Source organism: Ligilactobacillus ruminis DSM 20403 = NBRC 102161 (assembly GCF_900113455.1).
Lineage (GTDB): Bacteria > Bacillota > Bacilli > Lactobacillales > Lactobacillaceae > Ligilactobacillus > Ligilactobacillus ruminis.
Genome location: NZ_FOPI01000008.1, coordinates 1 through 57,671, shown reverse-complemented (window position 1 = coordinate 57,671; position 57,671 = coordinate 1). Strand labels below are relative to the sequence as shown.

General features: G+C 42.7%; 49 protein-coding genes, 3 pseudogenes and 1 other annotated feature (1 of these 53 running past the window's edge). Of the genes and pseudogenes, 12 read left to right on the top strand and 40 right to left on the bottom strand.

From position 1 onward, the window contains the following. The 3 genes in view from BMZ95_RS03170 to asnB are tightly spaced (at most 16 nt apart) and all read right to left on the bottom strand, a layout consistent with a single transcriptional unit that may run on beyond the window. Positions 1-104, bottom strand: the 5' end (the start) of a protein-coding gene (locus BMZ95_RS03170) for a DUF3397 domain-containing protein (RefSeq protein WP_003698700.1). 271 nt of this gene lie to the left of the window's left edge; only the first 104 of its 375 coding nucleotides appear in the window; the start codon lies at positions 102-104; its stop codon lies beyond the left edge, outside the window. A gap of 10 nt (positions 105-114) precedes the next feature. After that, the gene (gene dapG / locus BMZ95_RS03165) at positions 115-1,311 is read right to left on the bottom strand and encodes an aspartate kinase (RefSeq protein WP_046922068.1); all 1,197 of its coding nucleotides are present in this window, start codon (positions 1,309-1,311) and stop codon (positions 115-117) included. A 16-nt stretch (positions 1,312-1,327) separates the two neighbouring features. Further along, a complete protein-coding gene (gene asnB / locus BMZ95_RS03160; protein ID WP_046922067.1) occupies positions 1,328-3,223 on the bottom strand; it encodes an asparagine synthase (glutamine-hydrolyzing) in 1,896 nt (631 codons plus the stop codon). 195 nt (positions 3,224-3,418) lie between these two features. Between asnB and BMZ95_RS03155 the strand changes: the two genes are divergently transcribed. After that, positions 3,419-3,538, top strand: a complete 120-nt coding sequence (locus BMZ95_RS03155) for a DUF4044 domain-containing protein (RefSeq protein WP_003698703.1) — start codon at positions 3,419-3,421, stop codon at positions 3,536-3,538. 180 nt (positions 3,539-3,718) lie between these two features. Here BMZ95_RS03155 and BMZ95_RS03150 read toward each other — a convergent pair whose 3' ends face one another. The 19 genes from BMZ95_RS03150 to BMZ95_RS03060 form a co-directional block, all read right to left on the bottom strand. Next, positions 3,719-4,651, bottom strand: coding sequence for an alpha/beta hydrolase (locus tag BMZ95_RS03150; protein WP_046922066.1), 933 nt, complete (start codon positions 4,649-4,651; stop codon positions 3,719-3,721). A gap of 146 nt (positions 4,652-4,797) precedes the next feature. Then, positions 4,798-6,261, bottom strand: coding sequence for a cardiolipin synthase (cls, locus tag BMZ95_RS03145; RefSeq protein ID WP_046922065.1), 1,464 nt, complete (start codon positions 6,259-6,261; stop codon positions 4,798-4,800). A 60-nt stretch (positions 6,262-6,321) separates the two neighbouring features. Further along, positions 6,322-7,110 (bottom strand): amino acid ABC transporter substrate-binding protein, encoded by a 789-nt coding sequence (locus tag BMZ95_RS03140; protein ID WP_404802667.1) that lies wholly within the window; start codon positions 7,108-7,110, stop codon positions 6,322-6,324. Positions 7,111-7,146: 36 nt separating this feature from the next. After that, positions 7,147-7,776 carry an amino acid ABC transporter ATP-binding protein gene (locus BMZ95_RS03135; protein WP_014073733.1) on the bottom strand — a complete coding sequence of 210 codons (630 nt, stop codon included), beginning with the start codon at positions 7,774-7,776 and terminating at the stop codon, positions 7,147-7,149. Between the two features lie 11 nt (positions 7,777-7,787). After that, a complete protein-coding gene (locus tag BMZ95_RS03130; protein ID WP_014073734.1) occupies positions 7,788-8,435 on the bottom strand; it encodes an amino acid ABC transporter permease in 648 nt (215 codons plus the stop codon). A gap of 305 nt (positions 8,436-8,740) precedes the next feature. Continuing rightward, entirely contained in the window at positions 8,741-9,547 is an 807-nt protein-coding gene (minD, locus tag BMZ95_RS03125) for a septum site-determining protein MinD (RefSeq protein ID WP_014073735.1), read from the bottom strand. Beyond that, positions 9,547-10,215 (bottom strand): septum site-determining protein MinC, encoded by a 669-nt coding sequence (locus BMZ95_RS03120; protein WP_014073736.1) that lies wholly within the window; start codon positions 10,213-10,215, stop codon positions 9,547-9,549. The genes minD and BMZ95_RS03120 overlap by 1 nt, the downstream gene beginning before the upstream one ends. Before the next feature lie 20 nt (positions 10,216-10,235). Further along, entirely contained in the window at positions 10,236-10,757 is a 522-nt protein-coding gene (gene mreD, locus BMZ95_RS03115) for a rod shape-determining protein MreD (RefSeq protein ID WP_014073737.1), read from the bottom strand. A 10-nt stretch (positions 10,758-10,767) separates the two neighbouring features. Further along, positions 10,768-11,619, bottom strand: coding sequence for a rod shape-determining protein MreC (mreC, locus tag BMZ95_RS03110; RefSeq protein WP_014073738.1), 852 nt, complete (start codon positions 11,617-11,619; stop codon positions 10,768-10,770). Positions 11,620-11,693: 74 nt separating this feature from the next. Further along, a complete protein-coding gene (locus BMZ95_RS03105) occupies positions 11,694-12,698 on the bottom strand; it encodes a rod shape-determining protein (protein WP_014073739.1) in 1,005 nt (334 codons plus the stop codon). Between the two features lie 199 nt (positions 12,699-12,897). Further along, the gene (locus BMZ95_RS03100; RefSeq protein ID WP_003698712.1) at positions 12,898-13,107 is read right to left on the bottom strand and encodes a cold-shock protein; all 210 of its coding nucleotides are present in this window, start codon (positions 13,105-13,107) and stop codon (positions 12,898-12,900) included. A gap of 18 nt (positions 13,108-13,125) precedes the next feature. Further along, the gene (gene radC, locus BMZ95_RS03095) at positions 13,126-13,800 is read right to left on the bottom strand and encodes a RadC family protein (RefSeq protein WP_014073740.1); all 675 of its coding nucleotides are present in this window, start codon (positions 13,798-13,800) and stop codon (positions 13,126-13,128) included. 51 nt (positions 13,801-13,851) lie between these two features. Next, positions 13,852-14,517 (bottom strand): HAD family hydrolase, encoded by a 666-nt coding sequence (locus tag BMZ95_RS03090; protein ID WP_046922063.1) that lies wholly within the window; start codon positions 14,515-14,517, stop codon positions 13,852-13,854. Further along, positions 14,514-15,827, bottom strand: a complete 1,314-nt coding sequence (locus tag BMZ95_RS03085) for a bifunctional folylpolyglutamate synthase/dihydrofolate synthase (protein WP_046922062.1) — start codon at positions 15,825-15,827, stop codon at positions 14,514-14,516. The genes BMZ95_RS03090 and BMZ95_RS03085 overlap by 4 nt, the downstream gene beginning before the upstream one ends. 144 nt (positions 15,828-15,971) lie before the next feature. Further along, the gene (locus tag BMZ95_RS03080) at positions 15,972-20,813 is read right to left on the bottom strand and encodes a DEAD/DEAH box helicase (protein ID WP_455768892.1); all 4,842 of its coding nucleotides are present in this window, start codon (positions 20,811-20,813) and stop codon (positions 15,972-15,974) included. 363 nt (positions 20,814-21,176) lie between these two features. Beyond that, the gene (locus BMZ95_RS03075) at positions 21,177-23,840 is read right to left on the bottom strand and encodes a valine--tRNA ligase (protein WP_046922061.1); all 2,664 of its coding nucleotides are present in this window, start codon (positions 23,838-23,840) and stop codon (positions 21,177-21,179) included. Positions 23,841-23,914: 74 nt separating this feature from the next. Continuing rightward, positions 23,915-24,122: a binding site (T-box leader), on the bottom strand. A gap of 60 nt (positions 24,123-24,182) precedes the next feature. Further along, on the bottom strand, positions 24,183-25,400 hold the full coding sequence (gene thiI / locus BMZ95_RS03070; protein ID WP_014073744.1) for a tRNA uracil 4-sulfurtransferase ThiI: 1,218 nt from the start codon (positions 25,398-25,400) through the stop codon (positions 24,183-24,185). A gap of 19 nt (positions 25,401-25,419) precedes the next feature. After that, positions 25,420-26,574, bottom strand: coding sequence for a cysteine desulfurase family protein (locus BMZ95_RS03065; RefSeq protein ID WP_014073745.1), 1,155 nt, complete (start codon positions 26,572-26,574; stop codon positions 25,420-25,422). A gap of 119 nt (positions 26,575-26,693) precedes the next feature. Next, positions 26,694-28,397 carry a septation ring formation regulator EzrA gene (locus BMZ95_RS03060; RefSeq protein ID WP_014073746.1) on the bottom strand — a complete coding sequence of 568 codons (1,704 nt, stop codon included), beginning with the start codon at positions 28,395-28,397 and terminating at the stop codon, positions 26,694-26,696. Positions 28,398-28,508: 111 nt separating this feature from the next. Here BMZ95_RS03060 and BMZ95_RS03055 point away from each other — a divergent pair, with 111 nt between their 5' ends. The 3 genes from BMZ95_RS03055 to BMZ95_RS03045 all read left to right on the top strand — a co-directional run bounded on the left by BMZ95_RS03055 (position 28,509) and on the right by BMZ95_RS03045 (position 30,336). Next, on the top strand, positions 28,509-28,967 hold the full coding sequence (locus BMZ95_RS03055; RefSeq protein ID WP_014073747.1) for a GAF domain-containing protein: 459 nt from the start codon (positions 28,509-28,511) through the stop codon (positions 28,965-28,967). Between the two features lie 201 nt (positions 28,968-29,168). After that, a complete protein-coding gene (gene rpsD / locus BMZ95_RS03050) occupies positions 29,169-29,777 on the top strand; it encodes a 30S ribosomal protein S4 (protein WP_003694425.1) in 609 nt (202 codons plus the stop codon). Between the two features lie 112 nt (positions 29,778-29,889). After that, positions 29,890-30,336, top strand: coding sequence for a YueI family protein (locus tag BMZ95_RS03045; protein WP_014073748.1), 447 nt, complete (start codon positions 29,890-29,892; stop codon positions 30,334-30,336). 249 nt (positions 30,337-30,585) lie between these two features. Here the strand turns inward: BMZ95_RS03045 and BMZ95_RS03040 are convergent, their stop codons facing one another. Further along, a complete protein-coding gene (locus BMZ95_RS03040; RefSeq protein WP_014073749.1) occupies positions 30,586-32,643 on the bottom strand; it encodes a hypothetical protein in 2,058 nt (685 codons plus the stop codon). A gap of 121 nt (positions 32,644-32,764) precedes the next feature. On the opposite strand from BMZ95_RS03040, the gene BMZ95_RS03035 reads away from it, so the two are divergent. The 3 genes from BMZ95_RS03035 (at position 32,765) to BMZ95_RS03025 (ending at position 35,201) form a co-directional block, all read left to right on the top strand. Then, on the top strand, positions 32,765-34,039 hold the full coding sequence (locus BMZ95_RS03035) for a replication-associated recombination protein A (protein WP_046922060.1): 1,275 nt from the start codon (positions 32,765-32,767) through the stop codon (positions 34,037-34,039). 283 nt (positions 34,040-34,322) lie between these two features. Then, the gene (locus BMZ95_RS03030) at positions 34,323-34,616 is read left to right on the top strand and encodes a hypothetical protein (RefSeq protein ID WP_014073751.1); all 294 of its coding nucleotides are present in this window, start codon (positions 34,323-34,325) and stop codon (positions 34,614-34,616) included. A 102-nt stretch (positions 34,617-34,718) separates the two neighbouring features. Next, positions 34,719-35,201: a universal stress protein gene (locus BMZ95_RS03025; protein ID WP_003694453.1), complete on the top strand. Its 483-nt coding sequence runs from the start codon at positions 34,719-34,721 to the stop codon at positions 35,199-35,201. Between the two features lie 50 nt (positions 35,202-35,251). Here BMZ95_RS03025 and BMZ95_RS03020 read toward each other — a convergent pair whose 3' ends face one another. From BMZ95_RS03020 to BMZ95_RS03010, 3 genes are all read right to left on the bottom strand, one after another. Beyond that, on the bottom strand, positions 35,252-35,806 hold the full coding sequence (locus BMZ95_RS03020; RefSeq protein WP_014073752.1) for a DNA-3-methyladenine glycosylase I: 555 nt from the start codon (positions 35,804-35,806) through the stop codon (positions 35,252-35,254). A gap of 10 nt (positions 35,807-35,816) precedes the next feature. Further along, entirely contained in the window at positions 35,817-37,346 is a 1,530-nt protein-coding gene (locus BMZ95_RS03015; protein ID WP_046922059.1) for a glycerophosphodiester phosphodiesterase, read from the bottom strand. A gap of 177 nt (positions 37,347-37,523) precedes the next feature. Next, on the bottom strand, positions 37,524-38,672 hold the full coding sequence (locus BMZ95_RS03010) for a D-alanine--D-alanine ligase family protein (RefSeq protein WP_014073754.1): 1,149 nt from the start codon (positions 38,670-38,672) through the stop codon (positions 37,524-37,526). A gap of 289 nt (positions 38,673-38,961) precedes the next feature. Between BMZ95_RS03010 and BMZ95_RS03005 the strand changes: the two genes are divergently transcribed. The 3 genes from BMZ95_RS03005 to BMZ95_RS02995 are packed head-to-tail and all read left to right on the top strand — an operon-like array spanning position 38,962 to position 43,593. Next, on the top strand, positions 38,962-40,494 hold the full coding sequence (locus BMZ95_RS03005; RefSeq protein ID WP_014073755.1) for a hypothetical protein: 1,533 nt from the start codon (positions 38,962-38,964) through the stop codon (positions 40,492-40,494). After that, positions 40,487-42,643, top strand: a complete 2,157-nt coding sequence (locus tag BMZ95_RS03000) for an RNA degradosome polyphosphate kinase (protein ID WP_046922058.1) — start codon at positions 40,487-40,489, stop codon at positions 42,641-42,643. The genes BMZ95_RS03005 and BMZ95_RS03000 overlap by 8 nt, the downstream gene beginning before the upstream one ends. Beyond that, positions 42,643-43,593 (top strand): Ppx/GppA family phosphatase, encoded by a 951-nt coding sequence (locus BMZ95_RS02995; RefSeq protein ID WP_014073757.1) that lies wholly within the window; start codon positions 42,643-42,645, stop codon positions 43,591-43,593. The genes BMZ95_RS03000 and BMZ95_RS02995 overlap by 1 nt, the downstream gene beginning before the upstream one ends. Positions 43,594-43,929: 336 nt before the next feature. Here BMZ95_RS02995 and BMZ95_RS02990 read toward each other — a convergent pair whose 3' ends face one another. The 3 genes and pseudogenes from BMZ95_RS02990 to BMZ95_RS02980 form a co-directional block, all read right to left on the bottom strand. After that, a complete protein-coding gene (locus tag BMZ95_RS02990; RefSeq protein ID WP_046922057.1) occupies positions 43,930-44,775 on the bottom strand; it encodes a phosphotransferase in 846 nt (281 codons plus the stop codon). Positions 44,776-44,840: 65 nt separating this feature from the next. After that, complete coding sequence (locus BMZ95_RS02985; RefSeq protein WP_046922056.1) at positions 44,841-45,728, bottom strand: DMT family transporter; 888 nt, start codon at positions 45,726-45,728, stop codon at positions 44,841-44,843. Positions 45,729-45,838: 110 nt separating this feature from the next. After that, positions 45,839-46,240: pseudogene (locus BMZ95_RS02980) on the bottom strand (helix-turn-helix domain-containing protein); the annotation flags it as partial. On the opposite strand from BMZ95_RS02980, the pseudogene tnpA reads away from it, so the two are divergent. Next, positions 46,230-46,694: pseudogene (gene tnpA / locus BMZ95_RS02975) on the top strand (IS200/IS605 family transposase). The pseudogenes BMZ95_RS02980 and tnpA overlap by 11 nt on opposite strands. A 386-nt stretch (positions 46,695-47,080) precedes the next feature. Further along, positions 47,081-47,395, top strand: a pseudogene (locus BMZ95_RS02970) (tyrosine-type recombinase/integrase); the annotation flags it as partial. Between the two features lie 96 nt (positions 47,396-47,491). On the opposite strand, the gene sufB reads toward BMZ95_RS02970, so the two are convergent. The 11 genes from sufB to BMZ95_RS02915 all read right to left on the bottom strand — a co-directional run bounded on the left by sufB (position 47,492) and on the right by BMZ95_RS02915 (position 57,339). Further along, entirely contained in the window at positions 47,492-48,892 is a 1,401-nt protein-coding gene (sufB, locus tag BMZ95_RS02965) for a Fe-S cluster assembly protein SufB (protein WP_003694476.1), read from the bottom strand. Then, positions 48,889-49,350 carry a Fe-S cluster assembly sulfur transfer protein SufU gene (gene sufU, locus BMZ95_RS02960; protein WP_046922055.1) on the bottom strand — a complete coding sequence of 154 codons (462 nt, stop codon included), beginning with the start codon at positions 49,348-49,350 and terminating at the stop codon, positions 48,889-48,891. Before sufU ends, sufB begins: the two co-directional genes overlap by 4 nt. After that, positions 49,337-50,575 carry a cysteine desulfurase gene (locus BMZ95_RS02955; protein ID WP_041820036.1) on the bottom strand — a complete coding sequence of 413 codons (1,239 nt, stop codon included), beginning with the start codon at positions 50,573-50,575 and terminating at the stop codon, positions 49,337-49,339. The genes sufU and BMZ95_RS02955 overlap by 14 nt, the downstream gene beginning before the upstream one ends. Next, on the bottom strand, positions 50,556-51,842 hold the full coding sequence (gene sufD / locus BMZ95_RS02950) for a Fe-S cluster assembly protein SufD (protein ID WP_046922054.1): 1,287 nt from the start codon (positions 51,840-51,842) through the stop codon (positions 50,556-50,558). The genes BMZ95_RS02955 and sufD overlap by 20 nt, the downstream gene beginning before the upstream one ends. A 10-nt stretch (positions 51,843-51,852) precedes the next feature. Then, positions 51,853-52,632 (bottom strand): Fe-S cluster assembly ATPase SufC, encoded by a 780-nt coding sequence (sufC, locus tag BMZ95_RS02945; protein ID WP_014073765.1) that lies wholly within the window; start codon positions 52,630-52,632, stop codon positions 51,853-51,855. A 170-nt stretch (positions 52,633-52,802) separates the two neighbouring features. Beyond that, positions 52,803-54,014, bottom strand: coding sequence for an FtsW/RodA/SpoVE family cell cycle protein (locus BMZ95_RS02940; protein ID WP_014073768.1), 1,212 nt, complete (start codon positions 54,012-54,014; stop codon positions 52,803-52,805). A 116-nt stretch (positions 54,015-54,130) separates the two neighbouring features. Continuing rightward, positions 54,131-54,355 (bottom strand): DUF2969 domain-containing protein, encoded by a 225-nt coding sequence (locus BMZ95_RS02935; protein ID WP_014073769.1) that lies wholly within the window; start codon positions 54,353-54,355, stop codon positions 54,131-54,133. Then, positions 54,355-54,639: a membrane protein insertion efficiency factor YidD gene (gene yidD, locus BMZ95_RS02930; protein ID WP_062370084.1), complete on the bottom strand. Its 285-nt coding sequence runs from the start codon at positions 54,637-54,639 to the stop codon at positions 54,355-54,357. Before yidD ends, BMZ95_RS02935 begins: the two co-directional genes overlap by 1 nt. Beyond that, positions 54,639-55,631, bottom strand: a complete 993-nt coding sequence (gene mreB, locus BMZ95_RS02925; RefSeq protein ID WP_014073771.1) for a rod shape-determining protein — start codon at positions 55,629-55,631, stop codon at positions 54,639-54,641. Before mreB ends, yidD begins: the two co-directional genes overlap by 1 nt. 166 nt (positions 55,632-55,797) lie before the next feature. Continuing rightward, entirely contained in the window at positions 55,798-57,102 is a 1,305-nt protein-coding gene (gene murA / locus BMZ95_RS02920) for a UDP-N-acetylglucosamine 1-carboxyvinyltransferase (protein ID WP_046922053.1), read from the bottom strand. 21 nt (positions 57,103-57,123) lie between these two features. Then, positions 57,124-57,339, bottom strand: a complete 216-nt coding sequence (locus BMZ95_RS02915) for a DUF1146 family protein (protein ID WP_225354889.1) — start codon at positions 57,337-57,339, stop codon at positions 57,124-57,126. Positions 57,340-57,671: the final 332 nt, after the last annotated feature.

Here is a 57,671-nt window from a genome sequence, read left to right as displayed (position 1 = left end):
ATTTTTATTTTTTTGCCCAAAGCAAACTTTATCAAATAAAGCATCATGAAAACAAGCAGCGGCAAAATAATCTGCCCCGCCCATGAGTGAATCAAAAATCTCATTCAACCCATCCTATTCGCCTAAAAACGTCTCATGCAAAACGTTTACCGCTCGCTTGAGATCTTTGCCATGAACCAGCACCCAAATTGTCGTATAGCTGTCTGTCGTTTGCAAAATTTCAATCTTTTCTCTCATCAAAGCACCGACCATTTTGGCTGTAATGCCTGGAGTCCCCATGATTCCGGCTCCGACGATTGAAACTTTGACGCAGTCTTCGACGATTGAAACCGGAATCCCGGCTTCTGAAAGCACCGTTTTTGCAACGAGACTATGTTCACGATTAAGATTAAAAACGTATTTCTCCGGCGAAATATTGATAAAATCAACGCTCAAGTCGTTAACTGCCAACAAATCAAACAATCTGTCAGCAGAACAATCCTCAGACTTGACCGTGAACTGTGTCAATCCCGTTTGATGAGCGATTCCCGTCACCGTGCGATAATGATTGATTGCCAAATTTCTATCTGAAATAACTGTTCCGGTTTCATCAACGTCATCCCAAGTCGAGCGAATCCTTAGTGGCAGATGTGCCTGTTGCGCAACTTCAACCGCACGCGGATGAATGACTTTTGCACCTTCATGTGCCATATTGGCAACTTCTTCATAAGAAACGTTCTTTAAAAACTTTGCCTTTTCAACCAACCGCGGATCAGCCGTCATCATTCCTGAAACATCAGTGAAAATATCACAATATTCCGCTCCGAGAGCTGCTCCGAGCAACGCTGCAGAAGTATCCGAACCGCCCCTTCCAAGCGTTGTGACATGCCCTGATTTCGAAAGGCCTTGAAATCCGGCAACGACAACGACATCGAAAGACTTAAAAGTCTCCATCACATTTTGTTTTTCAACGTCAATAACCTTGGCATTGCGATAGTCGTTATTTGTCTTGAATCCGGCATCAGGTCCGGTCATTGCCGTGGCCTTCAGTCCGTTTTCTTTTAACATCTCACAAAAAACTGCAGCTGAAATAACTTCTCCGACCGAAACCAGCATATCCATTTCACGCGGAGAGAGCTTCGATTTTTCGTTTCCGACAAGTTCAAGCAAAGAATCGGTAGCATAAGGAGCTCCCTTGCGACCAATTGCTGAAACCACGACTGCCGCTTTGAATCCTTTCTTAACCGCACATGCCACGTGCTTCATGGCCATATGTCTTGACTCATCGTCCTTGACAGAAGTCCCGCCGAATTTCTGAACTACAATTTTCATCAGCTAACTGACCTCCTTAAACGTCTTGATCAATCAAAGCCCTTGATTCTGCTGAATTCATCAAATGATCGGATTCAACGTAAATTTTATGCCACATCATAAACGTCAAAACCGTCCACAGCTTGCGAGAATTGTCAGCTTTCAAATTCTTATGATCTTCAAGCAGTTTCAAGAAGTAATCCTTGCGGAAATATTGATCCGTTTGTGATTCATTAATGATTTGACGAGCCCAGTCGTACATTTCATCGCGCAGCCAGAAACGAATAGGCACAGGGAACCCTAATTTTTTGCGATTCAAAACATGTTCCGGAACGACCCCTTCTGCCGCCTTGCGCAGAATATATTTGGTAGTATTATGAGCAATTCTGAGATCTGCCGGAATATGACTTGCAACCTCAAAGACTTCCTTATCCAAAAATGGCGTCCGTAATTCAAGGCTGTGCGCCAATGTCGTTCTGTCGGCATTGTGCAGCAAGTCACCATTCAGCCAATGATGCATGTCGACAAATTGCATCCTCGTAATCGGATCATAATTCTTTGAATCTGAATAAAGTTTTGAAGTCATCGTTTCAAACGGATGATTTTCATTATAGTCCTTGAAGAACTGCTTTTTTTCGCTTTCGCTAAAAATAAACGCATTACCGACATAGCGTTTCTCAAGCGGAGTCGTTCCGCGCAAAATAAAGCTCTTTCCCTTGACCCCGTCCGGTATCAAACGAGCAATCGCATTTAACCCTTTGTTGATTGGCTTCAAGTAATTGAAAATTTTCAGCGATTCAGGTTCATGATAGATCGTATATCCACCGAACAATTCGTCCGCTCCTTCGCCGGTCAAAGCAACCTTAACATGCTTTCTGGCTTCTTTTGCAAGAAAATATTGAGGGACGGCAGCCGGATCAGCCAACGGATCATCCATGCTCCAAACAAAGTGAGGAAAGGCCCTCATGAATTCTTGCGGCGTAATCACGGAACTGAAATTGTCAACGCCAAGCTTGTCGGCCGTTTCCTTGGCAACGTCAAGCTCGCTATAGCCTTCACGTTCAAATCCGACTGAAATCGTTTCAAGATTAGGATTGAAATTCTTGGCAATCGCAACGACGATTGACGAATCGATTCCGCCTGAAAGAAATGATCCGACCGGAACGTCTGCACGCATATGCTTTTCAACGGAATCAAACAAGATTTCGCGAACTTTTTTAACGTACTCTTCTTCAGGACGAACGACGGGGGAAAACTGTGCATAGTAATAACGCTTGATTACGGGACTTTGTCCAAGTTTCTTGACGATATAATGCCCAGGTTCGAGCATCTTGATTTCTTTAGTCAGAGTTTCCGGTTCAGGAACAAACTGGAAAGTCATGTAATCTTGCAATGCATCCTTGTCGAACTTTTTATCTTCCAAAACCTTGTAAATGGCCTTGCTTTCAGAAGCGTAGTAGAAATCATTTACTGATTCAGCATAATAAAAAGGCTTGATTCCGAATTGATCGCGAGCGCAAAAAAGAGTTTCTTCCTGTTTGTCCCAAATTACGAAGCCGAACATCCCGCGGAAATAATCGAGACACTTCTCCTTGTATTTGGCATACATGCCCAAAATAACTTCAGAATCAGAATCGGTCTTAAATTCGTAGCCATCTTCAATGAGACTTTGACGCAATTCGATGTAGTTGTAAATTTCACCGTTAAACGTCATCCAGTAACGACCATTGTCATAAGATAACGGCTGATGCCCCCCTTCAAGGTCGATGATCGACAATCTTCTGAATCCCATCGTAATGTTTTTGTCTTCAAAATACCCCTCGTCATCAGGACCTCTATGAACAATCATGTCATTCATTTCTTTAATTTTATCTTTGCAGTTACTTTCGGCATTTTTTTCAACATCTGTCAGGCATCCTACAAAACCGCACATGACATAAGCCTCCTTCATTTCTTCATAATACAGTAACACTTGTACAATTATAAGTGTTAATTTTTCTAAATTCAATTTTTTTGTGCAACTTTCAGAAACTATTAAGAAAGATTTTATGCTGATTGTCAATTTGACATAGTGCCTTAATCAAGGGTATAGTTAACTTAAAAATCTGTTCTGAAAGGAAAATGCCATTTGGAAAAGAAAAAAAAGTCAACGTTCCAAAAAATCACCATGGTTGTTGTTTGGCTGATGCTTATTTTTACGGTCGGAGCCGTAATTTTGGGAGCTTTGAGCCAATTTATCACGGGATGATTATCTTCTTTATCGAAGAAAACGACGATTGATACTGAAATCTGAATTTAAAAGTCGAGGAATCGATCCGTACCCTTGAAGTCAAAAATAAAACTTCGAGAACGTATGTCAATTCCTCGACTTTTTTCGTTCATCACTATGGCGCGTGGTTTCATGATGAACGATTCACGAAATCATTGCTTAATCAAGATATTTGCCAAAAAACTTTCCGACTTTCCTGGCATACTCTTTCGGATGAGTATAATAAGCATTAGCGTGACGCGTATTTTTCACGACCCATTTCTTTTTTGTCGACTTGACGGCATCATAATTCTTCTGAAGCATTGAAGTCGGAACAAAATCATCAGAATCACCATGAATCAAAAAAATCGGGCGCGTGTTTTTCTTAAGCTGCGCAACGGAACTTCCTTCCTTAGCAAAGTTGTAGCCGATAAAAGGACTGGCAAACAAAGCCGTCGTGCTTAAAATCGGCTCCTTCGGAAGTCCGAACTGCTCCGTCAGCTGAGTGCTCAATTCATCATAAACGCTGGAATAACCGCAATCTTCAACGATTGCCTTAACTTGTTTCGGCAGTTTTTCACCGCTGACCATCATTACGGTTGCACCGCCCATGCTGACACCGAACAGTCCGATGCGCGAATCGTTTCCGTTTTTTCTGATGACTTGCCTGACCCATTGGCAATAGTCCAAACGATCCTTCCACCCAAAGGTAATAAACTTGCCTCCGCTTTTGCCAGAGGCCCTGTCATCAGGAGAAAGCACGTTATAGCCCTGGTTGTGAAACATCCTGATATAGCTTGCCATATTGTATGAACTGCCGTGATATCCGTGCGCAACAATAATTGTCTTGTTCGTCTTTGCTTCAGCCGGCAAATAAATCGCCTTGAGCTTGATGTCCGTTCCGACGGCTTTTTGCTTCCAAACATAAGTCCTTTGCTTTGAAAGCCATTTTTGGTTTTTGACCAACGCTTTTGATGGCCTGTCATTTCCATTGCCACCGCTTGGACGGATGAAAGCATAGTTGATCAGGTATGCATTGGCTGCTGCATAAACAGCAATAATCACAACAATGACTGCTAAAGCGATTTTTTTCCATATTGAACGTTTTTTCATTTATTTTTTGGGACGAGAAGGCAACATTTTTCCATCGCCATAATCTTCCCGTTTACCCTCCTTTTTATTAGGTTTAATTCTTTGATCAGCCAGCACTGTTTTCGCTGCATGTTCTCCACTTTATCCGCAGCGAAACTCCACGTTGGTTATAAAATCGGCGACAAAAGCCTTGAAAAATACTGTTTGAATCTCCTCCAAGCAGACTGATTCAAGAAATACTCCTCAGTCAATTTTGTACATTCTTTCGTATCTTCATCAAAAATATCGGTTAGATGCCTTGCCAAATCACGGTCATAGCAAAAAGCATTTCCCTCGAAATTAAGTTTAAAGCTTCTGAAATCAAGATTGGCCGACCCGACCGATGAAATCTGCCCGTCAATTACCATCGTCTTTGCATGCAAAAAACCGTTATCGTAACGATAGAGTTCAACCCCATTATTAACAAGTTCTCTTGCATAATATTCCGTTGCGCGATAGACAAACGGGTGATCAGGCATCGAAGGAATCATGATTCTTACCCTGATTCCGGAATAGACCGCCAGTTTCAATGCATCCATCACAGCATCATCCGGAATGAGATAAGGCGTCTGGATGCAAATATATTCATTGGCCGAACTGATCATTTTCAAATATCCGAGCCTGATTGCCTCAGTCTCGGAATCAGGACCAGATGATACAATTTGAATACTCGTTTGACCCTTGCTTTTTTCAAGCGGAAAATAATGATTTGAATATTCAAGTCGATCTTTTTCACGCGTCCTGGCAATCGTCGCGTTCCAATCCATAAAAAACCGCGACTGCATAACGGCACAAGCGTTTCCGACAATTCTTAAATGGGTGTCGCGCCAATAGCCAAATTTTTTCGAAAGTCCCAAATACTGATCACCAACGTTAAAGCCTCCGATATAGCCGATTTTTCCGTCAATAACGACAATTTTACGGTGCAACCGATAATTCAGCCGCGGACTGTGAACGGGAGCCGCTTTTGATCCAAAAAACACCTCTGCCCTTCCGCCTAAACTTTCAAGGCGCTTGAAAAAGCCACGACGCTGGCCCCTGGAACCCATGCTGTCATAGATAATGCGAACTTCGACTCCGCGGGAGCATGCATCCTCCAACGCATGCAAAAGTTCCGTCCCGATTTGATCCGAAAAAAACGAATAATATTCGACATGCACGTGATCTTTGGCCTTTCTGACGTCTTCAATCAGCGCTCTGAATTTTTCATGACCGTCCGTATAAACCTTGACTTCATTATTTTTCGTCAAAATCGCATCGTCAGCCACAAGCAAAGCTCTGACGGTCTGTCTTGCCTCATCCGTCAGCAAATCGCTTGGCATTAGCTCTTTTTCGTTCCACTGCTCCTTTTGCAAAGCAACAAGCTGGCTGATTCCTGTCCGTTCCTGAGTCCGCAAATCAAAAATCTTTTCTTTCGAAATTTTCTTTCCGGCAAACAGGTAAATCACGAATCCAACTACAGGCAAAAGGTTTAAAACCAAAAGCCAGGCCCAAGTCGCTGCGATGTCTCTTTTTTCTTTAAATACAGTAATGATTGCCGCAGTCGTATTTAACAATAAAATCAAAATGATTATCCAAATTACTGTACCCACCGTCACATCACCCTTCTAAAAAGACTATACAGTTAATTTTAGCCCAAAAATCGATATTTGTCAGTCAATAAAATTTTTCCCGAACCATTTATGATTAATTTTTTTAATCGTACCATCCTTTTTTAGCTCTTTGAGCGCACGATTGATTTTCAATCTGAGTTTTTTATCGCCCTTTCTGATTCCAACCGCAAATTCTTCTTTAGGATAGCCGATGGAAACTTCATGATAGCTCAAAGGATCGCTTTTATGTGATATAACGTATGACGCATACACTTTATCAATCACGATTCCCGAAATTCTTTTGGCATCAAGATCCAAAAAAGCATCGTTGAAAGTATCATATTGAATCGTTTTGCGAGCATGCTTTTTAAGCAGATCAGGATATCCAACGTAACAATCGTATCCCGATGATCCGCTTTGAACGCCAATCGCCTTGTCTTTCATGTCTGCCCCATTTTTGACGTTCTTTTCCTTTGTCACGAGCACCTGGTCGTTTGCAAGATACGAATTTGAAAAAGCGACTTTTTTCATCCGTTCTGAAGTTTTGCTGTATCCGTTCCAAATAACGTCAATCGTTCCGTTCATCAGCTCGGTTTCTTTCATTGACCAGTCAATCGTTTGGAAATCAGGTTTTAATCCGCATTTTTTAAAGACAGCTTTGGCCAAATCAACGTCATATCCGGCAAGTCGTCCGTTTTTTTGACGAAAATCCATTGGTACGAAACTATCGTCCAAACCGACGACGACCATTCCGTGATGTTTGATCCTAGCCCAGTTATCTACTTTTTCAGCCCTTAATTTTGAATTCGAACATCCTCCCAACAAACAAAGAGCAAAAAACAAGCATATTCCGATACGACTTTTCCTTTTCACATCAATTCACCTCTATGAAACAGGTCTGACTTTCAAAACATCATCAGCTATCTCCCTTGCAAACTTAAGATCATGAGTCACTATAATTTGAGTCATCGATTCTTTTTTTAAACTTAAAATAATGTCCCTGACCTTGTCCCTCAACCCAGGATCAAGCGCACTTGTCGGTTCGTCATAGCACAAAATTTTAGGATGCATCGCAAGCGCCCTCGCAATCGAGACACGTTGCTTTTGACCGCCTGAAAGCTGATACGGATAAAGATTCTCCTTACCCTCTAAAGCCAGCTTTTTCAACAATTGTCGTGCTTCTTTTTCAACTGCCTGCGGATCTTTTTTCAAAGCGATCTTTGGAGCCAGAGTCACGTTTTCCAAAACCGACAAATGCGGAAAAAGGTTGTACTCCTGAAAGACGACTCCAATGAGCGCTTCTTTTGAAGACATTGGATCAAACTTCTTTCCGTCAAGCATCATCTCTCCTTCGTCAATGCGTTCCAATCCGCTGATGCACCTTAAAAGCGTCGTTTTTCCGCCACCGGACTGTCCGACGATGCACATAATCTCACCATCGGTCACTTTAAGACTGATTCCGTCAAGAATCTTTCGTCCGGAAAAACTCTTTTTAATATTCTTAAGCTCAAGCATTCAAATCACCCTTACTTCCATTTTCCGTATACTGCTTCAACATTTTGCAACATCCAGGTAAAGACGGCCGTCAGCGCCAAATAGATTATTCCGACCAAAACAAGGGGAATCAAAGAAACATCCCGACTGGAAGCAACGTTCCCGGCACGAAGAAGATCGCCAAGTCCTATCACATAAACCAAGCTTGAATCTTTGATAAGATTGATTACCTCATTTCCGATTGAAGGAACGACGATTTTCATAACCTGAGGCGCAATAATTTTCCTGATGGTTTGCCAATAAGTCAGCCTTAACACCCCGGCGCTTTCATACTGACCACGATCAATCGACTGCAGACCGCCACGAAAAATTTCTGCAAAATACGCCGTATAATTCAAAACAAACGCTACCAAAGCTGCTGCATATCTTGGAAGCACGATTCCCGTTCCCAACAGCGGAAGTCCGTAAAACACAAAAATCAATTGCAAAAGCAACGGCGTTCCGCGCATCAACCAAATATAAAAACGCAGGACTGCATTTAATATCTTAAATTTTGAGCATCTTCCGAGTGCGCAAATCAAACCCAACGGCAATGAAAAAACAAGCGTCAACACGAAAATAGAAAGCGTCATCTCCGTTCCGTCCAATAAAGATGGCATAATTTCGAATATATAATTCATACGTGAACCCCCTGAAAAATTGAAAAAGCCCTCTTGGAAAATTCCAAGAGGGCGTTGTTGCGCGGTTCCACCTCCGATTTACCAACTTCTCACGAAGCCGGCCTCAGCAAGTCGATGACTTGTTGCCGATAACGGGGCATCCGAGCAAATTTCTTCGCTAACTCACGGGTGTGGTTCGGAAAATTCATCGATTCCTTTGCAGCAACAGGAACTCTCTTAGCGACTCATCAACCTACTCTTCCGCTCAACATTATTCTAAATATGAATTTTTATACAGACTAACATTCAATCATCAGTTTGTCAAATTACTTTTTTTGAAACCATGACGCTATCTTGCCAAAAAATCCGCTTTCATCGCTTTCTTTCAGCGTCATCAAAGGAACCGTCTGCCCCTCAAGCCGACGGGCTATGTTTCGATACCCTTTTGACGCCGGACTCTTTTCATTCAAGACGATTGGTTCGCCCTTGTTGGAAGTTCCGATAACCTCATCATCGTCAAAGACGATTCCAATCAATTTAATCGACAAATGGTGAGTAATCTCATCAACATCCATCATCGTTCCGTCATTAACCATTCGCTTTTTAATACGATTAATAATAAGCATCGGCGGTTCATCAAGATCAGCCTGTTCCAGCAGACCGACTACTCGATCAGCATCCCTGACAGCTGAAATTTCGGGTGTCGAAACAACGATAGCTTCATCAGCGCCAGCAACCGAATTGGCAAAACCTTGTTCAATCCCAGCCGGACAATCAAGCAAAATATAGTCAAAATCACTCTTCAGATCAGCAACGATTGCCTTGACTTCCTCCGGCTCAATCGCAGACTTATCGGTATTTTGTGCAGCCGGCAGCAAGAAAAGCTTGTCTTCAAAGCGTTTATCTTTGATAATGGCCTGATGAAGCTTGCACCTTCCTTTGGCAACGTCAACAATATCATAAATAATGCGATTGTCAAGTCCCAACACAACGTCCAGATTGCGCAAACCGATGTCAAGATCAAGCATGATAACTTTTTTGCCCATTAGAGCCAAAGCAGAACCAAGATTGGCCGTTGTCGTCGTTTTACCGACGCCGCCCTTTCCGGACGTAATTACAATTGCTCTTCCCATCAAATCAAGCCTCCATTTTGTGTAAATACTTTTGGCCGAATCGTCTTAAGTTCGGTAACATCAGCCGTATCAAGCGCGTGCAAATCATTTACGTAAATCAATTTTTGCATGTCCTCATAATCGGTTTCAGAAACGATCTCAACCAAGTCGGCAATTCTTACTTGTTGCGCATGGGCCATATTGCCGCACACGACAGCAAGAGCATCATTTTTTGCCCCTGCATGAATAACTCCTTCAACTCTTCCCAAAACAAAAATGCTGCCGGTCGCTTTTAAAATGCCGCCCTTGTGAACTGATCCGCAAAACAAAACGTCACCGTTCATTTCCTTAATCTGGCCGTTTCTGATGATCTCGCAACAAAGATGAATCGTTCTGTTATCCAAAAATTCAAGAAAGCTTCTTTTGGAAAGAACGTCAGCATTTAGTTTGCGAATTGAAAACCGCGGATAATTTTCGAATATTTCCTCAATCTCTGTTTGTTGCTCCTGATTGAGCAACCTGTTGCCCGTGTTTAATGCAAAAGTCAGCTTGTCACCCTTTGAAGTTTTCTCATTTTGAACCTTTTTTAAAATTTCATCAATTTCATTTTTTATTTCGTTAAATGAGCTCACATCTTTAAGAATAAACTCATACCCTTCTTTGTGACCTTTTAAAATAACTGACGGCATTCAAAATTCCCCCTCATCAATTACGATATGTCCGTAAAAACCCTTTTGACAGGAACGAACAAAATTACAAATAGTGCGATATTATAGACCAGAGTCGGCCAAAGAACACGCATAACAAATTCGTCAAATTGCGTCGAAGCTTGTCCGATCAACGAAAATGCAAAATAATTCATCGCAGTCAAAATCGTAATATCTATCAGATATATCAATAGTACCATAATAAATGGGGCTTTTCCGAAAAATTGCGTCGCTTCGCGATTCAAATAAACGATGAAAGGAACAATGATGGTCATTATCCCCAAAAAGCCAGTATAGTACACATCAAAAAGCAATCCTGAAAGAAAAGCCCAAACGTAAATATGCTCGACTTTTTCATCGCCATAAAAAATTGCCATCACGAACCAAAGTAAAATTAATCGACTTTCAATTGCGACATTGGAGGTAAACATTTGACTCGCAAGAATGCTCGAAAGCGTTCCGTCAAGCAAAAATGCCAGAAACAAGCCAACAGGAAAGACGTACTTCATTTTTGACGTTTCCATCTGCTCACCCCTAATCTATCCTTTTCGCAACCGTAACGACACTAAGATCAGCCATATCAGCTGCGGGTTTGATGTAAATTTTTGAAGGCAGGCCGTAATCATCATCGGCTACTCGGACAACTTTCCCGACCAAAAGGCCCTTAGGCGTATTTCCGCCCATTCCTGACGTAATGACGCTCGTGCCTTTTTTGATTTTGACCTTTGACGTGACCTGTCCCATGATCAGCTCATTTTTTTCAGAATTGTAGCCCGTGATCAAGCCGTTTACCGTCTCGTCTTTGGAATTGATCAATTGGACGGCAAAACGATTTGCATCATCATTTTCGGTCGATAAAAGTTCAACTTTGCTGTTTGTCTGATTGACTTCAACGACGCGGCCAACAAGACCTTCCTTTGACATAACGGCCGCATTCTTGACGACGCCCGCCGTTTTGCCTTTCGAAATAATGACTTGATTTTGCCATGCTGAAGGCGTTCTTGAAAGAACGTAAGCGCTGATTTTATCATAATCAGTCAAACTCTTGTTAAGTTTCAGCTGACGCTTGAGCTGTTTGTTTTCTTTTGCCAATGTTTGATTTTCAACGCGTTGTGAGGCCAAACTGTCGACTTCTTTTTTCAGTTTCTGATTTTCTTCGTACGTATTTAACAAGTCAGATACGTTACTGCCTACTTTGGCAACACCATTAACCGGATAGCTGACTACCGTGTTGACAACTCCGGCGGCTTCGTTTCCGAACTGAACGATAAACGGCGGCATTGAACGATTATTGCGCACACTGATTGAAAATGCAATCAGCAAAAAGCTGACAATCAAGCCAAGCAGTGTCACAACAAGTTTTTTATTGAAAAAGAACTTCTGCATAATTTCACCTCATAAAAATTAAGAGGTTGGACGATCAAACCCAACCTCCTAATGAAACGACTTAATCGTCAATCCTAGTTTTTCTTCATTACATCGATATTTTTCAATGATTCACCGGTGCCAACCGCAACACAGTCAAGCGGATCTTGTGCAACGAATACCGGAACCTTTGTTGCTTCAGAAATAACATCAGGTAAATGACGAAGCAATGCGCCGCCACCCGTCAGGACGATCCCGTGATCGATAACGTCAGCTGCAATTTCAGGAGACGTTTCTTCAAGCGTTTCTTTAATTGCCGTAATGATTTCTTCAACGACTTCTTGAATGGCTTCAGCAACGTCTTCAGCCTTGATTTCAATCGTCTTGGGAAGTCCCGTAACAAGATCGCGACCGCGAATCGATTGCGAATCAAGCTGTTTTGCAGACTCGACCGAAGCAGAAGCAACGTCAATCTTAAGCTGTTCGGCCGTTCTTTCGCCAATCAGCAAATTGTAATTCTTGCGCACGTAGTAGATGATCGAATCATCAATTTTATCACCAGCCATGCGAATCGAACGGCTTGAAACGATTCCTCCAAGCGAAATCGTTGCTACGTCAGTCGTACCGCCACCGATATCAACAACCATGCTGCCCGTAGGATCCATCACAGGAAGGCCTGCCCCGATAGCTGCTGCAAAAGGCTCTTCAATAACGTAAGCATCACGAGCACCGGCAATTCTTGTTGCATCGATAACGGCGCGCTTTTCAACTTCCGTAACCCCGCTAGGAACGCATACCATCACATATGGCTTTGAACCCTTGTGACCAAGTGCTTTTTCGATATAATACTTCATCATGGCAACAGTTGTATCATAATCAGCAATAACGCCGTCTTTCATTGGGCGAATAGCCACAATGCTTGCGGGCGTGCGACCAATCATGGCACGGGCTTCTGAACCGACGGAAACGATTTCGCCTGTCTTTGTATTCTTAGCTACGACTGAAGGTTCGCGCAAAACGATTCCCTTTCCTTCAGCATAAACGATTGTATTTGCTGTACCTAAATCGATACCAATATTTTTTGTTCCGATTCCGAACACGATGTTCCATCCCTTCATGTTTCTCATTATCTGAGCAATAATTTCAGTCTATTTCAATTGTATCATTGAAACCTATTGTTTCCAATACGTTTTCAAAATAATTCACGCGGTTTATTATAGCATAGATCCGGCTCTAATTGAATTGCTGAAACTTGAAAATCGTTCTGAAAGGCCTATCTTTAAAATATTTTAAGAAAACTTAATCATTAATGACCGTCACCATTGCTGCCTGAAAACTTTTTTTGCCTTCAACTTCGCAAAATTCAACGCGCTGTCCTTCTTCCAAAGTTTTGAAACCTGAACCAACCAACGCTGAAAAATGTACGAAAACATCTTCGTTTCCTTCGTCCGGCGTAATGAATCCGTACCCTTTCTTCTTATCAAAAAAATGAACCGTTCCTTTAAGCATTAAAATCCTCTCTTTCGCTTATCCGATAATATTTTCTTCACGCATGCTGAGATATGAGCTGTTTCCGACAATGATATGATCCAATAGTTCAATTCCCAAAAGATGTCCGCATTCTTCCAGTCTCTTTGTCAAACTGAGATCATTTTCAGAAGGCGTCGTATCCCCGCTCGGATGATTGTGCACGACGATTATGCGGGCAGTACTAAGTCTCAAAGCTTCTTTGAAAATTTCTCTTGGATGAACAGTTGCCGAATTCAGAGTCCCCTTGAAGATTTTCTTTTGCTCCAAAACCTGATTTTTGGTATCAAGAAAAAAACAGACCAGTGCTTCTTGCTTTTCATCACCCAAAACATCAATCATGTATTTTCCGACCACTGAACTTGAACAAAACTGTCCCAAAGGCAGATTAAACTGACATTTCATTCTTTTGGAAAATTCGCAGATAGCCTCCATCAAAAGCGATTGCTCGTCATTTCCAAGCAAAAGCTCCCAATTTTCAGGAACAAAATCTTTAATCTGAAATAAGCCTGAAAAGTCCTTGAAAAATGCATTGCATGCTTCTGAAGCCCTTTTGCCCTGCATTTTTACGTTGAGCAAATAATATAACAACTCCTTGTCTGACAAAGACTGCACGCCAAAACGCTTTATTCGTCCCGTTAAATACTTGCTTGAAACCTCATTGACCAAACTCATGATTATTTCCCCCTCTCAATACATAAATTCGTAAATCGAAAGGGAAATATTTTATTTATTTTCTTTTTCGATATAATTTTTCACGCAGACGAGGTCATCAAGCACCGCAACGGTGTGCTCGCGCTCGAACTCGCCGGCGGGGATGACGTCCGGAACCATGATGACGGGAATGCCGGCATTGTTGGCGGCCAGAATGCCGTTATGGGAATCCTCGATGATCAATGCCTCGTCCTTGGCCGGGCTGCCGGAAATCTCCCAGGCCGTGTTGAAGATGTCCGGAGCCGGCTTGGCCTCCACGACGTCATCGGCGGAAACGATGCGCTTGAAGTCGTCTCTCACGCCGACCTTGTCAAGATAGTACAGAATGTCCTTCCTGTAGTTGCTTGAAGCCAGCGTGAACGGAATGCCGCTTTCCCTAAGATAGGCCGAAAGCTCCGTGAAGCCCGGACGAAGCTCAAGCTCGCCCGCCTCAACGACCGGATAGATCTTGTCCATGCTGAGCCTGACGAACCTTTCCACCAGGTTCCTGTCACCGTAGTCCTCCGTCATCTTCTCAATCATGTGCTCCGTTCCGGCACCGACGAACTGACGGTAATATTCCATCGTGAAGCCCTTGATTCCAAGTTCCTCAGCCGCAAGCTGATTCGACCTGAAGTAAACCTTCTCGGAATCAATCACAACTCCGTCCATGTCAAAAATCACCAATTTTACACTCATCTGAGTCCACCTCGTTCTAGTATGTGCTTTCTCACGTCCGATATGAAATACAGCGATCCGGACGCCAAAATCAGATCGCTTTTTTGCATAAGCGCTGCTTCAAGCGCTTCTTTCCAATCATCGATTTCAATCGTCCGTGGATGATTTTCATGCATTTTTTTCGGACTGGCCACTTGTCTTGGACCGTCAAATCCAGTCAAAATTATACTTGCTTTTGGATTTTTAAGCAATACATCAATCATCTCACCTGAATTTTTGTCAGCTAAAATACCCAAAATAACTGTAATTTTCTTGCCTTTGAAATTTGTTTCAAGCGTTTTTTCAACTTCTTCCATAGCGGAAGGATTATGCGCGCCGTCCAAAACAATCAGCGGATCTTCCTGAATTTTTTCAAATCGACCCGGCCACCTGGTATTTTCCAAGGCTTCACCAGCCTTTCTCCGATCGATTTTGATTCCTTCGATTTCTGACAAAACCTTGAATGCCGTTAATGCGCAGGCAGCATTGTCAACTTGAAAATTACCGAACAAGCCCGTCCTTTGAAGCGGCCATTTTTCCTCTTCAAATTCATATGCGAAGCTTTCTCCCCAAAAATGATCGCAGCCTTCTTCAAGCCTGGCCCGATAGTCAACTTCAGGCTGATAAATGCGACTGTCTTGTTCTTTTGCTTTGCTTAAGATGACTTCAAGCGCTTCTTTTGGAAGTTTTCCGATGATGACCGGGCGCTTTTTCTTAATGATTCCGGCCTTGTTTTCCGCCACCTTTGCGATCGTGTCTCCCAAAATATTTGCATGATCCATCGCAACCGTCGTAATGACTGAAACGATCGGATCGATAATGTTGGTCGAATCATACGTTCCGCCGATTCCGACCTCAATGATTGCATAATCAACTTCCATTTTTACAAAATAATCAAGCATTATTGCCGTTAAAACTTCAAATTCTTTTGGACCGTCATTGTCAAACTCGTCATCAATCCTTTCGATGACAGGCTTGATGCGTTCGACCTCTTCAACCAACTCATTATCAGGAATCATCTCACCGTTAATTGCGACTCGCTCGTTGAACCTGACGATAAAAGGAGACGTAAACGTCCCGACGCGATATCCGTGAGACATCAGCAACTCTCGCAGATATGCGGTCACTGACCCTTTCCCGTTCGTTCCCGTAACGTGAATCAATTTCAGTTTTTTTTGAGGATTTCCCATCAGTTCAGCCATCCTTCTCATTTTGACCAGTGAAGGATCCTTCGTAAATTTTCTTCTGCCGTGAATAAACGAGACCGCCTCGTCATAACTCATCTGTGCCATGTTCCGCCTCCGTATCTGTGTCATGGCTCCATTATATCACGTGAAATGCAGAGCCGTAACCGAAAGAAACTCAAGAAACGGGGACCCAATCATAATTCCCGGACTGTACGAAGACGCAGATCATCCGTTTCATCTGAATGCGCATCACTTGCTTATCTCAAGTTCCGGCAGACTGTTGATAAGGTCGACCGTCTGAATGGATACGTTAATGATGCGCAAAAGAAGATTGTAAATGTACTTCGGATCATCGCTGAAGTCGTTGGGATCGTCTGTAATCCCTGACTTCCTATCAGTTTTAATCTGGTACTGGTCCATAATCCATTCAATTGCCGAGCGACCGTTGACAACATATTCATAAGCTTTTTCAGGAATGTTTCTGATGGTTATGTCATCATTGAAGATGATAGTCGACCTGTCCTTTTCAAATTTTCCTGTTTCAGGGCTTTTGACCTTGGCAAATCTCATCTTCTTGACAACATAGCTTGGATCTGACTTTTCCTCAATGTCAACACCATCATAGACAGGAACATTTTCATAATTGATGTGCAAGTCCATCAATTTTCTGCCAATATCTACAAAATCCTCCTTGTGTTTCACGTTGGGAATCCTAGGAAATTCCTTGGCTAAATCCATGGCATACATTCTTTCATATTCATTGGAACTCAGCACACCATAAACATAAGGAAGCACATCATCATCATTCAAATCATCCAACTTCCTAAGTACATCAAGTCTTATTGAGGAATACTCTCCCAAATCATCGTACAGATACTTCGGTAAATTCTGTGAACCACCAGCAAATAAATTGACATCTGTAACAACATCAGTTGTTAGTAAGGTAAATCTCTTTCCCTCGGTTTTATTTGACAACGCAATAAGAAGATTGCTTGCATCCTTTGTTGGAAATACGCTGGCCATACGATATTGCTGGTCTACTAATTCTTTAGAATAATAAACATACTTTTTTGTGAACGGGCGATACATTCCTAAATATATGCGATTATCCTTAAAATCAAGTTTCTCCCCCTTTTCGAATTCCCTCTTCAATGAACGCGTCCATGAAATTTCCTTGCTGTCTTCTGAATAAACAGTTTTATCCCCTAAATTATCATTGTAATACTCAATCGTCCCCTCTATTTTTTCTCTAACCCGTGACTTCGAAAATCCCCACGACCAAGCATCACGACCAGTTTTAATTCCACCTGTATAGTCTACAAATAAAGCTTCCTTACTTTTCTTATCCCCCAGTTTAATCAGACTGTCAAAATTAGAATTTCTCTGGTTTATCCAGTCACCCTTTTCATTTGGGATTATATTTTCAAATAAGTTCTCTTCTTCAATACTCTGGATACTTTGAAAATTCCTTATCTTTTCAAGCTTCTCTTTCTTTGACAGACCATCACCTATGTCATAATAATGCAGAGTTCCCTTTCCGTTCCTTGAATCATCCTTGACCAACAATATTATTGCCACACCGGTCATTATATCAAATATATTTTCCCCTTCTCTGGCAATTTGTTCTTTAGAACGGCGCCTGATTTGCCCTTTTAAATTAACTATATAGATATCTGCAAATTCTTCCATCAAGCTCTTTCTCATTCCATCCATTGCCACACCGTCAATATAGGAACTATTTGTAATAAAGCCAATAACACCCTTGTCAGATAATCTGTCTGCGGCCCATCTCAATGCCTTTATATAAGAATCCATCAATCCATTTCTATTAACAGCCTTCGATGTGTCAACCCACATTTTCCTTAACGCGTGTTCAAGCTTAGGATAATTGTTTCTGGTATAGTTTTTGTCTTCATTGTCTTGCTTGGCTGAATACGGAGGATTTCCAACAATTGCCGTAATCGGCTGCTCCTGCTGCTTCTTCAGGCGCTCATTGTTCTCGCCAAGCAGTTCATCCATAAATGAATTTTCACGTTCGGTGCTTTCAAAGGTATCCGTAAGAACAATACCCTCAAACGGCTGATAGCCACGGCCAGGTCCGTTTATTTCGTCAAAGACCGATTCGATGTTGATGGCGGCGATGTAGTAACTCAGAAGCACGATTTCATTGGCGTGAAGTTCATGCATGTACTTTCTCAAAATATCATCATACGTAATTTCTCCGGCATCCATCTGCTCCTTCAGATACTGCAGCGTCCGCGTGATGAAGGTACCTGTACCCGTGAACGGATCCAGAACATGCACGTTCTCACTTGAGATCCGCTTGCCGAAATACCTGTTCAATGCATAGTCAACCGACCTGATGATGAAGTCGACGATTTCAACAGGAGTGAACACAATCCCCAACTGTTCCGTCGTACTCTTGAACCCTGTTCTGAAGAACTTGTCATAAAGAGTCACGATAACCTTCTGCTTTGCCTCGGCATTGTCAATTCCCGATGCACGAAGCCTGACTGACTCATAGAAAGGTTCAAGTTCCTTTTGCTCCTTGTCGAAGCCGAAGACGGAGAAGGCGGAAATGACGTCATTCATCGCATGAGAGACGGGATTGTCGTTGACAAAGCTGTATTCATCAAACAAGGCCGAGAAGACAGGCTGGGTAATCAGATGCTGAGCCAGCATTTCAACGGCCTGATTCCTGTCAATTGAATCATTGATATTATAGTGCAGGCTCTTCATGAACTGGTCAAATGCCATTCTGGCACCCTTTTTCTCATCAATCAGCGTGTTGATCTTGTTGATATGCCTCTTGGCAATATCGGCAACGTCCTTTGACCAGTCCTCAAGGTAGCGACGATCACCGACCTTCTGGACAATCTTCCCGTAGAATGCCTGCTCTATGGCACCCATATCCATTCCGAGGTCAAGCTCAGTCTGAACATAGTTCGGACCATTTTCACCCTTTTCGCCTTCACCGGCTTTTCCGCCTTCTTCAGTGACTTCAGAACCAGGCTTGGTGGAAACACCGATAAGGTTGATCTTCCTGCTCTTCTTCCTGTTGAGTTCCAGTTTGTTGATTTCAGATTCAAACCGTTCGTCAATTGACCTCAGGGCGTTGAGAACCTGCCATATTTCCTGATACTTCTGGTTGTTGTCAAGCACAGTTTCCGGATCAGCATCGGCATCAATGACAACAGGCAGGATAATATAACCGTACTCCTTACCCTCATAGCGGCGCATGATGCGCCCGACGGCCTGGACAATGTCAACCTGCGACTTCCTGGGACTCATGAAGATGATTGCATCCAGATTGGGAACATCGATTCCTTCCGTCAGGAAACGGACATTGGAGAGCACACGAGCCGTATTTTCAGGCATGTCACTTGCCAGCCAGTCCAGTTCCGTCTTCTTCTCCATGGCATTCAGACCGCCGTCGACATGATGAACGTCAACGGAAAAGCTTCCCTCTGCATACTCCCCGAGATAATCATTGACAACGTCATTGAACTCATCGGCAATCTGCTTTGAGTGCTCAATGGTGTCAGTAAACGCGATGGCGCGCTTCATCGGTGCTCCTGAAATCGCCCCGTTCATTCCATTGCGCTTCGTCATCGCATTCCAGATGCCGATGATCTTGCCAATGTCACTGGTATTGAGTTCATTGTCCTCGGAAGCCATGATATTCTGCATGTTCCTGTCAACATACTTTTCGTTGACTGCAAGGACGGAAACCTTGTAGTCAGTGAGATAGCCGCGGTTTACCGCCTCACCGAATCCAAGGCGGAAAATTTCACGACCGTAGATGCTCTCATCATCCATTGAAGCAAGCTCGACACTGTTTGACTCAGCCTTCTTCTTGGCATCGGGTCCGTAAACCTTAGGCGTTGCAGTCTGATATAAACGCAGCCTGCCCTTTACGTTGTCATTGCCGTGAACCTTTGTGAACATACTGTCTTCACCAAGCTTGGAAGAACCTGTTGTCCTGTGCGCCTCGTCTGCAATGATCAGGTCAAATTCCGGATAGCCTGCCTCCTGTGCCTGATGAATGACGTCAATCGACTGATAAGTTGAGAAAATGACTGTCATGTCCCTGCCTTTGGAAGTATCTATGGTCTCATAGTTTTCCATCAGTTCACTGACATTTGTCGTAGCGGGAAAGCCAACGTCCTTGGCAGTCAGATTGTCATCGCCGGTCTTCTTCGTGGCCTTCCTGTCAGACACGACGGAGAAGGAAATCATGTTGATGTCATCGGAAACATCGGAATTCCAGTTGAAGAGCGTCTGCGAAAGAAGCTGAATGCTCGGAACCAGGTAAAGGATGTTGTAGTTGCTGCCTCCCTTTTCCCTGTACAATGCCTCGGCAATCTTGAGACTGGTGAACGTCTTGCCGGTGCCGGGTGCCATAATGAGCTTGCCACGCTCATTATCCCTGAAATATTCAACTGATTTTTCAATTGCTTCCTTCTGATAGTCACGAAGTTTCTTGGCAGGCTTTTTGTCAATGGCATCAGCGCTGCCAAAATCAAACATCCCCCAGTCGATATCAGCGTTCTCAAGATCCGTAAGCCCGATACGCGCAATCGGCTTTGACAATCCCGCCAGCGCCCTTTCGGCATTGCGGTTCCATTCATCGGTTGTTGAGATGATGATGCCGTCAGCGTAATAGTCTTTGGCAGCTTCAGCGACAAATGAGTTGATGGTGTCCTTGCCAACCTTGTTCTTGTAGAACTTGGCCTGAATTGCAGTCAGCTTGCCGGTATTACGGTCCCTGGCAACAATGTCCACACCTGTATCCTGATGCGGGATATCATACTCCTCCGGAAGATCACTCAACATCCAGACATCGCTGTACTTGTTCCTGTAGGCGGGCTCATTCTTGAAATATGCAACGGCCAGCTTTTCAAAGGCCGTTCCCCTGTCTCTTTGATTGGTCATGTCATTATTAATATGTTCAATTAAATGATTAAATGCATTCATAATATCTGCCTTTCCCTTGAATTTCCTAAGTTCCATGCCCAAAAGGACCCTGTCCTTGAACTGCTCGCCGGCAATTATTGAGCCGCTTGCCGAAACAAGATGCGAAATAATCAAAAAAAACGCCTCACGTATCATAATATACGTGAAGCGCATCCATTGTTCATTCAGAAAGCCACTCGCCTTCAGTCATCCTCATGCTTGTGCACGGGCTCATGACCGCTCGGCTCCACACCTTGTCTAATCGGGTTGCACCTCGCAGCCCGTTCCGCCCAGGTACTCTCGCTTGGCAGGACGAGCCTGCCGGCGTTCGAGCAGGCCTGGTGCTCGCGGGCTGACCGCTCGGCTCCACACCTTGTCTAATCGGGTTGCGCCTCGCAGCCCGTTCCGCCCAGGTACCCTCGCTTGGCAGGACGAGCCCGCCGGCGTTCGAGCAGGCCTGGTGCTCGCGGGCTGACCGCTCGGCTCCACACCTTGTTCTTACATTTCCTTTTCCAGTTCCCCGATTCGGATCCTTGTCGCCTCGAGCTTGCTCCTGTAGCCGGCAAGTTTTTCTTTTTCGCTGTTTACGACTTCTGCTGGAGCGTTTGCGACGAAACGTTCGTTTGAGAGTTTCTTTTCACCGCGTTCGACTTCTTTTTCAAGTTTTGATGCTTCTTTTTCAAGACGGGCATGCTCTTCGTTGAGGTCAATCAGGTCGGCAAGCGGCAGATAGACTTCGGCGCCGGTGATGACGGATGTCATTGAAAGGGCAGGAGCCTCCACGTCAGCTGAAATCTCAAGCTTCTTCGGATGGCAGAAGCGGTTGATGTATTCAACGTTTGCATCGAAAACCGACTTTGTGTCTTCCGAAGTCGTCCTGATCAAAATGTCGATTGCGCTCGACATCGGCGCATTAACTGAAGCGCGGCTGTTTCTGACCGCTTTGATAAGTTCAATCAGGTTATCCATCTGCTTTTCTGCTTCCGGATTGTCGAATTCCGGATGTTCAACAGGATATGCGGCCGTAACGAGCGATTTTCCGTCATGCGGCATCGTCAGCCAGATCTTTTCCGTGACGAACGGCATGATTGGGTGCATCAGACGCAGCGTTTGATCAAGCACGTAGCACAAGATGTTTTGAGTATTGTGCTTGAGCTTTTCATCGGAACCATTCAGATCTTCCTTGGCCATTTCGATGTACCAGTCACAAAAATCGTTCCAAATGAAATTGTAAAGAGCACGTCCGGCTTCGCCAAATTCAAAGCCGTCAAACAAACGCGTAACTTCTTTGACCGTCTTGTTCAATCGACTCAAAATCCACTTGTCGGAAAGCTGCCATTCCTTAATGTCAGGTAAATCTTTTGTCGTCTCTTCATCGAGGTTCATGATTACGAAACGACTCGCATTCCAAATCTTATTGATGAAATTCCATGCGGCATCCATCTTGGTGTATGAGAAACGAACGTCTTGCCCAGGAGTCGATCCGGTTGAAAGGAACCAGCGCAGCGCATCGGCACCGTATTTGTCGATAACGTCCATCGGATCGATTCCGTTGCCGAGAGACTTGCTCATCTTGCGTCCTTGTTCGTCACGAATCAAACCATGCAGCAAAACGTGCTTGAACGGCCTGCGTCCCGTAAATTCAAGACTTTGGAAAATCATGCGGGATACCCAGAAGAAGATGATGTCATAACCGGTAACCAAAGTATCCGTTGGGAAGTAGCGCTTAAAATCCTCTGATTCGGTATCCGGCCAACCCATTGTCGAAAACGGCCACAAAGCGCTTGAGAACCAAGTATCCAAAACGTCTGTATCCTGTTCCCAATTTTCGATGTCTTCAGGTGCTTCTTCACCAACGTAAGTCTCGCCCGTCTTCTTATTGTACCAGGCAGGAATTTGATGTCCCCACCAAAGCTGACGCGAAATAACCCAATCATGAACGTTTTCCATCCATTGCGTAAACGTCTTTTCAAAGCGTTCGGGAACAAATTTAACGGCATCATCAGTTTCCTGATTTTTCAAAGCGGCTTCCGCTAATGGTTTCATCTTGACGAACCATTGAGTTGAAAGACGTGCTTCAACCTGAACCCCGGTCCGTTCCGAATGACCGACGCTATGAACAATCGGTTCGATGTTGATCATATATCCTTGATCTTGAAGATCGGAAACGATTGCCTTGCGAGCTTCAAAGCGATCGAGTCCGCAATATTTGCCAGCATTTTCATTCATCGTCGCATCATCGTTCATCGTATTGATTCGTTCCAGATTATGACGATTGCCGACTTCAAAGTCATTAGGGTCGTGGGCCGGCGTAATCTTGACCATCCCCGTCCCGAATTCGGGATCAACGTACTGATCGGCAATAATCGGAATATGGCGCCCTTGAAGCGGAAGAACGACTTCCTTGCCGACAAGATCCTTATAGCGTTCATCGCTCGGATTAACGGCAACCGCAACGTCGCCCATCATCGTTTCCGGACGCGTCGTCGCAATCTCAATATAATGTTTCCCGTTGAAAGTATGCTCCGGATCAACGAACGGATATTTCACGTGGTAGAAAGCACCTTTGTCATCTTGGTGAATGACTTCGATGTCTGAAAGAGCAGTTCTTGCCTTCGGATCCCAGTTGATGATATATTCACCGCGATAAATCAAGCCTTTTTTATAAAGGGAAACAAACACCTTGCGAACTGCCTTGGATAATCCTTCGTCCAAAGTAAAACGTTCGCGATCGTAATCAAGCGAAAGACCAAGTTTTGCCCACTGCTGCTTGATAATGCTTGCATATTCGTCTTTCCATTCCCAGACTTTGTCAACAAATTTTTCTCGTCCCAGATCATAGCGTGAGATTCCTTGTTCTGCAAGACGAGCTTCAACTTTTGCCTGCGTTGCGATTCCGGCATGATCCATTCCCGGAAGCCAAAGAGTATCAAACCCTTGCATGCGTTTTTGCCTGATCAGCATGTCTTGCAGAGTCGTGTCCCAGGCATGGCCCAAGTGAAGCTTGCCGGTTACGTTCGGAGGCGGGATCACGATTGAATAAGGCTTGGCCTTTTTGTCGCCGCTCGGCTTGAACAATCCGTCGTTTACCCATTGTTCGTAACGTCCGGGTTCAACTTGACTCGGATCGTATTTTGTTGACATTTCAATATCTTTTGCCATTGAGTTTCTTCCTTTCCTTTGTCAAATGCAGTGCTCCTTACCAGTTCATTCAAACAAAAAACACTGCCGTCCTCTAATAGGACGACAGTGCCGTGGTACCACCTAAATTGGGCTTTAATGCCCCGCTTTAATTCATGTTAACGAACTGATATCCGGTCAGACCTACTGTTGGTTCAGTCCGACAGCTCACAAGCTACAATTCAAACGACGAGTAAAACGTTCCACCAACCCGTTTCTCTCTTTAAATCGTCATGTCTGAACCCTCTTGTTCAAAGCTTATACGAGTATTTTAGCCTTGTTGGCACAGTGCGTCAAGCTAAAATTAAATTTAATCATGCAGAATTAAAGCAATTCTGAAAATGCCTGTTCGGAATCATTTAAGAAAGAATCGCCAATTTGAATATTCGTCACTTTAACGCCGTCCAAAGCACGCTGAATCAATCCATCGACATCTAAGCGGCTTTCGTAATAGCGCGCGCGATCAATTTTCGGCTTCGTCTTCGGAGCAGGAGGAGCGAAAACGGTACAGCAATCCTCAAACGGCATGATTGACAGATCAAACGTATCAATCTTTTGAGCAATCTTGATGATTTCATTTTTATCCATTGAAACAACCGGCCGCAAAACAGGCATCGTCGTCACATCGTTGATGGCCGCCATACTTTCAAGCGTCTGGGAAGCAACCTGTCCCAAAGCTTCACCGTTAAAAATTGCCAGACCACCGCGTTTTTTGGCTAATGCCTCCGTTAGCCTGAGCATGAACCGTCGCTGAATCGTCATCAGATATCCGGACGGAACGTCATGTTTGACCGTTTCCTGAATTTCGGTAAACGGAACCTCGATAAACTGTATTCTTCCAACGTAAGGCGTCAGCTTGGCTGTCAGTTCCTTGGCTTTGTTCAAAGCCTGTTCGCTCGTATATGGCGGACTGAAGAAGTGAACCATTTCAATATCAACGCCGCGTTTCATTGCAAGATAGCCCGCAACCGGCGAATCAATGCCGCCTGAAAGCATCAGCATTGCGCGTCCGGCGGTGCCGACAGGCAGTCCGCCGGCCCCCTGGATCTTTTCATGAGACAAATAGATGCCGTCGCAACGAACTTCGACTCGCAGCGTAATATCCGGATTTTTCATTTTAACCTTGAGTCCTGGGACGTTTTGAAGCACGTATCCGCCGATCATTTCATTCAATTCGTTCGTATCATAGACAAAATGGTGATCGGAGCGTCTCGTATTTACTTTGAACGTCATTCCGTCGAAGAACTTTTCGTTGATCATTTCAACGGCTTTTTCCTTTACAGCTTCGACATCGCGTTCGACCCTGACCGATGGTGAAAAATTCTGAATTCCAAAAACCTGTTTTAAACGTTCGATGACTTTGTCGGAATCCTCACCGTTCAAATAAATGTGCATTCGATCACGATGTGCCTTGACGACCAATTTCGGAAAATCGTGCATTGCGGAACGCACGTTGAATCCCAAACGGTCGATAAAGTTTCGCCTGTTTTTGCCTTTTGTTGACAGTTCGCCGTAACGAACCATAATTTCAGTATATTGCATATTGTTTCCTTTCAATGATTTAAGAGTTGATCATCCGAAATTTTTCATATAATTCATCAAAAACATTGTTGAATTCTTCCGCCTCTTCAAGCGTATTGTTTTCATCAAGACTGACTCGAACCGCAGAAGTTGCAATTCCGTCATCAATTCCAATCGAACGGAGCGTCGATGAAACCGTATGTTTCTTAGATGAACATGCGCTTGTCGTTGAAATGTAAATGTCATTGTCTTCAAAAGCATGGACAATCGTCTCGCCCCTGACGCCCTTGATTGCAAAACAAAGCACGTGTGGGGCAAAATTCTTGTCGCGTCCGGAAAAGATGACTGCTTTGTCGAATTTTTCCACGTGATCGTAGATTTTTTCTTTAATTTTTTGCTGACGCTTTGAATATTCGTCCTCATTTTCGACCACAAGTCTCAAAGCCTTTGCCATTGCCGCAATCGCAGGCAGATTTTCGGTTCCGCTTCGCAGATTTTTTTCCTGTCCACCGCCCGTCAATAGCGGAGCAATCATTCTGCCTTCTTTTTTATACATGAATCCAATCCCGCGCGGTGCATGAAATTTGTGACCGGAAAACGACATCAGGTCAATCCGCTCATTTTTAAGCATCTTGCCAAGCCCCTTTCCGACCGCCTGAACGGCATCGACGTGAAAATGAATTTTAGGATAGTCTTTCAAAACTTCAGCAATCTCATCAATCGGCTGAATAGACCCAACTTCATTGTTGACTGCCATGATTGAAACAAGAATCGTATCTTTCCTGATTGATTTTCTCAAATCCTCGCAGCTGACTCGTCCTTCCTTGTCAACCGGAAGATAGGTCACTTCAAAACCCAGCTTTTCCAATTGTCTCATCGTATTGATGACTGCAGGGTGCTCAACGCTTGACGTGATTAAATGTTTTCCGTAAATATGCTTTTCAATGGCAGTTCCTTTGATTGCCCAGTTGTCGCTTTCAGTCCCGCCGCTAGTAAAGAAGATCTCATCTTGCTTTCTTCCGATCAAATCAGCAACCTGCTTTCTTGCCTGTTCAAGCAGATTAAAGGCATGTTCTCCCAGATTATGCAAAGATGAGGGATTGCCCCAAACTTTTTCACAAACCGTCTGATACGTTTGCAAAACTTGCGGATCTATTTTTGTCGTTGCACTATTGTCAAAGTACATTTTCTGCATACCCTCTCTTTTACATTGACATTCCTTTTAATTCTAACCAATCAACTATCAAAATACAAGCAAAAAAGGATGACGCAATTGTCACCCTTTATAAAGCAAAATTTCCGATTTTCATGCATCTAACTTTGATATTTGCTCTTTTTCTTATAGCTTGCTTCAATTCTGCGATACGAGTTTTCATCGACTTTTTCCAAAATATGCGCAATCGTGTCAAGCGATTTTATGTAATCGCACTTTTCAAACAGGCTGATTGCTTCTTTTTGTGCATTGGCCACTTCTTCTGACTCGCCTCGATATCGATTGGCATACTGGATGCACTCCTGGGCCAATGTTGACGCATCGATTATTTCCTGAGTCTTTTTCTCCAAAACGTCAAGATCGGATTGAGTATTGATCAAATCATGCTCAATCTGATCCATGTCGACTTGAATCTTGCCCAAATCGTTTGCCAAATCAACGATTTCAGCTGAAACTTTCAAGAAATACTGCTGATATTCATTGGAAAGACCAGGCAAGTTGAGGTTGTCGATTGATCGTTTCAAACGATGCATTTCAGCATCAAAATTCTGAATGGCTCGTTTTGCATCTTGTTCATCCTTGAAAAGCGATGCCACGCTGTCGAAAATTTCTTTTTGTCGCTTTTCAATATTAGCCAGATCCTTCAAATTTTCAAGCATCCGCGAGTAATATTCGGAATAACAGATGCTCATTTCTTCATCACGGTTCTCATAGCCCTGATACCATTTTTCGATGCGTTTCAGCATATCGTCCAAACTATGCGCGTTTTCGGGTTCATTGTGATTGAATACATAATTCATCGAAAGTCGATCCAACTCTATCAGCAGTTCTCGTTCCTGTTTGCGAGCGTGTTCCATAAAGTCTTTGAAATAGGAAAGTCGCTTGTCAAAGCGAAGTTTGGCATTATATTCTTTTTCGATTGCATCATACAGTTTTTCGATATTTTCATAAATTTTGTTGTCGAGTAATTCGCAATTTTCAACTTCGATTTTTGCAAGTCCTTCATCAAGTCGTTTTATTTGGTCATCCGTTTCAGAAATGACCTTTTCAGAGTCAAACTCAAACTCATAGCGTTCTTCTTTCATCTTTCTGATGGCTTCTTTGATTTCTGTCATCTGTTCCGGATAAACGTTCTTGTAGTTCTTATAAATTGGCGGAATTTTATCAAGAGCTGTTTCAAGCACGTGCGTTTTTTGACGAAGTTCTGAGAGAATTTCATCCGTTTTCTTCAAATCGCCCTTTTCAAGCACCTTCATATAGTCTTCAAAAAGATTCTCAAGATTTTGCATGCTTGATTCCAAGGCATCAATGCTTTGACCATACGAAAAATTTTTTGTCAGCAAAATCTTTCTGATCCTTTGATACTTGTCTTTAAGTTCCTTGACTGCTTCCTGATGACTTTCGGCCTGTTTTTTAATTCGTGAAACCTTTGCTGCCAGTTCACGGTACTGAGAAATTGCGTCCATGGTCTTTTTCCTGGTTGTTTCAAGCCCCGTCTTAGACAAAAAAACATGATATCCCTCAATCTGTTCATCAATTTCATCCAATTCCTCGATAATCTCCGGCAAACGTCGATTCATCAGATAATGGTACGATTTATCCATGTTTTCAACTTCCGTCAGACTTTCGCCTGAAAGAGTCATCCGGCTGAGATTGGCAAAATCCGCATCCAATGACGCTTTTTCAATGCTTTCAACTTGATTTCTTACCTCTTCTGCCTGCATCTTATATCGTCGTTTGAAAACCATTGCTGCAGCGTAAAGCACCACCGCCAAGGCAATGATCGTCATTAAAATTGCCATCATAATGTGAATTCCGCCCCTTACTTTCAAATCATCGAATTTGCATTTAAATACAATTGCTTATATTATAACATATGATACATAAAAAATAACCGCTTGGAGGCCTCAATAATTATGACCGATAATCTGTTGTCGAAACAACTTGACGCGCTTTTGTTCAATGAGCATAACCCCGTTTCAAATCTGGCAAATGCGTCGGCGCTCCTGTACAGTAGCTTAAAAGACGTCAATTGGGCCGGTTTTTACCTTTATGACGAACAAACCGATTCATTAGATCTTGGACCGTTTCAAGGGAAAGTTGCCTGTATGCACATTAAAAACGGCACCGGTGTCTGCGGAACTGCATTTTCACAAAGAAAAGCCCTGCGCGTCGCAAACGTCCATGAATTTCCGGGACACATCGCATGCGACTCTGCCTCAAATTCTGAGATCGTCATTCCTTTGATCAAAGACAATCAAATGATTGGTGTGCTCGACATCGATTCGCCTTCAAAAAATCGTTTCAGCAAAGAAGACGAAACGGCACTTTCCGGATTTGTCGAAGTCTTGCTTAAAAACACAAAATGGTCTTGACACAAAAGATTCAATCTGATACGATGTCAGTTGTGTAAAATAATGCAGCAGCGAGCGGTAAGAACGTCAACATTTCATTGCCGTTTTGGTTCGTATGAGTAACCCTTCGGCTGCAAGGGTGAAAATCGCAAAATGAAATGCACGAATACTAAACTCGCACGGATTATTTTACTCCAAATTATTTAATTGGAGGAATTTTAAATGTCTCGTTATACAGGTCCTTCCTGGAAGGTTTCACGTCGCTTAGGCATCTCCCTTTCAGGCACAGGCAAAGAATTAGCACGGCGTCCTTACGCACCAGGTCAACACGGTCAAAACAACCGTCGCAAGCTTTCCGAATATGGTTTGCAATTGCGTGAAAAGCAAAAGCTTCGCATGACGTACGGTTTGTCAGAACGTCAATTTGCTAACCTTTTCGTTAAGGCTGGCAAGATTCGCGAAGGCAAGCACGGCGATAACTTCATGATTCTTTTGGAACGTCGCCTGGACAACGTTGTTTACCGTCTTGGATTAGCTACGACACGTCGTCAAGCTCGCCAATTGGTAAACCATGGTCACATCACGGTTGATGGCAAGCGCGTTGACATTCCGTCATACGAAGTAAAGCCTGGCCAAGTTATTTCCTTGCGTGAACGTTCAAAGAACCTTCAAGTCGTTAAGGATGCTTTGGAAGCCGTTGTCGGTCGTGCACCATTCGTTTCATTCGACGAAAACAAGATGGAAGGCTCATTGGTACGTCTTCCTGAACGTGAAGAACTCGATGCAAACATCGATGAAGCTCTTGTCGTTGAATACTACAACAAACTTTAATTTTCAAAGTGAATTTGTTGAAACGGTCCTCTTTATGGGGGCTGTTTTTTGTTGTCTGAATTATCTTCTTCATGTTACACTTTAGAATGAAAACAAGAAAGAAGGTTGAACGATGTCTGATGAACTACAAAACCATATGAACAAGGGAATGTATGGAACTCCCCAGATTAATCCTGACGAACGCCGCAAATACCTTGGAACTTTTCGCGAAAGAGTCGATGTCGTCATCACGTTTGAAGAACTAAACAACCCGGAAAGTTTGCTTGATTTGTCACAAGAAATGTCGATTCATCCGGACTTCCGCCTGATTATCAACGGTCAGGTCGATGCAGCTTCTCTTTCCAAACTGGTCAAGCTTGCAAATGATCACGGCATTGATTTCACTGCAACGTCCGATCACAATCTCCCGAATGATTCAACCGATTTCGCGGTTGTTTTTTGCGACAAGACTCAAGCCATTCACAAAGAAAAAATTGATATTTTTGAGTGCTACCCTAAGAAAACGGAGAATTCGTCTCATCCTAAGCATCGTTCTCTCCTGGAAAGACTTTTCGGCTAAAAAAGAGACTGGGAGAAAAAAGCCCCGTTTCCGGCTTGAATTAAACATAATGCCGGACATAGTACAATCCGCTTGAGACTGATTTTGTCCAGCTTTTTTCAATTTTAATACATGAAAACAAACTTTTTTGCTTATTTCCATCGTAGCATGGGAATTGTCATGAATACTAACTAAAAACCCGAATGATTGCAACTAACTGCAAATCATCCGGGTTTTTAGTTTGAGGCATAATTATTCCAAGCCTCTTTTTTACTGCATCATAACGATTTTTTTTGCGATATTTTGATTTCCGATCAAGAGCACGTTTTCGTGCATCGAAAGTTTCGGAGTTGCATGGGCACTCAAGAAAATCAATGCCTCCGGATGGTCGGCATCATATCTTTGATAGATATTTGGAATCACAATGTCAAGCGCTCCGTCATGAAGTCTCAACGCCTTGGCCAAACGGCAAAGCTCATCCAGATAGCTTGAATCAATTTCATCGAGAACTTCCAAGCTGCGGTTTCCGGTCCCGCTTGTCGCATCATAACGAAGCAAAACCTCGTTTCCGCGCCCTGGTATCGTCTCAAGCGTCACTCCTTGAACATCCATCGTTTCTTTTTCGGAAGGTCCGATGATGATTTGGTTTGTCTTGTCAGACAAATTTTTGCTGTCGATCAACTGTTTGATCGTTCTTCTTCCGTCACCGACGACTCCCGCAGGCAAGCGTTCGATTACGCTTAAAATTCGATCCTGGAAAAATAATGCCCGATAAACGGACCCTGGAACCACCAGTTCGATCATCGCCTTTTTCCCATCGCGAATGATGCGTGAAACAGCATCCCACAACTCTTCTTTAGTCGGTGCCAACCTGAACAGGGAGGCTTTTTCATCTGAAGGACCTTCAGCATTTTTGACAGAAACGGCCATTCCTTTGACGCGCGGAAAAATCTCATCAAACTTTCTGCGATTGCCGACGATGTAATCAGACAAAACGGTGAAACCGAACTGTTCAACGAATTGTTTGGCAACCGATTTTTTATCCCAGATTTCTTTCATCAGCGCGCTGTCTGAACTTGTCTGAATCCCGCTTTTGATCATTTTGGAGCCGATTTGCACGATATTTGCTTCAGGAATTACCGGCTGATATGAAATTCCGTTTAAAATTGACTCTTCAATCAAACGAGCGCTTCCGTCGTCAAATCCGGTATCTAAAACCTCATTTTGATTTTTTTGCATCAAATTTATGCCGTAATCAAACAGGCTTTGGTTTCCTTGCAGCCTGATCAGTTTTGCGGCCGGAGTATTTTCCGGTTCTTCAATCCTTATTTTCAAAGCATCAGAAACGCTTTGCATCTTTGAAAAGCCCAATTTTTCTCCAAAGCGCAAAATGTCCTGCATAAACAAGCGGGCTTTGGTAACCACGTCCGATTTAGCATAGGGACTTTCTTTTGCCACATTAAGGCTGAAACTTCTTGAATCGTTTAAAATGCTTTCATCAACGTTTTCGGTCATTAAAAAATACCCTGCCATAAGCTCTAACGTTGAAATCATGAGCGGAGTCACTCCTAAAATGCTGCGTGGATCATAATCTACCGTTTCGATCTGCAGATAATGAATTCCTTGATCCTTCATTTCGTTCAGATCTGCATAGTTTCCGTTCGGCATGATTCCGTCCGGATTTGTTCGATCAGACGTTTCAAGGTATTTTTTGAGACTCAAGTAATTTAAATTGTCCGCCTGTTTTTGGACAACAGGATTTATGTTGTTTGAAGCGGAACGTTTCGGTGAACTTTTTCCCTCGACTTCACCCGCTGCAAAATCATACGGAGTTGCTCCAAAAAGGTATTCCAAAAACCACCTTTTTGAGACAAAACCGCGCAAAACTTTCATATAAACCTGATTTCTGAAGGTCATATAAGAAATTTTGCTTCGCTTAAACTCAGATTCGTAAAGTTCCTTGAACAACCCTTCCGGAAATCGCAAAAGAATTTTAGGGTCAAGTTTTGAATCTTTTTTAATTCCGCAAGAAAAAGGCCATAAATAAGCATCGTCTCCGATTGCTTTTCTCAGCGTATGCTCTTGAAGCTTCATGTCGAAGAAAAGTTTTGATGCCGAAAGCCATGAACGAGTGGTCAGCTCGACTACCCCCTTTGAAACTTTCAAATAGGGATTGTCCTTTTGCTCAAGCTCTGCATTTCCAAGCGATCCGTCTCTTCTGACGACCTGACGCGGCCTTGAAACCTTCCATGCAATATTAAACAAAGCCCCCGTCATTTTCTCTTTTTCAATTACATTTCCGATTTCGTCAAATTTCACGATTCTCATCCTTTGCAAAAATTGTTATCTATATTATACCAAAACATGCAGTTTTCATCACTATCATGTCTCTTTAAGTTGTCTTTCGAACAAGCGTTGGCGTAAAATATAAGCATAAGGAAGTGATTCGATGAAACCACTCGCATTTCGCATGCGTCCAAAAGACATTGACGAAATCGTCGGACAACGTCACCTTGTCGGAGAAGGCAAGATTATTCGCCGAATGGTTCAGGCAAAACTTTTATCATCAATGATTCTTTACGGTCCTCCCGGAACAGGCAAAACCAGCATTGCAAGTGCGATTGCCGGTTCGACGAAATATGCTTTTCGCATTTTAAATGCAGCGACCGACTCCAAAAAAGAGCTTGAACAGGTTGCGTTGGAGGCAAAAATGAGCGGAACGGTCATTTTGATGCTCGATGAGATTCATCGCCTGACCAAGCCTAAACAGGATTTTTTGTTGCCGCTGCTTGAAAGCGGCAAAATCATTTTGATTGGCGCGACAACAGAAAATCCTTATATCTCCATCAATCCTGCCATTCGCAGTCGAACGCAGATTTTTGAAGTCCAAAAACTTTCGGAAGAAGATATTAAAACTGCCATTAACAGGGCTCTCCAAGACGATGAGCGCGGTCTCGGAAAATACCATGTCGTATTGGACGATGATGCCATGATTCACTTGGAGCGGGCAACGAACGGCGATCTGAGAAGCGCGCTGAACGGACTGGAATTGGCCGTAATGTCAACGCCAACGGATGAAAGCAATCATGTTCACGTCACGCTTGAAATCATTGAGGAATGCATTCAAAAAAAAGCGCTCACGCATGATAAGGACGGTGATGCGCATTATGACGTGATTTCGGCATTCCAAAAATCGATTCGCGGTTCCGATACGAATGCGGCCTTGCACTACATGGCCCGATTGCTTGAAGCGGGCGACTTGATCAGCGTCATGAGAAGATTGCTGACCATTGCCTATGAAGATATCGGATTAGCCAATCCCCCTGCCTGTTCAAGAACCGTTTCTGCCGTGCTCGCAGCTGAACGATTGGGATTGCCTGAAGCACGAATTCCTTTGGCCGATGCCGTAATTGAGCTTTGCATTTCGCCAAAATCAAATTCAGGAATTCAGGCAATTGATGCTGCTCTTGACGATATCAGAAAGGGCCACGGAGGTGAGGTCCCAAATCACTTGAAGGATGCTCACTATAAAGGAGCAGAAAAACTCGGTCACGGGACGAGTTACAAGTATCCACATGACTATCCGCATGACTGGGTCAAACAACAATATCTTCCCGATTCCCTGCTTGACCGCACCTACTACGTTCCAAAAGAAAACGGTCGTTACGAACAAGCTTTGAAACAACAATATTCGGCATTGCAAAATTCCAGATGGCGCAAGTGATTTGTAATTATTCAAAACCTATGCTAAGATGAAATTGGAATTCTGAAGTGTACGTGTCGTCCTATCGTATGGTTGACCGAACAACTGATATATTTGTGACCGGATCTCGAGGCGGCTGGCAGACCATTTCACTTGGCGTCCAAAAAACCTCGGTATGGACACTTTTTCCTGCATAAACGCGGGTTCAACTGCAAGGACTTAAATCGGCACCATCGGATTTTCACCGGCCAAAGTTTTTGCTTTGGCCCTTTTTTAGACAAAGACTTAACTGAGGACTTTTACAATGCAAAATATAGCAACGGCTTTATTCATCGGCCTTGGCCTAATCGTTGTTTTTTTAGGTTGGTACGTTTTTAGCCACAGAAACAAGCCCGTCATCATTTTTCATCCGGAAAAAGATCGATCGCTTTCAAAAATTATGTTGGTTTTGGGAATCGTCCTGATTATCTGTGGAAGCTTGAGTATTATTTCAGCTTTTACCACACTTGTGATTTTCAAAATCATCCTCCTGATCTGTGATGCCGTTTTTGTTTCAAGCCTTTCCTTTTTGATGCTTGCGTACTCAATCGGCAACTGATGTTTATTGGCGCTTTTGTTCACAAAAAAGTGAGCGTTTTCACTTTATTTTTCCGTATAAATAAAGTAAAATAAATATGAAAGTAAAGAAAGGGTGAGTCAAATGTTACAAAGATACAAAAACATTCTTGTTCCTGTCGACGGGTCTCGCGAAGCTGAATTAGCATTCAAGAAAGCCGTTTCTGTCGCAAAAAGAAATGGTGATGAAACGACTCTTCATTTAGTTCACGTTGTCGATACGCGTGCTTTCCAAAATATTTCAAGCTTTGACACGGCAATGGTGGATCAAGTAACCGAAACCGCCAAAAAGACAATGGAAGGTTACGTTGAATCCGCCAAAGCAGACGGTGTTAAGAATATTGACTTCACGGTTGAATATGGCGCTCCGAAAGCCGTTATCGCAAAAGACATTCCTGAAGATCAAAAGATTGATTTGATTGTTATCGGTGCTACTGGCCTGAATGCCGTTGAACGCTTGTTGATTGGTTCGGTTACGGAGTACGTTACGCGTACGGCTCCATGCGACGTTTTGGTCGTCAGAACTGATCTCGATAATAAACCGGCACTTAAAAAAGATGCCAAATAAGCTTAATCTTTGACGTACAGAACAGAAACCTTCTTCTGGGTTTCTGTTTTTTATGATATTCTTGCCTGACAATCAATCAAATGATCATTGACGATTCCGACAGTTTCTAAAAAACTGTAGATTAAAACAGGCCCGACCATGATAAAACCTCTTTCATGCATCTCATCCGAAATTTTTCTTGACAACAAGGTTTGTTCTGGAATCATCTCTGCATGAAGCCACTTATTGTCAATTGTTCTGAAACCGGTATAACTCCAGAAAAAATCATCCAATGTCTGCCCATTTGCGCGCATTTTTTGACTGACCGTCGCATTGCAAACAACGGCTGAAACTTTCTTTTTGTTTCGAATCATTTTTTTATCGCAAAGAATTCTTTCGATTTCTTCTGGTGACATCTGCGCAACTTTATCAATTTCGAAATCATGAAATGCCAAGCACAAATCATCTCGCTTATCAAGGATGGTACCGTATGACAATCCGGCCGCTAAGACGGAAAGACTCAAAAACTCGAAAAGCTTATTGTCTTCATGAACGGGTCGACCCCATTCTTCTTCGTGAAATTTTGACAAATTTGCTTTATTCAATCCCCAAGGACAACTATTCATTCAAACACCCCTATTTCAGCATAGCGTAACTATTAATAAAACATCCTAAAGAAAAATCATCTTTTGTTGCCGTTTTTAAAAAGCGTTTAAGCTTGCTGCCGTTGTCGGTAATAACGCCATCGGCACCGATTGCGCAAGCGCGAAGACAGTCCAGCTTGTTATTGACGGTCCAAACATAGACCTTCTTTTTTTGGTCATGCGCAGCCTTGATAAATGAGCGATTCATCGTTAAATATTCGATTGAATAAAAATCAATCGCACCTTTGGGCATTGAAAAAATTTCAAACGGCAAAACGTACCCGCACTTTAAGCGTTTTTCAGATTTTTTTACGTTGGCAATAATCTGATAGTCCATCGAATGAACCATGTCGCCGTGATCGATCATCGAATCAGCATACAAATGACAGAATTCAGCAGCCAAATCATAATTATCATGTTCATCCGTTTTGATTTCGGTAATCAGCGACTGTTTGATTTGATGAGCTGCTTCAAGGTACTGACTATATCCTGAAAGATATGCGGCATGACCGCTTTCTTTTACTTTGTGCCCTATCAGATCACCCAAACTAAGATTGTTTACTTCACGTTCTTTTCCTGAAGAATTTGCCAACATTGCATCGTGAATAACGACGAAACGTCCATCCACCGTCTGTCTGACGTCAAGCTCTGAATAATCAGGAGAAAGCTTTTTTTTCGAATCCTTAAGCGTTGGAACGGTATTCGGGACACCGTTGTTTCCGTCGGACCCACGATGCGCAACTATTTTAAAATCGCTTTGAAGATTCGGAACAAGTGAATTTTTGACAAATATCAACTGCACGACGGCCGCAATCAAAAAGCAAATCGCAACAGGCCCGCTGATTTCTGAAACACGTGAATCGAACGAACGATTTCCAAAGTAAAGCTGAAAACACGCCATTTGATACATGATCAGCAAAATCCACTTAAGCATAAGAATCAATATTTCCCAAAGAAACTGCGCATTGCCAAGCAAATTCTCGCACAGCCAATATCCGATCGCAAAAAGAAACGCTGACCAAAAGATAAATTCCGTTTCCAATAATAATATGCGCAAAAAAAGACGTTTACTTTTTATTTTTTTTGAAAAAAATACCCCGACGGTTTCATCAGACACGGAACAAAAAAGCCAAATCATGCCAAAGAAACAACAGACAACTATTAAAATAAACTGCCTTCGATGATCAAAAATCGCATTTTGAATCGCAATCGGGATTGGGATTTGCGACAATGCTCGAAATATGAACGGCATCCCCCTCCAGCTCAAGCTGAGCAGACTGACACAAACGAAACGAATGAGATGCCTTCTCTCAGGTCTGACGTCGCCAAATAAATATGCCGTTGTCAAATCCAGAGCCAAAAACAAAATCAACAGCAAAACAATAAAAAACATGCCATCAAATTTAAGCGACAGCATCATAAACATCCATAATAATGACCACAATAGCGCCAATTCAGGACGTTTGTCCAATTTTGCAGTTAATTCTCTTAAAAATGCTATGCCGTTCGTCAATCGAAACACCCCTGACTATTAATTACTAATATCTTAGAAAAAAAGAGCAGTCAAGTCAAAAAATTTCCTTGAGATTTGTCAAAAAACTGTCCTTAAATGCAAAAAACTCTGGGAACCCGCGATTCTCAGAGTTTTTTGCAAATATCCGATTCTGACCACTAAAAATCGAATCGATGACTTATCTGTTTACTTTTTATCTTCGTCAGTCAAAAGACCTTTACCGAGTTTTTCTGATCCAAGTTCAACAAAATCATAATGAAGTTTGGCATTGTCTTCAAATTCATCAAAGGCCAACTGAATCAAACGGTCGAGCAGATCTTTATAGCTGATGCCGGAAACGGCCCACAATTGCGGATAAAGCGAAATATTCGTAAATCCTGGCAAAGTATTGACTTCACCGAAATAAGGCACGTCATTTTCATCAACAAGGAAGTCCATTCGTGCAAGTCCGCGATTTCCAAGAACGCGGAAAGCATCAAGTGACATCTGTTGAATCTCTTTCGTCAGCTTTTCTGGCAATTCGACAGGAATTTCGAAAACGACGCCTGACGCATCAACAAACTTGTTGTTGTAGTCATAAAACGCATCTTCTGCAGGAATGCGGATAGCGCCAAGTTTTGATGCCTTGATGTCACGATTTCCCAAAACGGAGCATTCGACTTCACGCGGATTGGCAATCGTTTCTTCAACCAGAACCTTGAAATCATAATGGAATCCGTCTTGAATCGCCTTATCGAATTCTTCTTTGTTTGAAACTTTGTAAATTCCGACGGATGAGCCTTGACGAGCAGGTTTGACGAACAACGTTTCTCCAAGTTCGGCAGCACATTTTTCATAAGTATATTCAGACTGGTTCTCCGGTGTAACGACAACATACTTCGTATTGCGAATGCCATGATACGTCAAGAGCTGCTTCGTCAGATCCTTGTCGAAGGAAACTGCCGAAGAAGCGATGCCGCTGCCGATATACGGCTTGTTAAGCAAGCGGAATAAACTTTGAACCGTTCCGTCTTCACCCATATTTCCGTGAATGACCGGAATGAACAAATCAATATCCTTGACTTCTGAAAGGCTTTGAATATTAGCCAAAGGATTTGAGAAATCAACATCTTTAATTGCTTCTGCCACAACGGCATCTTCAGGCTCGCCGTCAAAAATTCTCATAGAATCTTTGTTTCCGAGCAAAAATCCTTGCTTGGTGAACATAAATACCGAAACTTCGTACTTATCTTTGTCCAATGCATCAAAAACCGTGTGAGCGGAACGTTTTGAAACGTCGTGTTCTGATGAATTGCCGCCAAAAAGCAAAGCAATGTGTAACTTCTTTTCTGACATAATCTTAAATCATCCTCTGTAGATATAAATTTCTTATACGGCCATTTTTATTATACAATAAGTATTTGATTAAAGCACTAAAAAATTTCCATTTAACACCTATTACGATAATACATGATATCTTCTGCGATGTCACTCTTTTTGTTACCGCTTTATGTCAAAGACTTCAAATGCCCTCACTGCATTTCAAAAATTCCATTCAACTTTGCATCTTTACAAAAAAGTTACTTTATGTAATATTTTTTCTGCTATGATTAAGTAGTAGACATAATTAAATAGGGGTGATTTTGTGGCTGCAAACAAACTGTACGGCATTATTTACATGTCTCCGCTCAAATTGAAACTGAATATCATCGATCTTAAAACGCAAGAAATCATTGAAACGGCAAGCTCGGCCGTTTTCGTTCAGGAGAAGCACAAATCTTCAATTTATCGACATGAACTTAAAAAAATCGTTGCTGCTCTTGACGGCTTTTTGCAATTGCTAAAAGACTATCATGTTGCTGATTATGATTTTTGGGCCAATCAGCAGCTCGTTGACGATGTTTCCGCTCGCTATCTGAGCGACCAGATTTACGTCAGAACCAAATTAAGCGTCAAATGGCTCAATACAAGTCAGATTACATACTACAAAACGATTGCAACGCTGGAATGCTCAAAACGCTTTGAAGATTTGAGCAAAGATACGATTTATTTGATGAACATTGGATCTGCAACAATCACCCTTTCAAAATTCAGTCATCAAAAATTCCAAACCGCATGGAATATCGCAATCGGCTATCAGGAATTGGACGATATCACAAAGGAACTCCAAAATATGGCCGGAAACCCCGTTGAGGTCGTTAAAGACTATATAGACAGCAAATTTGCGTTCCTGCGCCCTGAATTTAACAAAGAAAATGGGAACATTCACGTGTTCGTTCAAGATTCGCTTGTTCTCAACAAACTAATGGACACTGATGAGGATGCCAAAGCTCTTCAAAGCATTTCCTTAAAAGATTTCAATACGTTCGCCGATGAGGCAATCGATTCTCCGGACCAGTTTCTAAGTCAGCGTCTCGGAATCGATGAAAGCCTGGTAAACAGGATTGTTCCGGATATTTTGCTTGTCAGAAAACTTTTAAAGCTCGCCGGTTCAAAAGAGCTTATTTTGACGAATATGTCCGTTCCGGACGGAATTGCCATGCAAATCAGAAATGAACTCGGATATCTTGACATCGATCTCAACGACGTAATTCTTACCTCTGCTGAAAATCTTGCCAAAAGATATCTTACAAACGAAAAACATCGCAAAAGCACCGTTAAATTTGCCCTCCACCTGTTTGACCAGTTAAAAAAGCTTCATCGTCTTGGCAAACGTGAGCGATTGCTCCTTCAAATCGCATCTTCACTGGACGACATCGGCAATTTCATCAATTCGCACGGGCATTACCGCCACTCTGCCTATATTTTACAGGCAACGAAGCTGATTGGCCTTTCTGATGAAGAAAATAAAATCATTGCGGATATCGCTCGTTACCACTCGGTCGAATCCCCTGCATTTGAACAGGCACACTATCGTCACATCGAAGCGGATTCGCAAATTATCGTCGCTAAATTGGCTGCCATTTTGAGACTGGCAGACGCATTGGATGATTCCGGCAAGCAAAAGATTCAAAAAATCTCGGTTTCTTTAAAAAAAGATTCGCTCGTTATCACGGCCTCTTCTTCACACAACCTTGCCCTTGAAAAATGGGCTTTCAACCACAAAGCCAAACTGTTTGAAGAAGTCTTCGGAATCAAACCTGTCTTGAAACAACGGAGGATTGGAAACAATGGCTAAAAAATTTTCTAAAAATTCATATTTCAAAAATCGTGAACTAAGCTGGATTGACTTTAACGGCCGCGTTCTCGAAGAAGCAAGAGACGCGGACAATCCGCTGCTTGAGCGCATCAATTTTCTTGGGATAACTCAAAGCAACGTCGATGAATTCTTCATGGTTCGCGTCGCATCGCTCAATAAGCTCGTGTCAGTCAAAATCAATGATACTGATCCATCGGGCATGACCCCGAAAGAACAAATCGATGCAATTAATGAAAAAGAACACGATATGGTCGAAAAACGCTATTCGACGCTCAATCGCTCGCTTTTGCCGCTGCTTGAAAAAAACGATATCTTTTTGCTGAAACCAACCGATTTAAATGAAGAACAACAGGATTTCATCAAAAATTATTTTGAAGATGAACTCTATCCCGTTTTGACCCCGATGGCAGACGATTCTTCAAGACCGTTCCCGTTCATCAGCAACAATTCGCTCAACCTTGCAATTATGCTGAAAAATGCAGAGAACACCGGCAAATTGTTTGCAACTTTACGCATTCCTGACGTTTTTTCAAGAATCGTCAGGCTTCCGGGTGAGAACAATGATTTCATTTTGATTGAAGATATCATCAAAGAATACATCGGGCAGCTTTTTATCGGATTTTCAGTCGAAGAAACGGCAGTCTTCAGAGTAATTCGCGACATGGATCTTGATGTCGCCGAAAAAGACTCTTCCGATTTGCTGCGTGCCGTTCAAAATCAGCTTAAAGAACGTGAACATGGCGGCGTGGTACGCCTTGAAATCGAAAATACGATCGGGGACGTTTTGAAGAAACGCCTGATCAAAACGCTGAAAGTCGACAAAACTGCCATTTATCTCATCAATGGACCAATCGATCTGACGTTTTTGAAAAAGTTGCCGCGTCTTGTTTCAGGACACGATGATTTAAAATACCCTGCATTTAAAAAGCATCTTGATCCAAGCCTGTCAATGAACGAAAATATCTTTGATTCAATCAGAAAAAAAGACTATCTGCTGCAACACCCTTATGATTCGTTTGATGCCGTAACGAACTTTATCCATCAGGCTGCCACGGATCCGAATGTCTTGGGCATCAAGATGACCCTTTACCGGGTTTCCGGCAATTCTCCGATTATCAAATATCTGGGAATGGCTGCCGAATCCGGCAAGCAGGTTACCGTTCTCGTTGAAGTCAAGGCTCGATTCGATGAAGAAAACAACGTCAGATGGGCAAAACACCTTGAGAAAATGGGATGTCACGTCATCTACGGGCTGATAGGTCTCAAAACACATTCTAAAATTGCACTCGTCATCAGAAGAGATGATGACGGAATCAGACGCTATCTTCATCTGGGAACCGGCAACTACAACGACGTTACCGCCAACTTCTACACGGACATGGGGCTTTTGACGTGCAACAGAGATATGGGAATCGATGCTTCCAATCTTTTCAACATGCTTTCAGGTTTTTCCAAACCTCCTTACTTCCACCTGTTGCGCAATTCCCCCAACAACATCCGCAAGTTTATCAATGAAAAAATAGATGATGAAATCGATGCTGCCAGGAATGGACGTCCTGCTTTCATCAAAATGAAGATGAACTCTTTGTCAGATCCCCAAATTATTGAAAAACTTTATGAAGCCTCCTCCTTCGGCGTTAAAATTCAACTGATCATCCGTGGCATCTGTTGTTTAAAAAACGATATTCCGGGCATTTCCGAAAACATTGAGGTTCATTCCATCGTTGGTCGTTTTCTTGAACATAGCCGCATCTATTATTTCTACAACAACAGAAACGAAGACATCTACCTTTCCTCAGCAGACATGATGACACGAAATCTTAATCGTCGCGTTGAGCTTCTCTTTCCGCTGATTCAGTCCGACACAAAAAAGCGCGCAATTGCAATCTACAACGAAATGTGGGAAGATAACATCAAGACTCGCATTCTTCATGGCGACAAGTTCAGCCGAATCGATCGTCGCGGACTGATTCCGAACAACTCGCAGGAAAGGTTCATTCAAGATGCAGAACAAAAAAATGCGAGACTTAAAAAAATGAAAAAGGAAGCCTTGAACGGTCAGAACGCTTTTCAACCAATGACAAAACACGAAGCAGGCCTTCCTTTTGAAAGCGAGGAAGATGATTGATGGAAAATTACGTTGTGATTGACCTTGGTTCCAACTCAGTCCGTTTGCGAATCACGAACATTGCAGATGACGGAACTCTCACCGTTACGCATCAACTAAAAGAGTACGTTCGGCTTTCGGAAAATATGGGTCAGGAAAAGACTTTAAAGCAAGAACCAATCAAGCGGACACTGCAGGCCTTGAAATCTTTTAAAGATATCTATTCAAAATTGGAAAATCCAAACGTCAATGCCATCGCAACTGCTGCCGTTCGTCAGGCAGCCAATCAGAAAGATTTCTTAGATCTTGTCAAAAAAAAGCTTGATCTTGAATTTAACGTCATTACCGGCGAACGCGAGGCCTACCTTGACTTTTTAGGCGTTACCAAAACGCTACCGGTCAAAGATTGCTTGATTATGGACACTGGTGGCGCAAGTACCGAGCTTATTTTGGCAAAAAACGGTCAGGTCCAAAACCTGATCAGCCTCCCGTTTGGTTCGGTCACTATTTCTGCCGCCCATCACCTTGACGACAAAATTTCAGCTCGCCATCTTTTTGATGCCATGACCAGTGTTGAAAAGGAACTGACCAACGTCGATTGGCTGACGGAAGCACATAAGATTCCGCTGATCTGTCTTGGAGGAAGCAACCGTACTTTAGCCAAAATTGCCAGAAGACGCGAATTTCAGGCTGATAATCTTCCCGAACTTCACGGATACCGTCTTCCTTCAGATAAAGCATTTGAAATTGTCGGTGACTTGATCGATATGGACAAGAAGCAGCGTGAAAGCGTTCCTGGTCTGGCAAAATCCAGAGCCGACGTCGTCGTTGGCGGATTAACGCCGCTCGTTTTGATTCTGAGAACTTGTCATATCGACGAGATACTCTTTTCAAATCATGGCTTGCGAGAAGGAAGCCTGTTTGAATATTTGGAAAATAAAAAACAACTATCTTGGAAAGTACGCAAATGAGGCTTGAAAAAAAGTATGTCTCAAATTAAAAACCCGGATAATTTGCACCAATTGCAAGATCATCCGGGTTTTTGCGTATGCGTGACAGTCGCCTATGGTGGACAAAACGAATCAGTAAATTTGACTTAGATTTTGACCAGATTAGTTGAGCGGCACTGTATTTGTCAAAAAGAGTCATTTCCCGCGTGTCAAAATTGAAAAAATGCCGGACAAAGTCAGTCTGCTTGCGACTTCCTTCGTTCGGCAATTAGTTTGATTCAAGAGCAAACGGAAATTTTTTTCGTCTTCATTTTCTAGCAGGTCCTCAGTTCAGACTTTCAGATAAAAAATATTTCTTTAATCCAACTCAACAATGGCGTTTCTGTTTTCGATCGTCTTCAGCATTCTGTCCGGCATATCGCCAAATTTTTCGCGTTCATGCGTAACATGGAAACGACAGATATTCAAAGCACAAAGGAACAATAGGCAACGCTGCAATCCGGACCCTGGAACCTCAAAGTCGCAAACTTTCTTGTAACCTTCGATAAAGCTTGATCTTAGTTTAGGATTCTTAACCTCATTGTAAAAAAATTTAATGAAATCTTCATATGCAACGCCGACAGAAGCCCATTCAAAATCAATCAGAACTTCAGAATCCTTATAACGCTTAATGTTTCTCAAGCTGAAATCTCCGTGCAAAACAACATGCGGCAACTGTTTATATTCTTCATCAGCCTGATCAAAATCCGGTCTCAAAATTTCCATGGCCTTTTTGACGTCTTCTTCATATTTGGTATTCTTTAAGCCGTCAGCGGCATTTAAGATTCGATTGGACAGCTTCGTCTTCGTATAGTCTGCAACAAGCACCTTGTCAGTAACTTTTTGATGAAACCTTGCCAGCATCTCCCCGTATTGAGCTGCCCGCTGTTCATCAACCGGCTCAGCATCCGTATCATGCAACTCACGATCAATTAAAACAACAATATATTTGTCGCCAAAAATCACGCTGTCAAGATATATCTCCGGACAGTAGACCTGATTGACGTTTTGTTCTGCATAAAACATTTCGCTTTCAGTGAAAATTTTTACGAACAAATCTTTGTCAAAACGAACGCTGTGCCCAACAAGATGCTGATTGCCGGCAATGTCGTGTATCTTCTTAAAATCTGCTGCATAATAGTCGTTTAAAAATTCAATCAGCATAAAAATCCCACCTTAAGATATCTTTAACTTTAATTTTAAGAAAACATCTCAGAATATGCAAGCTACTATTTGCCTTTCAGAGCCATTGCCTGCAAAAAAGCGGTCGACAAAATCAAAACGGCCCCCGCTGTCTGAAAAGCCCCCAAAGTCTCATGAAACCAAATCACCGATAAAACGTTGGCCGTCAAAGGCTCAAATGCGCTCAGCATCCCGGTCGTTGAAGCCGGAATGTATTTTACGCTTTGAAGATAGCACAAATAGGATGCCATCGTCCCAAAAATGATGATATATGCAAACGATCCCACAGTAAACGGAGTTATTGAAGGAATCTTCGTGGTCAAAATCAGCGGCCAAAACAAAACGCTGCCGATAACCATTCCCAATCCCGTCACGAGACGCGCATCAAACTGCTCAAGCAGCCGTCTTGGAATCAAAGTATAAGAAGCTTGACTGACGCCTGCCATGATTCCCCAAAAAATGCCCGCAGCGGATAATGCCAACGTGCCGATTTTTCCGTTCGTAACGATAAGAATCGTTCCCAATACCGCAATCATCAATGAAATCACGTCGATTCTCCGTGGAAGCTTGCGATACTGAATCGCAAGACAGACAATGATAAATACAGGGCCTAAAAACTGCAGAATCGTTGCGGTCGCCGCATTTCCGTATCTGATTGCCAAAAAAAAGGTCAATTGCGAAGGAACCATCCCGAAAACAGCAAACAAAATCAGCAAAATCAAATTTTTCTTTTTAAAAATTTCTTTATGCTGCTCTTTATCAGTCACAATACCCCCCCAGACCGATAGCAAAATTCCTGCTAACAACAAACGTGCACCAACCAGCCATAACGGTTTAACGTTTTGTGCAAACAATGCTTGTGCAAGCGGACCCGAAATTCCCCAAAACATCGTTCCGATAATTGCAAGCATGATTCCCTGATTTCTCTTAGACATTTCTCTACCTCGATAAATTTGTTTATATGCAATTCTAACATACGATTGAAGTCAACCACCATCGGCTAAAGTCGATGGCTTGTGAACAGACACCCCTGTATTGAGTATAGGTATTGGCAATTGGTCTGATACCGCCATGCGTAACTTTTACGATGGAACTTTGGAACGCCGGTTTCATGTACCTTCCGAAAGGCTTTCCAAGCCTTGTAATAGTTTTGGATTGCATTAGCTTTTGCGAGACTGTCAATGCGCTTGTCTTCCAAAAATTGGAAATGATTCGACATTTGTCTGGCATTTCGTCGAAGCTTCAGCTGTTGGATGCGATCTTGTACCGTATCAATCGGCAGTCTGACTCGGCTTAATTGACAAAGCTCTTTGCCGATTGCGACCATTTCGTTGTAGATAAAACGACTGGCATAACTATTAACCCTGATTATTTGTTTCTGATGATCACTTGGATAAATGCGAACCTTCAATCCATAATGGCATTCCAATTGTGCCATTGATTTCATTTTATTTCACCTCCTTTATTGCTATAATAATATTATAATCATCTACCATTTAATCTGAGCAACTAAGCATCGCCACCAGACTTTTTCAACTAGGGAACTGGCAGACGAAATGAAAGACATATTGCGAATGGTTGCAAAAGATAACGAAATTGTAATCGAAAAGATGGAAGTAACGCCGGATCATGTTCATGTACTGATCAGTTTTCCACCCAGCAAGGCGCCAACCAGCGCTATCAAAGCACTAAAGGGACGTAGTGCATTCATCTTTCTCAAACGACATCCAGAAATTCGACAATCACAATATCGGGGTAGTCATTTATGGTCTCCCAGCTACTATATGAGTACGCTCGGCAATATGAATAAAGATGTAGCGGAAAACTATATCAACAATCAAAAATATAATGCACTGCAAAAGAAAAAGCGCCCAAATGGAGCCTATCCATCCCATGACTAAAGTCACGGGATTTCCGGCCAGGCATAATTAAAAAACAGGCATTGATTCAAGTTCTTTTCGATGCTCTGAATTTAAGATGACCGCATCTCAGTAAGTTTCAACGGTTCAAAAAAATACTCACTAAAAAAAGAAACCCGCTCCACGCTGATCTGATCGCATAAAAAATAATCCTTTTTACGACTTTTCGGGGTCAAATATTAGAGTTTTTTGTAACAAAAAACACCGGTTTATCGATGCTCATGTCTTATCCTCAACATTCATACGCATACTTTGGATAATTATCAAGCTCAATAGATTTGAGGATAAATCTATATGTTACAGATTCAAAATGAGTTGTCATTTCATCTGCATAATCATGGAAATTTGCGCAGACAAAAAAATTCCTCGCCGTCGGTATCAATACCAACAACGAGGAACAGTATCTATTTACAACATTTGCGGAAAACGAGAAATTGATACCGGCACGAGCTAACGACTGGCTCAAATGGATTTACAAGAAGTACCCGCAAAAGAAAATTACATTGCATGGTTTTAGACACACGCATGCATCCCTTCTATTCGAAGCAGGAGCTACCATCAAAGAAGTCCAAACTCGACTGGGACACTCCAGTTCAAAAACTACTTTGGATATCTACACTCATGTCACGCAATCCAAGAAGCAGGAAGTAGCTCAAAAATTTGCCAATTACATCGACTTGTAACACAGAGGTTACAAGTTAGGTTACAAGTGCCTATTTCTGTTTATGCTTACGCTTCACAAACCTTATTACACCAGGCTTTGCAAGTTAAAAATGTTTTTATCCCACAGAACCTTCCATTTGATAATTGATCAGGCGATTGAGCTCAACTGCATATTCCATCGGAAGCTCTTTCGTAAAAGGTTCAACAAATCCCATGACGATCATCTCAGTGGCCTTTTCTTCAGGAATACCGCGACTCATCAAATAATAAAGCTGTTCTTCTGAAATCTTTGAGACCTTGGCTTCATGCTCCATTGAAACGTTGCCGTTCAAAATTTCATTGTACGGAATCGTATCGCTTGCAGATTTATCATCCATGATGATCGTGTCACACTCGACATGGGCAAATGATCCGTCAGATTTGCGTCCGAAACGAACGTGTCCGCGATAATCTACGCGTCCGCCATCTTTGCAAAGCGATTTCGAAACGATTGAACTCGTCGTATTGGGCGCATTATGAATCATTCGCGCACCGGTGTCTGAATCGATGTCTTTTCCGGCAAACGCAATTGACAGCATTGTTCCGCGCGCACCTTTGCCGTCAAGGTAGACGCTCGGATATTTCATCGTGACTTTTGAACCAAGGTTTCCGTCAACCCACTCCATTGTGGCATTTTCAAGAGCTCTGGCACGTTTCGTTTCCAAACTGTAAACGTTGTCGGACCAATTTTGAATCGTCGTATAACGACAGTAAGAATCTTTCAGACAATAAACCTCAACGACCGCAGCATGAAGACTGTCTTTTGAGTAATTCGGAGCGGTGCATCCTTCAACATAGTTGATGCTTGCGCCTTCATCGACAATAATCAGCGTCCGTTCGAATTGCCCTGAATTTCCGGCATTGATTCTAAAATAACTTTGGATAGGAACGTTGACTTTAACGTTCTTCGGAACATAGATGAACGAACCGCCTGACCAGACGGCAGAATTTAAAGCAGCCATTTTGTTGTCTGACGGCGAAACCAGCTTTCCAAAGTACTTCTTCACAAGTTCTGGATATTCTTTGACGGCAGAATCGGTATCCATGAAAACAATGCCTAATTTGTCAAAATCTTCACGCATGTTGTGATAAACGACTTCTGATTCATACTGTGCGGATGAACCTGCCAAATACTTTCTTTCTGCCTGAGGCACGCCCAAACGATCAAACGTCTTCTTGATTTCTTCAGGAACTTCATCCCAATCTCTGGCGACGCCTTCTGAATCACGACGAAAATAATTGATGTGTTCAAAATCAAGCGGACTCAAATCCGGGCCAAAATCAGGCATTGAAAGATTTTTATATGTCTCATAAGCTTTCAATCTGAAATCAAGCATCCATTCCGGTTCATTTTTGGCCTCAGAAATCTTCCTGACGATTTCTTCGGTTAATCCTTCACCGGTCGTATAAATAGGCTTAATATCGTCTTTGAACCCGTATTTATATTCACCGCCAAGTTCTGGAATTTTTTCTGTCATTGCCCGTCGACCCCCTTGTTGTTTTCTCCTAAAGCTTGATAGATTGCCTTCCAAGCCAAAGTGGCACATTTAATTCGTGCAGGAAACTGTGCAACGCCTTCCAAAATTGAAGCATCGCCCAAAATTTCTTCATAATCTTCTTCAGTTTCAGCTTTTCCTGTGACCATGTCGGAAAAAGCCACAACCATCTTTTCAATCTCATTCGGAGTTTTGCCGATAACCTCATCTGTCATCATCGATGCCGAAGCTTGGGAAATCGTGCATCCTTCACCGGAAAATGCAATATCTGAAACCTTGCCGTCTTCCATCTTCAGCTGCAAAATCAAAACGTCCCCACAAGTCGGATTGCGCAATTCCAGTTGATGATCGGAATTTTCAAGCACTCCGTGGTGATGAGGATGATCCGCGTGCTCAAGGATCATCTGTCGATATAAGTTGTCCAATCTAGATAGTGCCATGTTTGAAGAACTCCTTCGTTGCTAAAATTGCTTTTATCAGTTGATCCGCATCAGCTTTAGTATTGTAAAAATAAAAACTTGCTCTGACCGTTGCCGGAATCTTCAGATACTTCATCAAAGGCTGAGCGCAATGATGCCCGGCCCTGACTGCCACGCCTTCCATATCAAGCGCGGTTGCGACGTCATGCGGGTGAATTCCGTCAAGATTGAATGAAATCACGCCGGTATGCTTATCTGGTTCCTTAGGGCCATAAACAGTCAGACCATCAATTTGAAGAAGCTTGGGCAACACGTACTCAACCAGCTCATGCTCTTTTTTTTCAATTTCCTCATACCCCACGTCTTGCAAGTAGTCGATTGCGGCACCTAACCCGATGACGCCTGCAATATTTTGGGTTCCTCCTTCAAATTTCCAAGGAACTTCTTTAAAAGTTGAATGGTCCAATTCGACAAAGTCAATCATTTCACCACCGTATTCAAGCGGACTCATTCGTTCAAGCAATTCCATTTTTCCAAAAAGAATCCCGATTCCAGTCGGACCAAGCATCTTATGACCGGAAAAAGCCAGGAAATCAACATCCAGATCTTGAACGTCAACTTTCATGTGCGGCAAGGACTGCGCACCATCGACAACCATATAAGCTCCGTTTTCATGCGCCAATTTTGCCAATTCCTTGATGGGATTGACAACTCCCATAACGTTTGACGCCTGAGCTATTGATACGATTTTTGTCTTCGCTGTAATTTTTTCCTTGGCATCTTCAAAATCAAGTTCGCCATTTTTCGTTAACTTGACATACTTTAGTTTGGCACCCGTTTTTTCGCACAAAATCTGCCAGGGAACGATGTTTGAATGATGTTCCATGTAGGAAACGACAATCTCATCGCCTGATTTGACAACTTGTGTTCCAAACGAAACAGCAACCCAGTTCAATCCTTCGGTCGTCCCTTTGGTATAGACTATTTCGCGTTCGCTTTTGGCATTAATCAAGTTCTTTACTTTAAATCTTGTCTGCTCAAATTGTTCAGTCGCGCGCTCAGCCAAAGTATGAACGCCACGGTGAACGTTTGCATTGTCTCTTAAAAAGTAATTGCTGACGGCATCGATAACCTCTTTTGGCTTTTGCGACGTTGCCGCATTGTCAAGATAAACCAGACGTTCATCATTTACAATCTGATTCAAAATCGGGAAATCTCTGCAAATTTCATTCATTTTCTTGACCATCTATCAATTTCTCCTCAATCATGTCTGAAAGTCTCTTTCTGACAGAGATGCTTGGCACCGCAGTCAAAACCGGACCTAAAAAGCCTCTGATAACCAATCTTTCAGCAAGTTTTTTCGGCAGTCCGCGACTCATCAAATAATACAATTGTTCTTCGTTCACGCGTCCAACGCTTGCGGCATGACCCGCAGAAACATCGTTATCATCAATCAAGAGGATCGGATTTGCATCTCCTCTTGCTTTGGTTGAAAGCATCAAAACGCGGCTTTCCTGTTGGGCATCTGCTCCCTTTGCTCCATGAATAATGTGACCGATGCCGTTAAAGATCAATGATGATTTAGCCAGGATAACACCGTGCTGTAAAATATGACCAATGGAATGCTTACCATAGTTCGTAACGCGCGTGTCGATTCCTTGAACTTGTTTGCCGGTCGTAATCGCAACAACCTTGACCTCTGCATGCGATCCGTTCCCAATCAAATCAGAATCAAAATCGCCAACGATATTGCCGTCGTTCATCATCCCCATTGACCAGTCGATTTTGGCGTCTTGTTCGAGATATCCGCGACGATTAAGGTACGTGGTCGTATTTTCGCCCAAACGATCAAAGCTTGCAAACTTAACGTGCGAACCAGGACGAGCGATTACTTCAACGATGATGTTCGCTGTTGTTTCGTTGTTTCCGACCGTCAACAAGTTTTCAAGATATGAAACCTCGCTGCAGGAATCAGCAATCAGCAATACATGGTGCACGTAATCCTCGGCTTTTGTCGCATCCTGAATAAAGTAGGTCGTAATCGGCTTTTCGATAATCGTGTTTTTCGGGATATAAATCAAAGCACCGCTCGTAACCTTGGCCGCGTGCTGTGCGGTTAACCGATTTTCGTCAACTTTGACCGCCTTTTGCATGTAGTATCGCTCAAAAAGATCGCGATGCTCGGTTAACGCTGCCTTTAAATCGGCAACTATCACGCCTTTTTCTTTAAGTTCTTCTGAAATTTTGATGGTATCCGTTGATTGCCCAAACTCAATCAAAAGATTTTCACTGTCGTCGATGACGGATTTTTCATTTTCGTCAAGCTCGCTCTTGCTGAAAACGAGTTCTTTTTCAAGCTGAATCGGCCAGCGATGATACTTTATTTTTTGAAATGAAGGCATGGGAAGTTCTTTTGCCTTATCAAAAGCAGCACTTCTCTTTTCAGTAAACCATCTCGGTTCGCCGGCATTTTTTGCATACGTCTCAAACTTTTCCGTTGTCATTTCGCTCATGCCAGCCCCCCTATGCGTTTTCGTCAGTCAGCTTGATATCAAGTCCAAGCTCGTCACGAAGGCCTGCGTATCCTTCATCTTCAAGCTTTTTGGCAAGTTCAGGACCGCCCGTTTTTACAATCTTGCCGCCCATCATTACGTGAACGACGTCAGGAACGATGTAATTGAGCAAACGCTGATAGTGAGTTATGATCAATGCTGAAAATTCAGAGCCGCGCATCTCGTTGACACCTTTTGAAACAACTTTCAAAGCATCGATATCAAGACCCGAATCAATTTCATCCAAAATTGCAAATTTAGGTTTGATCATCATCATCTGTAAAATCTCATTGCGCTTTTTTTCACCGCCTGAAAAGCCTTCGTTCAAGTAACGTTCAGCCATTTCATCGGTCATATCCAAAAAATTCATTATCTTTGAAAGCTCTTTTAAAAATTTGCGAATCGAAATCGGGTCCTCTTTTGGGCGACGCGCATTAATTGCTCCGCGGATAAATTCAGCATTCGTTACGCCAGGAATTTCTGCCGGATATTGCATTGCCAAAAACAACCCTAATCGTGCACGTTCGTCAACCGGCTTGTCCAACAGGCTTTCACCGTCAAGCAAAACGTCGCCCTGAGTAATCTTGTAAGCCGGATTGCCCATGATAGACTCGGATAAAGTTGATTTACCCGTTCCGTTAGGACCCATGATTGCATGGATTTCACCCGTTTTCATCGTCAGATTTACGCCCTTTAAAATTTCTTTTCCCTCAATGGTTACATGCAAATCTTTAATTTCAAGTGTTGACATTCTTTCATCCCTCCATCAAGTCGATAAATTTATTTTAAGATAATTGAGAATCATTTTCAATTATCTTAACCGGAAAGTTGTTCATAAAATTGAATTTTATTAAAAATTATGAGAACAACGTTAATTATAACATGAAAAAAAGACTGAAAAAATTCCAGTCTCTTAACGGTTTAGTTTATATTTTCAAAATCTTTTTCGTTTGAGAACATATAACTCTTATTATGATAACGCATCGACATGATCATCCCGATTCCGATCATGTTTCCGACCAAAGCGGAACCGCCTTGGCTGACGAAAGGCAACGGAATCCCGGTCAACGGAAGCAAGCCGATATTCATCCCGATGTTTTCAAATACGTGGAACAAAATCATCATGATGACGCCAGTTGAGATATACGCATAAAATTCATTCTTAGTATCAAAAGTTATCTGAATCATTTGGAATATCAAAAGCATATAAATGAAAATCAGCAGGCAGCAGCCGATAAACCCAAAATTCTCGCCAATTACCGAGAAAATCATGTCGGATTCGCGAACCGGAACATAAACGTGCGAAACGTTGAATCCTTTCCCTAAAAGCTGACCGGATCCGATTGCCTTCATGCTTCGCCATAATTGATAACTGTCAGAACCGGAAGCAGCCGAAGGATTCAGCCATGAATCGATTCGACTAAACTGATAAGCTTTAAAGCCAATTTTCGTCAAAATATCACGATTATAAATTACCAGAAAAATTGCCGTACCGCCGACAACAGTGGCTGCAATGCCCAGGGGCACGATTATTCTCCATAAAATGCCGGAAACCAAAACAACGCCGGCAAGAATCGCAAAGAAAACAAGCATTGTTCCGAAGTCGTTTTGAAGCTTTAACAAAACAGCCACGGGAATCGTCCAAGCAAACATTTTCCCAAGCAAAATCGCATCGTTTTGAAGCGTGTGCGTCGCATATTCCGAATTGTGCGTCGAAACGACTCTCCCAAGCATCAAAATATACGCCGGTTTCATGACCTCAGACGGCTGAAACGTCAAAGGCCCGAATGCAAACCAGCTTTTGGCCCCGCTATGATTATAATAGGTCTTGCTGTACATGAACAAAACCAAAATCAGCAGCACTATTCCGATTCCATATGCAACTGGTGCTATCTTCCACAACTGTTCGGCATCAAACTGCATAATAAACCGGACGGCACCGATGCCGATAAAATACCAGATAGCCTGACTAAGTAAAACTTTTGTCGGATTAGCAATATTATCATGACTGAGAGCCACATAAAGCGCGGTCATCCCGATAACTGCCAAAACGAGCACACAGAAGATGATGCCCCAGTCAATTCTTGCATCATCATCCGTATCAGATCTTTTTAAATACTCTTTGCTCTCCATAATATTAAAAAACCTTCCTTCCAAACAAGCATTAAAACAATGGGAGTGAGACTGCATATACATTGTCCCACTCCCTCATTTTATCAATCAAAGCACGTCTAAGATAAGCGTTCAAATTATCCGTGATGAAGATGATATTCGCGCAAAATGCAGCCATATGCTTCTTCTCTGGTTGGCAACACGAAATCTTCACCCTCAGGAAGAACTGCTTTAAAACGAGCTTCATTCTCCAACACTGTCCCGATGACATCTCCACGAGCCGTGACAAGCTCTGATATAAGCTTTCCGTCAACCATTTTTTCGCGTTCGGTAATCTGAATATTTTTATCTTTTTTTGACATTATTTTTTCAACTCCTGCTGTTCGTATGAGCTCTCGTCTTTTGGATTTCGGTTTCGTCTGAGCGTAAAATGATCCGGCACCGGGTCATATCCTCCGCGAATAAACGGATTACACCTTAAAATACGACTGCATCCCATTATCAGGCCTAAAAAAGCACCATGCTTCTTGATGGCCTCAATCATATAAGTCGAACATGTCGGATAATACCGACAACTCGGAGGTAGAAGCGGTGAGATACACTTTTTATAAAACAAGATGGGTGCAATCAAAATTCTTTTGAGCATTATTTTTCCTTTGACAACTCTTCAATATGCTCAAGGAGTTTGCCTGAACCGATAGCCACGTCATCAAGCGGTGTTTCCGCAACCATTACGGGGACAGTCAAAACTTCTGAGAATCGCTGGCTTATTCCGTCAAGCAATGAACCGCCACCTGTGATGACGATTCCGCGATCAATGATATCTGATGCAAGTTCCGGAGGCGTTTCGCTCAAAACGTCATGCGCAGATGCAATCATCGAATCAATCGTATCCTTCATGGCTTCAGCAGTTTCGTCAGACGTCAGCGTGATGGTTTTCGGCAAACCGGTAACAACGTCACGACCTCTGACCTGAGTTTCCTTTTGACGATTTCCAACAACGCTGCTGCCGATTTCAATTTTGACCGTTTCAGCAGTGTGTTCGCCAATCAGCAAGCCGTATTTTTTCTTAACGTATGACGCAATATCCTGGTTAAGTCGATCACCGGCACTTCTGAGCGAGCTTGAAACCACGATGTCGCCCAAGGAAAGAACGGCGATGTCGCTCGTGCCGCCACCAATATCGATAACCATGCTTCCGCAAGGCTCAAAAATATCAAGACCGGCTCCGATTGCAGCAACTTTTGGCTCTTCTTCCAAATAAACGTTGCCGCCGCCTGACTTTTCTGCTGCTTGACGAATCGCTTTGCGCTCAATATCAGTCGTATTGGTCGGGGCACAAATCAAAATGTTCGGCTTTGCCATGAAACCCTTGACGTTAAGCTTTTTAATGAAATAGGAAAGCATCTGCTCAGTCATGTCAAAATCAGCAATTACTCCATCTTTCATCGGCCTGATTGCTCGAATGTTGCTTGGCGTACGTCCGACCATTTTATAGGCTTCCGATCCGACCGCTAAAACTTTGCCGGTTTGCGTATCAACCGCAACAACAGAAGGTTCGTTCAAAACGATTCCCTTCCCTTTAACATTGATCAAAACGTTTGCAGTACCCAAATCGATACCGATATCCTTAGCCATAGCCGTTCTCCTTTTATTTCAAATATTATTTCATTGTTTAAAAGTCAATATACAGTGATATTATATCACAATTGGCCATAGAAAAAACTGTGATTTCAAAAAAACTGGTCAGCACTGCAAATCATTGCTCAAGCTAAAAAGCGAGCCGAAAAAGCCCGCTTGAAACTCATACCTCTTCTGTTTCGTTCATAAAAAACTTTCCATTAGTAACATCATTTGCACGCTTAATTTCAGCACCAAGCGATGCCAGCTTTTCATGGAACCTGTAATAACCGCGATCAAGATACTTCAAATGAGTAACTTGCGTAATTTCTCTTGAAACAAGTCCTGCCAAGACAAGCGCTGCAGCTGCTCTAAGATCCGTTGCAGCAACTTCTGCTCCGCAAAAATCAGTCGGACCATACAAAATTACGGAATTTCCTTCAATTTTGAAGTCAGCATTCATTCGCCTGAGTTCTTCAAGATGCATGAATCGATTTTCAAAAACAGTTTCGGTCAAAATACTCGTCCCGTCGGCAGCTAATTGCAAAATTGACATTTGCGGCTGCATATCCGTTGGAAAACCAGGATGCGGCAACGTCTTGATCGTCGTTGGCTTTAATTTTTCGGGCCCGATAATCCTTACTCCTTTTTCTTCATCTATGACTCTAACGCCCATTTCCTCCAATTTTGAAATAAGCGGCTTGTTGTGCTCGACAATTGCATCTTTAATCAAAACGTTGCCTTTCGTCAAAGCTGCTGCCACCATGAAAGTTCCGGCCTCAATGCGATCTTGAATAATCGTATGCTCCGTTCCGTGAAGATGATCAACGCCGACGACTTTAATTGTTTCGGTACCGGCACCATAGACTTTGGCCCCCATCTTATTTAAAACATTGGCCAAATCAACAATTTCGGGTTCACGAGCAACATTTTCGATTATGGTCGTTCCCTTGGCAAGCGTTGCTGCCATCATAATGTTTTGCGTTGCTCCAACGCTTGGAAAATCCAAATAAATATTGGCACCCTTTAAGCAGTCGGTTCTTGCTTCAATATATCCGTCATGACGTTCAATCTCGACTCCCATGGCTTCTAAACCTTTAAGATGCAGATCGATCGGTCTTGAGCCGATTGCACATCCGCCCGGCATTGCAACTTTTGCATGCCCCAAACGTGCCAGCAACGGTCCAAGCACGACAATTGATGCTCTCATTTTGGAAACATATTTAAACGGGGCTTCATATGAAAGATTTCCCGTTGCATCAAGCACCATGGTCTTCGTCGATTCGTCCAAGCCGACCTGAACGTTCAAAAATCTAATTACGTTGCTCATTGTATAGACATCAGAAAGAATCGGAACGTTTGACAAAAAAGTTCTGCCCTCGCTCGCAAGGATGCTTGCAGCCAAAATCGGCAAAACCGCATTTTTTGCGCCTTCTATCTCAACAGTTCCCTCAAGTCGATGCCCACCGTGTACAATAATTTTTTCCACTAAAAACCCTCCATGAACAAATTATTTAATCAAGTAAGTCATATTTGTCAGACTGTTCAAAAAGCTCAAAAAAAATGAGCTGACTCCATATCCTACCGCTACTGAAAATAAAACCAATGCTACTTTAAACTTGTTTTGCCTTTCTTGAGTAAAATACCGATCAAGTCTCAAAGACTGAAACGCGTTAAAACTTAAGGCAATAAAAACAAAGTGACTAATGATTGTTAAAAGCGACATTACTCCGATATCTTGCATTTATCTAATTTAAACCTTTCAATCAATTCGAACTAATCATAGCATAGTTTTCTTTAATAGTCACTGAATCTAACTGAATTTTAAATAACTCGACTTGTATGCCATTTTTTTCATAATGGTTCTCCCATGACCGAAGTCACTGGATTTTCGTCCAGTAATCATTGAATCAATCTAAATCAAGGCACTGTATTTTTGTAAGCGGTCGTTAAATAAGCGTTCTTCATAAACCTCCGATGTCTTGGTATGCTTTAAACATCAAGTATATCGGAGGTTTAAATATGAAATTGGATGACGTCGTGGAAGTCAACCTTGTT

Bases quoted from the DNA above. Each gene is read 5' to 3' on its own strand.
- dapG (WP_046922068.1), bottom strand. From the start codon at position 1,311: ATGAAAATTGTAGTTCAGAAATTCGGCGGGACTTCTGTCAAGGACGAT.
- asnB (WP_046922067.1), bottom strand. From the start codon at position 3,223: ATGTGCGGTTTTGTAGGATGCCTGACAGATGTTGAAAAAAATGCCGAA.
- BMZ95_RS03150 (WP_046922066.1), bottom strand. From the start codon at position 4,651: ATGAAAAAACGTTCAATATGGAAAAAAATCGCTTTAGCAGTCATTGTT.
- BMZ95_RS03135 (WP_014073733.1), bottom strand. From the start codon at position 7,776: ATGCTTGAGCTTAAGAATATTAAAAAGAGTTTTTCCGGACGAAAGATT.
- BMZ95_RS03130 (WP_014073734.1), bottom strand. From the start codon at position 8,435: ATGAATTATATATTCGAAATTATGCCATCTTTATTGGACGGAACGGAG.
- minD (WP_014073735.1), bottom strand. From the start codon at position 9,547: ATGGGAAGAGCAATTGTAATTACGTCCGGAAAGGGCGGCGTCGGTAAA.
- BMZ95_RS03120 (WP_014073736.1), bottom strand. From the start codon at position 10,215: ATGCCGTCAGTTATTTTAAAAGGTCACAAAGAAGGGTATGAGTTTATT.
- mreD (WP_014073737.1), bottom strand. From the start codon at position 10,757: ATGGAAACGTCAAAAATGAAGTACGTCTTTCCTGTTGGCTTGTTTCTG.
- mreC (WP_014073738.1), bottom strand. From the start codon at position 11,619: ATGCAGAAGTTCTTTTTCAATAAAAAACTTGTTGTGACACTGCTTGGC.
- BMZ95_RS03100 (WP_003698712.1), bottom strand. From the start codon at position 13,107: ATGCTTAAAGGAACGGTTCATTTTTTTGATAAGAAGAAAGGGTACGGA.
- radC (WP_014073740.1), bottom strand. From the start codon at position 13,800: ATGAGTTTGGTCAATGAGGTTTCAAGCAAGTATTTAACGGGACGAATA.
- BMZ95_RS03090 (WP_046922063.1), bottom strand. From the start codon at position 14,517: ATGAGTGTAAAATTGGTGATTTTTGACATGGACGGAGTTGTGATTGAT.
- BMZ95_RS03085 (WP_046922062.1), bottom strand. From the start codon at position 15,827: ATGGCACAGATGAGTTATGACGAGGCGGTCTCGTTTATTCACGGCAGA.
- BMZ95_RS03075 (WP_046922061.1), bottom strand. From the start codon at position 23,840: ATGGCAAAAGATATTGAAATGTCAACAAAATACGATCCGAGTCAAGTT.
- thiI (WP_014073744.1), bottom strand. From the start codon at position 25,400: ATGCAATATACTGAAATTATGGTTCGTTACGGCGAACTGTCAACAAAA.
- BMZ95_RS03065 (WP_014073745.1), bottom strand. From the start codon at position 26,574: ATGCAGAAAATGTACTTTGACAATAGTGCAACGACAAAAATAGATCCG.
- BMZ95_RS03060 (WP_014073746.1), bottom strand. From the start codon at position 28,397: ATGATGGCAATTTTAATGACGATCATTGCCTTGGCGGTGGTGCTTTAC.
- BMZ95_RS03055 (WP_014073747.1), top strand. From the start codon at position 28,509: ATGACCGATAATCTGTTGTCGAAACAACTTGACGCGCTTTTGTTCAAT.
- rpsD (WP_003694425.1), top strand. From the start codon at position 29,169: ATGTCTCGTTATACAGGTCCTTCCTGGAAGGTTTCACGTCGCTTAGGC.
- BMZ95_RS03045 (WP_014073748.1), top strand. From the start codon at position 29,890: ATGTCTGATGAACTACAAAACCATATGAACAAGGGAATGTATGGAACT.
- BMZ95_RS03040 (WP_014073749.1), bottom strand. From the start codon at position 32,643: ATGAGAATCGTGAAATTTGACGAAATCGGAAATGTAATTGAAAAAGAG.
- BMZ95_RS03035 (WP_046922060.1), top strand. From the start codon at position 32,765: ATGAAACCACTCGCATTTCGCATGCGTCCAAAAGACATTGACGAAATC.
- BMZ95_RS03030 (WP_014073751.1), top strand. From the start codon at position 34,323: ATGCAAAATATAGCAACGGCTTTATTCATCGGCCTTGGCCTAATCGTT.
- BMZ95_RS03025 (WP_003694453.1), top strand. From the start codon at position 34,719: ATGTTACAAAGATACAAAAACATTCTTGTTCCTGTCGACGGGTCTCGC.
- BMZ95_RS03020 (WP_014073752.1), bottom strand. From the start codon at position 35,806: ATGAATAGTTGTCCTTGGGGATTGAATAAAGCAAATTTGTCAAAATTT.
- BMZ95_RS03010 (WP_014073754.1), bottom strand. From the start codon at position 38,672: ATGTCAGAAAAGAAGTTACACATTGCTTTGCTTTTTGGCGGCAATTCA.
- BMZ95_RS03000 (WP_046922058.1), top strand. From the start codon at position 40,487: ATGGCTAAAAAATTTTCTAAAAATTCATATTTCAAAAATCGTGAACTA.
- BMZ95_RS02995 (WP_014073757.1), top strand. From the start codon at position 42,643: ATGGAAAATTACGTTGTGATTGACCTTGGTTCCAACTCAGTCCGTTTG.
- BMZ95_RS02990 (WP_046922057.1), bottom strand. From the start codon at position 44,775: ATGCTGATTGAATTTTTAAACGACTATTATGCAGCAGATTTTAAGAAG.
- BMZ95_RS02985 (WP_046922056.1), bottom strand. From the start codon at position 45,728: ATGTCTAAGAGAAATCAGGGAATCATGCTTGCAATTATCGGAACGATG.
- sufB (WP_003694476.1), bottom strand. From the start codon at position 48,892: ATGACAGAAAAAATTCCAGAACTTGGCGGTGAATATAAATACGGGTTC.
- sufU (WP_046922055.1), bottom strand. From the start codon at position 49,350: ATGGCACTATCTAGATTGGACAACTTATATCGACAGATGATCCTTGAG.
- BMZ95_RS02955 (WP_041820036.1), bottom strand. From the start codon at position 50,575: ATGGTCAAGAAAATGAATGAAATTTGCAGAGATTTCCCGATTTTGAAT.
- sufD (WP_046922054.1), bottom strand. From the start codon at position 51,842: ATGAGCGAAATGACAACGGAAAAGTTTGAGACGTATGCAAAAAATGCC.
- sufC (WP_014073765.1), bottom strand. From the start codon at position 52,632: ATGTCAACACTTGAAATTAAAGATTTGCATGTAACCATTGAGGGAAAA.
- BMZ95_RS02940 (WP_014073768.1), bottom strand. From the start codon at position 54,014: ATGGAGAGCAAAGAGTATTTAAAAAGATCTGATACGGATGATGATGCA.
- BMZ95_RS02935 (WP_014073769.1), bottom strand. From the start codon at position 54,355: ATGTCAAAAAAAGATAAAAATATTCAGATTACCGAACGCGAAAAAATG.
- yidD (WP_062370084.1), bottom strand. From the start codon at position 54,639: ATGCTCAAAAGAATTTTGATTGCACCCATCTTGTTTTATAAAAAGTGT.
- mreB (WP_014073771.1), bottom strand. From the start codon at position 55,631: ATGGCTAAGGATATCGGTATCGATTTGGGTACTGCAAACGTTTTGATC.
- BMZ95_RS02915 (WP_225354889.1), bottom strand. From the start codon at position 57,339: ATGTCGCTTTTAACAATCATTAGTCACTTTGTTTTTATTGCCTTAAGT.